Annotated in this window: 40 protein-coding genes and 3 pseudogenes (1 of these 43 running past the window's edge); 17 read left to right on the forward strand and 26 right to left on the reverse strand. The window is 72.5% G+C overall.

Features of this window, described 5'->3' with window-relative positions:
* The 4 genes from AC51EU_RS01870 to AC51EU_RS01885 form a co-directional block, all read right to left on the reverse strand.
* Nucleotides 1-844, reverse strand: an 844-nt coding sequence (locus AC51EU_RS01870; protein ID WP_496264816.1) for an MBL fold metallo-hydrolase, incomplete at its 3' end; no start/stop codon positions are given.
* Nucleotides 841-1428, reverse strand: a complete 588-nt coding sequence (locus AC51EU_RS01875) for a non-canonical purine NTP pyrophosphatase (protein ID WP_496264817.1) — start codon at nt 1426-1428, stop codon at nt 841-843. The genes AC51EU_RS01875 and AC51EU_RS01870, both read right to left, overlap by 4 nt.
* Nucleotides 1429-1438: 10 nt before the next feature.
* The gene (locus AC51EU_RS01880) at nt 1439-2320 is read right to left on the reverse strand and encodes an SDR family oxidoreductase (protein WP_496264818.1); all 882 of its coding nucleotides are present in this window, start codon (nt 2318-2320) and stop codon (nt 1439-1441) included.
* A 234-nt stretch (nt 2321-2554) separates the two neighbouring features.
* The gene (locus AC51EU_RS01885) at nt 2555-3229 is read right to left on the reverse strand and encodes a DNA methyltransferase (RefSeq protein ID WP_496264819.1); all 675 of its coding nucleotides are present in this window, start codon (nt 3227-3229) and stop codon (nt 2555-2557) included.
* A gap of 308 nt (nt 3230-3537) precedes the next feature.
* Here AC51EU_RS01885 and AC51EU_RS01890 point away from each other — a divergent pair, with 308 nt between their 5' ends.
* From AC51EU_RS01890 to AC51EU_RS01900, 3 genes are all read left to right on the forward strand, one after another.
* Nucleotides 3538-4119, forward strand: coding sequence for an O-methyltransferase (locus AC51EU_RS01890; protein WP_496264820.1), 582 nt, complete (start codon nt 3538-3540; stop codon nt 4117-4119).
* The gene (locus tag AC51EU_RS01895) at nt 4116-6137 is read left to right on the forward strand and encodes a DUF2264 domain-containing protein (protein WP_496264821.1); all 2022 of its coding nucleotides are present in this window, start codon (nt 4116-4118) and stop codon (nt 6135-6137) included. The genes AC51EU_RS01890 and AC51EU_RS01895 overlap by 4 nt, the downstream gene beginning before the upstream one ends.
* 176 nt (nt 6138-6313) lie before the next feature.
* Nucleotides 6314-7861 (forward strand): phospholipase D-like domain-containing protein, encoded by a 1548-nt coding sequence (locus AC51EU_RS01900; protein ID WP_496264822.1) that lies wholly within the window; start codon nt 6314-6316, stop codon nt 7859-7861.
* Between the two features lie 66 nt (nt 7862-7927).
* On the opposite strand, the gene rph is transcribed toward AC51EU_RS01900, so the two are convergent.
* From rph to AC51EU_RS01930, 6 genes are all read right to left on the reverse strand, one after another.
* Nucleotides 7928-10525 carry a rifamycin-inactivating phosphotransferase gene (rph, locus tag AC51EU_RS01905; RefSeq protein WP_496264823.1) on the reverse strand — a complete coding sequence of 866 codons (2598 nt, stop codon included), beginning with the start codon at nt 10523-10525 and terminating at the stop codon, nt 7928-7930.
* A 622-nt stretch (nt 10526-11147) separates the two neighbouring features.
* Nucleotides 11148-11489, reverse strand: a complete 342-nt coding sequence (locus tag AC51EU_RS01910; RefSeq protein WP_496264824.1) for an NHL repeat-containing protein — start codon at nt 11487-11489, stop codon at nt 11148-11150.
* Nucleotides 11490-11617: 128 nt separating this feature from the next.
* Complete coding sequence (gene polX, locus AC51EU_RS01915; protein WP_496264825.1) at nt 11618-13345, reverse strand: DNA polymerase/3'-5' exonuclease PolX; 1728 nt, start codon at nt 13343-13345, stop codon at nt 11618-11620.
* Between the two features lie 144 nt (nt 13346-13489).
* Nucleotides 13490-15037: a cellulase family glycosylhydrolase gene (locus AC51EU_RS01920; RefSeq protein WP_496264826.1), complete on the reverse strand. Its 1548-nt coding sequence runs from the start codon at nt 15035-15037 to the stop codon at nt 13490-13492.
* Nucleotides 15038-15492: 455 nt separating this feature from the next.
* Entirely contained in the window at nt 15493-15864 is a 372-nt protein-coding gene (kilB, locus tag AC51EU_RS01925) for a plasmid transfer protein KilB (RefSeq protein ID WP_496264827.1), read from the reverse strand.
* Nucleotides 15865-16070: 206 nt separating this feature from the next.
* Nucleotides 16071-16247 carry a hypothetical protein gene (locus AC51EU_RS01930; RefSeq protein ID WP_496264828.1) on the reverse strand — a complete coding sequence of 59 codons (177 nt, stop codon included), beginning with the start codon at nt 16245-16247 and terminating at the stop codon, nt 16071-16073.
* Between the two features lie 416 nt (nt 16248-16663).
* Here AC51EU_RS01930 and abc-f point away from each other — a divergent pair, with 416 nt between their 5' ends.
* A complete protein-coding gene (abc-f, locus tag AC51EU_RS01935; RefSeq protein WP_496264829.1) occupies nt 16664-18316 on the forward strand; it encodes a ribosomal protection-like ABC-F family protein in 1653 nt (550 codons plus the stop codon).
* A 282-nt stretch (nt 18317-18598) separates the two neighbouring features.
* Here abc-f and AC51EU_RS01940 read toward each other — a convergent pair.
* From AC51EU_RS01940 to AC51EU_RS01975, 8 genes and pseudogenes are all read right to left on the reverse strand, one after another.
* Nucleotides 18599-18772: pseudogene (locus AC51EU_RS01940) on the reverse strand (collagenase); the annotation flags it as partial.
* Nucleotides 18690-18875 (reverse strand): M9 family metallopeptidase N-terminal domain-containing protein, encoded by a 186-nt coding sequence (locus tag AC51EU_RS01945; RefSeq protein WP_496264830.1) that lies wholly within the window; start codon nt 18873-18875, stop codon nt 18690-18692. The gene AC51EU_RS01945 and the pseudogene AC51EU_RS01940, both read right to left, overlap by 83 nt.
* Before the next feature lie 127 nt (nt 18876-19002).
* Nucleotides 19003-19716 carry a GntR family transcriptional regulator gene (locus AC51EU_RS01950; RefSeq protein WP_496264831.1) on the reverse strand — a complete coding sequence of 238 codons (714 nt, stop codon included), beginning with the start codon at nt 19714-19716 and terminating at the stop codon, nt 19003-19005.
* 119 nt (nt 19717-19835) lie between these two features.
* Nucleotides 19836-20840: a proline racemase family protein gene (locus tag AC51EU_RS01955; protein WP_496264832.1), complete on the reverse strand. Its 1005-nt coding sequence runs from the start codon at nt 20838-20840 to the stop codon at nt 19836-19838.
* 31 nt (nt 20841-20871) lie between these two features.
* Entirely contained in the window at nt 20872-21780 is a 909-nt protein-coding gene (locus tag AC51EU_RS01960) for a dihydrodipicolinate synthase family protein (RefSeq protein ID WP_496264833.1), read from the reverse strand.
* Between the two features lie 107 nt (nt 21781-21887).
* The gene (locus tag AC51EU_RS01965) at nt 21888-23417 is read right to left on the reverse strand and encodes an FAD/NAD(P)-dependent oxidoreductase (protein ID WP_496264834.1); all 1530 of its coding nucleotides are present in this window, start codon (nt 23415-23417) and stop codon (nt 21888-21890) included.
* Nucleotides 23398-23688, reverse strand: a complete 291-nt coding sequence (locus AC51EU_RS01970) for a (2Fe-2S)-binding protein (RefSeq protein ID WP_496264835.1) — start codon at nt 23686-23688, stop codon at nt 23398-23400. Before AC51EU_RS01970 ends, AC51EU_RS01965 begins: the two co-directional genes overlap by 20 nt.
* Nucleotides 23689-23806: 118 nt before the next feature.
* Complete coding sequence (locus AC51EU_RS01975) at nt 23807-24994, reverse strand: NAD(P)/FAD-dependent oxidoreductase (RefSeq protein ID WP_496264836.1); 1188 nt, start codon at nt 24992-24994, stop codon at nt 23807-23809.
* Nucleotides 24995-25414: 420 nt separating this feature from the next.
* Here AC51EU_RS01975 and AC51EU_RS01980 point away from each other — a divergent pair, with 420 nt between their 5' ends.
* The 3 genes from AC51EU_RS01980 (at nt 25415) to AC51EU_RS01990 (ending at nt 28402) form a co-directional block, all read left to right on the forward strand.
* Nucleotides 25415-26197 carry a phytanoyl-CoA dioxygenase family protein gene (locus AC51EU_RS01980; protein ID WP_496264837.1) on the forward strand — a complete coding sequence of 261 codons (783 nt, stop codon included), beginning with the start codon at nt 25415-25417 and terminating at the stop codon, nt 26195-26197.
* Nucleotides 26198-27194: 997 nt separating this feature from the next.
* Nucleotides 27195-27521: an Os1348 family NHLP clan protein gene (locus AC51EU_RS01985; RefSeq protein WP_496264838.1), complete on the forward strand. Its 327-nt coding sequence runs from the start codon at nt 27195-27197 to the stop codon at nt 27519-27521.
* 20 nt (nt 27522-27541) lie between these two features.
* Nucleotides 27542-28402, forward strand: coding sequence for an SAM-dependent methyltransferase (locus AC51EU_RS01990; RefSeq protein WP_496264839.1), 861 nt, complete (start codon nt 27542-27544; stop codon nt 28400-28402).
* A gap of 196 nt (nt 28403-28598) precedes the next feature.
* Here the strand turns inward: AC51EU_RS01990 and AC51EU_RS01995 are convergent, their stop codons facing one another.
* Entirely contained in the window at nt 28599-36098 is a 7500-nt protein-coding gene (locus tag AC51EU_RS01995) for an SDR family NAD(P)-dependent oxidoreductase (protein WP_496264840.1), read from the reverse strand.
* 155 nt (nt 36099-36253) lie between these two features.
* Between AC51EU_RS01995 and AC51EU_RS02000 the strand changes: the two genes are divergently transcribed.
* A complete protein-coding gene (locus AC51EU_RS02000; RefSeq protein WP_496264841.1) occupies nt 36254-37012 on the forward strand; it encodes a thioesterase II family protein in 759 nt (252 codons plus the stop codon).
* A gap of 179 nt (nt 37013-37191) precedes the next feature.
* Here AC51EU_RS02000 and AC51EU_RS02005 read toward each other — a convergent pair whose 3' ends face one another.
* Complete coding sequence (locus AC51EU_RS02005) at nt 37192-39027, reverse strand: hydroxysqualene dehydroxylase (RefSeq protein ID WP_496264842.1); 1836 nt, start codon at nt 39025-39027, stop codon at nt 37192-37194.
* Between the two features lie 210 nt (nt 39028-39237).
* On the opposite strand from AC51EU_RS02005, the pseudogene AC51EU_RS02010 reads away from it, so the two are divergent.
* Nucleotides 39238-39651, forward strand: a pseudogene (locus AC51EU_RS02010) (dienelactone hydrolase family protein); the annotation flags it as partial.
* 464 nt (nt 39652-40115) lie between these two features.
* On the opposite strand, the gene AC51EU_RS02015 reads toward AC51EU_RS02010, so the two are convergent.
* The gene (locus tag AC51EU_RS02015) at nt 40116-41528 is read right to left on the reverse strand and encodes an aminopeptidase P family protein (protein WP_496264843.1); all 1413 of its coding nucleotides are present in this window, start codon (nt 41526-41528) and stop codon (nt 40116-40118) included.
* Nucleotides 41529-41672: 144 nt separating this feature from the next.
* Here AC51EU_RS02015 and AC51EU_RS02020 point away from each other — a divergent pair, with 144 nt between their 5' ends.
* The 4 genes from AC51EU_RS02020 to AC51EU_RS02035 all read left to right on the forward strand — a co-directional run bounded on the left by AC51EU_RS02020 (nt 41673) and on the right by AC51EU_RS02035 (nt 47901).
* Entirely contained in the window at nt 41673-42656 is a 984-nt protein-coding gene (locus AC51EU_RS02020) for a helix-turn-helix transcriptional regulator (RefSeq protein WP_496264844.1), read from the forward strand.
* A 106-nt stretch (nt 42657-42762) separates the two neighbouring features.
* Nucleotides 42763-45549, forward strand: a complete 2787-nt coding sequence (locus AC51EU_RS02025) for a SpoIIE family protein phosphatase (RefSeq protein ID WP_496264845.1) — start codon at nt 42763-42765, stop codon at nt 45547-45549.
* Nucleotides 45550-45895: 346 nt separating this feature from the next.
* Nucleotides 45896-46525, forward strand: a complete 630-nt coding sequence (locus tag AC51EU_RS02030) for a TetR/AcrR family transcriptional regulator (protein WP_496264846.1) — start codon at nt 45896-45898, stop codon at nt 46523-46525.
* A complete protein-coding gene (locus AC51EU_RS02035; RefSeq protein WP_496264847.1) occupies nt 46522-47901 on the forward strand; it encodes a carotenoid oxygenase family protein in 1380 nt (459 codons plus the stop codon). The genes AC51EU_RS02030 and AC51EU_RS02035 overlap by 4 nt, the downstream gene beginning before the upstream one ends.
* Nucleotides 47902-47997: 96 nt before the next feature.
* On the opposite strand, the pseudogene AC51EU_RS02040 reads toward AC51EU_RS02035, so the two are convergent.
* Nucleotides 47998-48358 (reverse strand): annotated as a pseudogene (locus tag AC51EU_RS02040) (IS110 family transposase); the annotation flags it as partial.
* A gap of 161 nt (nt 48359-48519) precedes the next feature.
* Between AC51EU_RS02040 and AC51EU_RS02045 the strand changes: the two are divergent.
* Nucleotides 48520-48846, forward strand: a complete 327-nt coding sequence (locus tag AC51EU_RS02045; protein ID WP_496264848.1) for a hypothetical protein — start codon at nt 48520-48522, stop codon at nt 48844-48846.
* A 159-nt stretch (nt 48847-49005) separates the two neighbouring features.
* On the opposite strand, the gene exaC is transcribed toward AC51EU_RS02045, so the two are convergent.
* The 3 genes from exaC to AC51EU_RS02060 form a co-directional block, all read right to left on the reverse strand.
* The gene (gene exaC, locus AC51EU_RS02050; RefSeq protein WP_496264849.1) at nt 49006-50529 is read right to left on the reverse strand and encodes an acetaldehyde dehydrogenase ExaC; all 1524 of its coding nucleotides are present in this window, start codon (nt 50527-50529) and stop codon (nt 49006-49008) included.
* Between the two features lie 136 nt (nt 50530-50665).
* Nucleotides 50666-51922 carry a GAF domain-containing protein gene (locus AC51EU_RS02055; RefSeq protein WP_496264850.1) on the reverse strand — a complete coding sequence of 419 codons (1257 nt, stop codon included), beginning with the start codon at nt 51920-51922 and terminating at the stop codon, nt 50666-50668.
* A gap of 162 nt (nt 51923-52084) precedes the next feature.
* Complete coding sequence (locus AC51EU_RS02060) at nt 52085-53359, reverse strand: glycoside hydrolase family 18 protein (protein WP_496264851.1); 1275 nt, start codon at nt 53357-53359, stop codon at nt 52085-52087.
* A gap of 340 nt (nt 53360-53699) precedes the next feature.
* On the opposite strand from AC51EU_RS02060, the gene AC51EU_RS02065 reads away from it, so the two are divergent.
* On the forward strand, nt 53700-54875 hold the full coding sequence (locus AC51EU_RS02065) for an acyl-CoA dehydrogenase family protein (protein WP_496264852.1): 1176 nt from the start codon (nt 53700-53702) through the stop codon (nt 54873-54875).
* 518 nt (nt 54876-55393) lie between these two features.
* Here AC51EU_RS02065 and AC51EU_RS02070 read toward each other — a convergent pair.
* Nucleotides 55394-55807, reverse strand: a complete 414-nt coding sequence (locus AC51EU_RS02070; RefSeq protein WP_496264853.1) for a hypothetical protein — start codon at nt 55805-55807, stop codon at nt 55394-55396.
* Nucleotides 55808-56017: 210 nt separating this feature from the next.
* Here AC51EU_RS02070 and AC51EU_RS02075 point away from each other — a divergent pair, with 210 nt between their 5' ends.
* A complete protein-coding gene (locus AC51EU_RS02075) occupies nt 56018-56458 on the forward strand; it encodes an Lrp/AsnC family transcriptional regulator (RefSeq protein ID WP_496264854.1) in 441 nt (146 codons plus the stop codon).
* An 89-nt stretch (nt 56459-56547) separates the two neighbouring features.
* Nucleotides 56548-57671: the 5' portion of an amidohydrolase gene (locus tag AC51EU_RS02080; protein WP_496264855.1), read on the forward strand. 517 nt of this gene lie beyond the right edge of the window; the window shows 1124 of its 1641 coding nt (coding positions 1-1124); it begins with the start codon at nt 56548-56550; its stop codon lies beyond the right edge, outside the window.

Below are 57671 nucleotides of genomic sequence, written 5' to 3' on the forward strand. Positions count from 1 at the left end.
GCGACACCGTGAGGCGGTCGCCCGGCGCCGCCCGCAGGACGGTGCGGTCCGGGTCGTCCGCGCGCAGGACCTGGTCGACGAGGCCGGGCGGGACGGGGAACTTGTGCCCGTTGAGCCATGCCGCGTCGCCCAGGCCGTACTGCCCCTCGGGGAGCGGGACCACATGGGAGGGCCGGGTCCGGGCGAGCAGGCCGGCCAGCGCGTCGGCCCAGGCGGCGTCCACGCCCGGCGGCACCCCCTCCACGCTCCGGGTCTCCTCGATCGGCTGACAAGGGGTCAGGAGCAGGTCCGGCGGCGGCCCGGGGCCGAGCAGCCGCTCCACCCATGCGGGGGTGACCAGGCTGTCGACCATGTGCCACACGAAGGAGTCCGGGGTGCGCACGGCCAGGCCGTGTTCCGGGCCGGCGAACGTCGAGGGCGTCCATATCAGTTCGAGACCCGGGCGCGGGGTGAGCGTCATCCAGTCGTGCACCACGGTCGTCTCGGCGAACCCGAGCCGGCGCAGCGCGTGGTGGATGCGCGGATCGTCGGGGTGCAGCACCGGCAGCGCCCGGTCGAGCAGGTCCAGGGAGGCGATGTCGAAATGGTCGCGATGGGAGTGGGAGATCCACACCGCGTCCGGTCGCGGAAGGGCCCGCGGCACGACGCGGCGCGCCGGCGCGTACCCGAGGAGCCCGCCGCGGTAGGAGTCCCCCAGGTGCGGATCGCACAGCAGGCGGAAGCCGCCCACCCGTACCAGCACCGTCGCGTGCCCCGCGACCTCGATGGTGACCGGCATGCCGTTCGCCTCCTCGCTTCCGTGCCGGACGGCCGCCCGCGCGGGGCCGGCGTGCCCGGCCGTCATGCGGCGACCTTCAGACGGGCGGCCAGACCGCGGAAGGCCCGCCCCCGGCAGTACAGGGCGGCCTTCTCCCGCGGCGTCATCTGGCCGAGCGTGCGCCCGTCGCCCTCGTCCGGTACGAACACACTGTCGTAGCCGAACCCCGCGTCACCGTGGGGCTGTTCGGTGATACGGCCGAGCGTCACGCCCTCGCTGACCGTCCGGCGGCCGTCCGGATGGCACAGCAGGGCCACGGTCCGTACCCGCGCCCCGCGCCGCGGCGCCGCCACGCCCGCCAGTTCGGCGAGCACCTTCGCCACGTTCTCGGCGTCGCTCGCCCGCTCGCCCGCGTAACGGCCAGAGCGCAGCCCGGGGGCGCCTCCGAGGGCGGCCACCTCCATCACGGTGTCGTCGGCGACGGCGGGCAGTCCGGTCGCCGTGGCCACCGCGGCGGCCTTGAGGAGGGCGTTCTCCTCGACCGTCGCCCCGTCCTCGACGACATCCGGAAGCCACGGCGGACGAGGCGACAGCTCCAGACAGCCGTCGAGCAGGGCGGCGATCTCCACGGCCTTGGCCGGGTTGGCGGTGGCGAGGACGACATGCAGCACGGGGCCTCCTTCAGGCGGGAGCGGCGGGGCGCGGGTCGTCGCGCCGTCCGGGGAGCACCTCGGGTTCCGAACGGCTGTGCCCCATGGCCAGGTAGCCGCCGTCCACCGGCAGGTCGGCGCCGGTGATGAACGTCGCGCCCGGCCCGCACAGGAACAGCACCGCGGCGGCGATCTCCGCCGGCTCCCCCAGCCGCCGAAGGATGTGGTGCCCGCCCAGGACCGGGCCCCATCGCGCGCGGTCACCGCCCGTCATCCGGTCGACTTCCGGGGTCCACACCAGGCCCGGCGACACACTGTTCACCCGGATGCCGTCGTCGGCCAGATCGAGTGCCTGGCAGCGGGTCAGCGCCAGCAGCGCGCCCTTGCCGGCGCTGTAGGTCCACTGGCCCGGCTGTGCGATGTGCCCCGAGACCGACGCCACGTTGACCACCGCGGCGCCCCGGGCCCTGCGCAACGCGGGCGCCAGGGCCGCCGTCATCAGGGCGCTTCCCTTGACGTTGACGCCCAGGCTCCGGTCCCACTCCTCGGGCCGGGCGTGTTCGGCGCGGGCGAGAAAGGTGGCGGCGCAGTTGACCAGGGAGCGGACCGGCAGCCCCACGGCTTCCGCCGTACGCGCCGCCGCCAGGCAGTCCGCCTGCCGTGCGATGTCGCCCGCCACCGTGGTGACCGCGGCGCCCTCCAGCTCCTTGGCGGTCGCGCGCAGCGCCTCGGCGTCCCGGTCCATGAGCAGGACGTGCGCCCCCGCGGCGGCGAAGGCGCCGGCGGTGGCGCGGCCGATGCCCGATGCCCCACCGGTGACCACGCAGACCGTGCCCGCGAAGTCCGCGCCGGGACGTCCCGCACCACGGGTCGCGGATTCCGTCTCGTACTCCGGCTCACACGGCGATGTCATGGGGCCCCCGAGGTCGGCGAAGGGCGGAATTCTCGTGCTGGGCACCTCACCCAGGTGTCATCGTGTTCGAGCGGTACGGGCCCCGCAATCGCACGGGCGTCGTCCCGCTGGACGGCGGCGCCGCGTCCCGGTACCCGGCGCGGCGGACGCGGGGTGCCACCGGCAGCCCCGGCCCGCTCGGCCGTCGGAGTGAATCGCGACCGTTTCCGGCGCTGCCTCGTCCCCGCGTGACGCTCAGGGCTCGTAACGGAACACCAGCACATGGGTGTGGTGGTACCCGGGGGCCGCCTTCTCGGGCCCCGTGTGCACGAACACGATGTCCTCGGACAGGTGGAACAGCTCGTTCAGCAGCATGCCGAACTCCCACACCAGGGGCCGGGTCCACTTCCACTCCGGGCGGCGCGCCTGGGAGACCTCGACCACCACCGCGGCCCCCGGGAGGAGGAAGCGGGTGAGCCCCGCGAAGATACGGCGGGCGTCACGGAGATGGGTCTCGGGGGTATCGGCGCCCCGGGAGGTGCGGAAACTGGTGAAGGGCGGGCTGGTGAACAGCAGTGAGAAGCCGGGCCAGGAGCCGGCGGGCACGTCCTCCGCCGAGGAGACGACGAGCCGGGAGGGATCGGGCAGCCGTGACCGGGTGAACGCGGCACGCCGGCTGTCGCGTTCGAAACCGACCGCTTCCCGGCCCAGGCGCCCGGCCACCGTCAGGGTGGTGCCGAAGCCGCAGAACGGGTCGAGGACCCACTCCCCGGGACGGGAGAAGGTGCCGATCACGTACTCGGCCAGCGGTTCGGGGAACCGCATGTCCGTGAGGCCGTCGTAGTCGAGCGGCTCCAGGGAGCCGTCGATGGCCTGCCAGGAACGCCGCACGGGCGGTGCCTCGGCGTCTGTCACCAGCGGATCCGGCATGTGCGCGCACCTCACAAAGACGGCGGACTGCTCTCGGCCCCGAGGGACGCGGCCTGCCCCGGTACGCGCCACGGCGCCCTCGGCGGGGGAGACCACGCCTCGAACATCGCCGACCCCGGCCGGGCGCGCCACCGCTCGTGCCCTGTCCGGCGGAGGACGTCCCCACGGGACCGCACCCGGCGGCATCGGCCAGGGCCCCAGGGCCGTGTGCCGCCGTGAACCGCGCTTACCGCTACGTATCGGGTAATTTCGAGCCATGGTCCACGACGGCGTCCCGCCCGCCGTCCGCGACTCCCCAGGAGGGTCACATGGACGACAGCCCCTTTCGGCCCCCCACCGCGGCCGCCGAGATCCGTGCGCGGAGCGCGGCCCTGGGATTCAACGGCTCCTGCCAGGACCGCACGGGCGCGCTGCTGCGCACCCTCGCCGCGCTGAAGCCCGGCGGCCGCCTGCTGGAACTCGGTACGGGAACCGGCGCGGGGACCGCCTGGATCCTGGACGGCATGTCACCGGACGCACGCCTGGTCACCGTGGAGCGCGATCCGGGACTCGCCGCGGTCGCGACCGACCTGCTCCGGGCCGACCACCGCGTGGAGTTCGTCCTCGACGACCTCCTGGAGTGGATGCCGCGGCAGCGCCGGCACACGTTCGACTTCGTCTTCGTCGACTGCGGCCTGGCCAAACGGCGCCACGAGACCGTCCTGGGCCTGCTCCGGCCCGGGGCCGTCTACATCGCCGACGACCTGCACCCAGGAACCGGCTGGAGGCCGCAGGACGTGGTGGCGCGGGACGAGTACCTGGCCACTCTCGCGGCCGATCCCCGCCTGCGGCCGACCCTGCTCGGCTGGTCCAGCGGCCTCGCCGTCGCCGCCGTCGACGGGCACGGATGACACCGCCGCCGAGCGGCCCACCCGGGCGCCTCGCGCTGCCGCCGGAGGACCGGGCCCGCTCGCCACGCACGGGCTGGACCCGGGCGCACTGGGAGGCCGTCGCGGACCACCTGCTGGACTCCTTGCGGCCGTACATGAGTCCGCTCGGGGCGTCGGTGCGGCCACCGGGGCGGCCGAGCTGGTCCGGGCCGCGGGTCGACGGCCTCGAAGGGTACGCCCGGACCTTCCTCCTGGCCGCCGTCCGCCTGGCGGGCGCCGACGGCGCGGACCCCGCGGGCCGGACGGAGCCCTGGGTGAGCGGGCTGGCCGCCGGAACCGCACGCCACGGCCCGGAGTCCTGGCCGGAGATCACCGACTGGAGCCAGCAGATCGTCGAGACGGCCGGGATCGCGGTCGCCCTGCACCTGTCGAGGACGTGGATCTGGGACCGGCTCACCCCCGGGGTCCGGGAACGCGTCGCCCACTGGCTGGCGGGCACGGTGGGCCGCCGCACACGGCACAACAACCACCTGCTCTTCCAGGTCGTCGTGGAAGAATTCCTCCACTCCGTGGGTGCCCTGGACGACCGCCGCGGCATCGAGGCCGCACTGGACCGCGTCGACGAGTGGTACCGGGGAGACGGGTGGTACCAGGACGGCCCCCGCCGCCGCAGCGACTACCGCGACACCGACGGAACCGTACACAGCCCCGCGTCCGGCTACGACGCCGGCGAACGCTTCGACCACTACAACGCCTGGGGCTTCCACCTCTACACCCTGCTGTGGGCGCGCATCGCCGGACCCCGGGCCGGCGACCGTGCCGCGGTCTACCGGGAGCGGCTGCGCGCCTTCCTGGCCCAGTACGTACTCCTCTTCGGCGCCGACGGGGCCCCGGTCCATCACGGACGCTCCCTCACCTACCGGTTCGCCTGCCTCGCCCCGTTCTGGATCGGCGCCCGGGAGGACGCCACACCGCTCTCGCCCGGCGTCACCCGACGGCTGGCCAGCGGCACGCTGCGCCACTTCGCGGAGCACGGGGCACCCGACGGCCACGGGCTGCTGACACCGGGCTGGTACCGGGCCTTCCGGCCGTCGGTCCAGGACTACAGCGGGCCGGGAGCGCCGTACGCGGCGAGCAAGGGCCTGCTGGGACTGCTGCTGCCGCCGGACCACCCCGTGTGGACCGCGACCGAAGAGGCCCTGCCCGTCGAGACCGGCGACTACGCGACGGCTCTCCCCGCGCCCGGCTTCCTCGTCCACGGGACCCGGCACGACGGTCTCGTCCGACTGCTGAACCACGGCAGCCACTACCTGACGGCGCCGCCCGCCGTACACCGGGACGACCCGCACTACGCCAAACTCGCCTACTCCACGCGCACCGGACCGGAGACCGGGGGAGACACCCGCACGGCGCGGCTCGACAACCACATCGCCCTGATCACCCCCACGGGGGACGTCTCACGGCGCGAGCGCGTCCACCGTGTGCGGGTCGCCGACGGCCACGCCGCCTCCTGGCACCGGCCACGGACCGGCGACGGCACCCCCTCGGACGCGTGGCGGATCGACAGCGTGTCGGTCGTGTGCGGTTGCTGGGAGATCCGCGTCCACAAGGTGACCGCCCCGGCCGGTCTGCTGCTGCGCGAAGGGGGCTACGCCCTCGCCTGCCGCGAGCGCCCCCTGACCCGCGTCGCCGGCCGCGATGCCGTCGCCCGGCGCGCCGACGGCCTGGCGAGCGGCATCGTCGGCCTGCACGGATGGGACACGGCGCGGGTGCGGCACGCGTCCGGGACCAATGCCTTCGGGGAGCATTCGTGCGTCCCGTACCTGACGACGGTCACCGGCACGGCGGAAGACGCGGTCCACGTCTCGGGGATCGTGCTCGCCGGAACCGCAGGTGCGCCGCTCGACGAGGTGCTGCGGCACGACATCACCGTCGCCGTCGACGACGGCACCGTGCACCTGGGCGTGGCACGGCGGGGAGGCTGGCTGATCCGGCCGGGAACACCGCGACCGGTGACCGCCGAGGACGGGCACCGGTAGCTCCTCGCCGCGAGCCGCCAAGTCCCTGACAACGTCGCGTTCTTGGTAGCCTCCTCAAGTTGATCTTGAGGGCGCGCCCTTCGGCGCCTGGCAGAATGCGAATTGAATTGGCTCACCGTCAGCTTCGTCGTGGCCTCCGTCTCACGGGCCGTGTCGTCGCCTGCTCGCTCGTCCTCGTGGCGCTTCCCGCCGCCCCGGCCCTGGCTGAACCCGCGTCGGCCACCCCGCACCTCGACGCGGTGGAGCGGGCGCTGCGCGAGGTCTCGCCCGGCCTCGAAGGCAGTGTCTGGGAGCGCACCGCGGGCAACCGGCTGGACTCCTCGACGGCCGACCCCTCGGACTGGCTGCTCCAGACCCCCGGCTGCTGGGGCGACGACAAGTGCGCCGACCGGCCCGGCACCCGGCGGCTGCTCGCCAAGATGACCGAGAACATCTCCAGGGCGACACACACCGTCGACATATCGACCCTCGCACCGTTCCCCGACGGGGCCTTCCAGGACGCGATCGCCGACGGCCTCAAGGCATCGGCCGCCGCGGGCAACAAGCTGAAGGTCCGCGTCCTCGTCGGCGCCGCCCCGGTCTACCACCTCAATGTCATGCCGTCGAAGTACCGCGACGAGCTGACCGCCAGGCTGGGCAAGGCCGCCGACAACATCACACTGAACGTGGCGTCGACGACCACCTCGAAGACCGCGTTCTCGTGGAACCACTCCAAACTGCTCGTCGTCGACAACCGGTCGGTCATCACCGGCGGCATCAACAGCTGGAAGAACGACTACCTCGACACCGCCCACCCGGTGACGGACGTCGACCTCGCCCTGACCGGCCCCGCCGCGAAGTCCGCCGGCACGTACCTGGACACCCTGTGGTCCTGGACCTGCGCGAACAAGTCGAACCTCGCCGCCGTCTGGTTCGCCTCGTCGAAGGGCGCGGGCTGCATGCCGTCGCTGGCCGCCGACGCCGGCACCCCGGGCCCCGCCGGTGACGTCCCCGTCATCGCCGTCGGCGGCCTCGGCGTCGGCATCAAGCGCAGCGACCCGGCATCGGCGTTCCGCCCCGCCCTGCCCACCGCACCGGACACCAGGTGCGTCGTCGGCGTGCACGACCACACCAACGCCGACCGCGACTACGACACCGTCAACCCCGAGGAGAGCGCCCTGCGCGCCCTCGTCGCGAGCGCCCGCGACCACATCGAGATCTCCCAGCAGGACCTCAACGCCTCCTGCCCGCCGCTGCCGCGCTACGACATCAGGCTCTACGACGCGCTCGCCGCGAAGATGGCCGAGGGCGTGAAGGTCCGCATCGTCGTCGCCGACCCCGCCAACCGGGGCACGGTCGGCAGCGGCGGCTACTCGCACATCAAGTCCCTGTCGGAGATCAGCGACACCCTGCGCGACCGCCTCGCTCTCCTCACCGGCGACAAGGGCACCGCCCGTACGACGATGTGCTCCACCCTCCAACTGGCCGCCTTCCGCGGCTCGGACAGCGCCACATGGGCCGACGGCCGCCCGTACGCCCAGCACCACAAGCTGGTGGCGGTCGACGACGCGGCCTTTTACATCGGCTCGAAGAACCTCTACCCGGCCTGGCTCCAGGACTTCGGCTACATCGTGGAGAGCCCCGGAGCGGCGGGCCGGCTCAAGGCGGAGCTGCTCGCACCGCAGTGGCGGTACTCGCAGGCCACCGCCACGTTCGACCACGCACGCGGCGTCTGCCAGGGCTGAGCCCCGCTCGACAACCGACTGCCGCCCCCCCCGGGTACCACCGGCCGGGACCGTGGGGGCGGCAGGTCAGGGCAGGATTTCGACGTACCCCTCGACCCCGTGGACGCGGATGCGCTGCCCGTCCCGGATCAGCCGGGTGGCCCCCTCCACGCCCACGACGGCCGGCAGGCCGTACTCCCGGGCGATCACCGCGCCATGGGTCATCAGGCCGCCCACCTCCGTGACCAGGCCCGCGATGCCGACGAACAACGGCGACCAGCTGGGGTCCGTGAAGGCCGTGACCAGGATGTCGCCCGCTTCGAGATCGGCCTTCGTCATGTCGAGGACGACGCGGGCCCTTCCCTCGACGGTCCCGGTGGAGACCGGCAGGCCGATCAGCGCACCGGCCGGCGCGTCGTCGCGCCGGTACACCCCGGTCACGGCCTCACCGTCCGAGGTGAGCACCCGGGGCGGCGTGAGCGCGTGGTACGAACGGAACGCGTCCTTGCGCCGCCGGACGAGCCGGCCATCCACCTGGTGGGAGCGCACGACCTCGCGGAGTTCCTCGAACGTGAGGTAGAAGATGTCCTCCTTCTCGGGAAGCACACCGGCCCGCACCAGGCGCTCGGCCTCCTCCAGCAGGGCCTGCTTGTAGACGAAGTAGCGGCTGATGATGCCGTACTTCGGGTACTCCCGGTACCCGATGAAGGTCCGGACCCGGTCGATCATCCGCTTGGTCTCGTCGGCCTTCCGCTCCCCGTCCGGCAGGGCCCGCACACGTGACAGCACGTCCCGTTCCTTCTCCCGCGCTTTCTGCCGCCCCTGCGCGAAGCGCCGTTCGGCGGCGCCCGGCCCGAAGTTCCGGACATTGTCGAGGATCACGGGCACGAGCGTGCTGGGGCGCTCCCGCCAACGCGGCCTGGTGATGTCGATCTCGCCGACACAGCGCATGCCGTACCGGTCGAGGTAGGCCGCGATCGCCTCGCGCGCCTCGGTCCCGCCGGCGAGCCCCGCCAGCTCGTCCAGGAACCCCTCGTCCTTGACGCCCCGCAGGAACGCCACCAGCTCGGGCCGCGGGCGGATCACGTCCGCGACATCGAGGAGCGCCAGTCCCATTTCCGAGGTGATGTTGCCGGGGGCGGACAGCGTGAGCGTGTCCGCCGCGTTCTTCTCGCCCAGCCACTCCTCAAGCTTGTCGTTGAGCCACCACGTGGCCTCCATCCCCGCCATGATCACCTGAAGGTTCAGCGGGTCACCGAGGACCCGCTTGTGCTCCTCGAAGGCATCCAGCAGGAAGTCGAACAGCTCCGGCCCGGACTTCGTCCGGATGTCGCGCTCCAGCGCGGCGATGGACGCCCGGCTGCGCTCGATCAGCCCGGTGACGAGGGCCGGATCGGTCGCGATCGGGGCGGGCGCACCACCGGCCGGCGGCCCGCCGGGACCCTCGTCCGGGAGTGACGGGACGAAACCGTCGCGGTCCAGCACGGTCTCCAGCGCGTCCCTGACCAGCGGATCGCCCCTTCCGATGAGGTCCAGCAGACCGGTACGGCTCGCGGGCGACGCCAGGCGCCGGGTGACGTCGACGAACAGCCTCCCGCCGGCCTCGTGCATCGGCACCATGGCCGTCAGCTGCCACACGGAGAGCCCCAGGGGCTTCATGGGATCGGTCATCATCTGCTGATGACCGACGGAGACATAGACGTGATTCTCCTGGTCGCCGGCCTCGGGGACGGGGAACAGCGTCGTGATCGGCCGGCTCTGGACGATCCGGAAACCGTCGTCGACCAGGCACCATTCGATGTCCTGCGGGCGGCCGAAGTGCGCTTCGATCCGCCGCCCGAGCTGTACGAGCCGCAGGACCTGCGCATCCGTCAGCGCCGGCTGCTCCTGCCGCCGCGGGTCGATCGCGGCCTCCCGCGTACCGCCGCCCGGCAGGGCGTGAACGGCACGCTGTTTGGCGGCGATCGTCCTGGCGACGACCTCGCCGTGCCGCACGGTGAAGACGTCCGGGTTCACCAGGCCGGAAACCAGCGCCTCACCGAGGCCGAAGCCGGCGTCCACGGTGGCGGCCTTCCGGTTGCCCGTGACCGGGTCGGCCGTGAACAGGACGCCGGACGCGTACGGGAAGACCATCTCCTGCACGACCACCGCCATGTGGACCGCACGGTGGTCGACGCCGTTGTGCTGACGGTAGGTCACGGCCCGCTCGGTGAACAGCGACGCCCAGCACCGGCTGATGTGCCGGAGGACCGCCGCCGGCCCCACGACGTTCAGATACGTGTCCTGCTGGCCGGCGAAGGAAGCCGTCGGCAGGTCCTCGGCGGTCGCGCTGGACCGCACGGCGTAGGCGGTCCGCTCGTCGCGCCGGGCGAGCGCGCGGGTGATCGCCGCCGCGAGATCGCCCGGCACGGCAACCCCCTCGATCATCCGGCGAATCCGCGCGCTGAGCGTACGGATCGCCTCCCGGTCGTCCGCGTCCACACGCGACAGCTCGTCGAGCCGATCGCCGATCGACGGCACTTTGGCCATGACCCGCCGGAAGGCGCCCGTCGTCACGCAAAAGCCCTCCGGCACCCGGACGCCGTCGATCCGCGACAGCCCGCCCAGGTGCGCGCCCTTGCCCCCGACGGCCGCGACCTGCGTCTCGTCGACCTCTCGCAGATCACACACGTACTGCTCGGTCACCGCGACACCTCCGAGGCAGCCGTGCCCCGTCGCACGGCGGTGGCCGATCGCTTCACCGGCACCTCCCCCTCCGCCGAACCCCTTGCCGGGCACGCCCTCATCGCTGATCGCCTTCCCTCCGGCAGTCCGGCCGACCGCTCCGCCCAGTCGAGTGGCGCACACTCCCGCACCTCCACGCCGAGCACCCGCACCGCCGGTCCCACCACTGGTCCGACGTCACCGCGTCCCCCACGCGCCGACAACAACACACGCACGTCGTGCCCTCATTTCCGCAGGTTGTGGCATCGGCCGACGATTCTGCGCCACGACCCGGGCCTTGCCGCAAGCCCCCCTGCGCGCTATAAGTTGAGAGTGGCAAGGAGAGTGTCCTCCTTGCCTTTCGTCTTTTGCCGACCGGTGAAGCGGACAAGCCTCCCGTGAAGCGGTGGGGCGCGGGGGAGCGGTGACGGCTGGGCCCGCCCTCGCCGGCCCCTGTGAGCCGGAACCAGGCCCCTTGCCGTACCCAGGAACACGGGCCCTCCGCTCGTACGACTGGCCGGAGAGGCCGCGTCGGGAAGGGGAGGACAGGCGAAGCCGTGCTCCCGGAGGCGTTCCGCCCGGGAGCACGGCGTAGAGATGTGTGTCAGGCGCCGAGGAGGCGGGCGGCGGCGAAGTCGAGTTGGGTGGTGCCGTCGGGCTTGGCGACGATGTTGCCGGAGGTGTCGACGGCGACACCGCGACCGGAGTCGGGGCCGCCGCTGAACGTCACCGTCACTTCCCCGGTCGTGCCGAACGTGGTGTCCAGGGAGCCGTCGGTGTTGAGACGGATCACGAGAGTGTTGGGGCCCGCGGCGCCGATTCCGACGATTTTCCTGTTCCCGTCGAAGGCGAGACTCCGGATGCCGTCGCCGAGACCGCCGGAGACGTTGAAGGTCGCCTTGCTCCGGTGCCGAAGGTCGTGTCGCCGTGCGCACGACGGCGTCACCTGGAGTCCAGTACGGCGGGCGCGACGGGGAGAGCCGGCGGATGCGGGATGACGTCCCGGGGCGGACGTGCCGGTGCCACGACCTGGCCGGCAAAGGAGACCGGCCCGTCACGCCGGGGTGTGCCGCCTCAGCCGGTGCGGTTCTTGCGGAGGAAGCTGCGCAGGCGGCGCAGGGGCCAGGTGTTGATCACGTCTTCCGGGGTGAGCCAGCCGCGTTGTGCGGTGCCGGTCCCGAAGCGGAGGTAGGCGAGCTGGAGGGTCGAGTGGGCGTCGGTGTTGACGGCGAACTTCGCCCCGTGGCTCCTGGCGCGGAGGATGTCCTCGTCGCCCAGGTCGAGGCGGTCGGGCTGCGCGTTGATCTCCAGGGCCGTGCCGGTACGGGCGCAGGCGGCGAACACCTCGTCGAGGTCGGCGTCGATGCCGGGCCGCCTGCCGATCAGCCGGGTGGTGGGGTGCCCGATGATGTTGATGTGCGGGTTCTCGCAGGCGCGCACGAGCCGCCGGGTCATCGCCGTCCGGCCGAGGCCGAAGTGGGAGTGCACGGAGGCCACGCACACGTCGAAGCCCGCCAGGAAATCGTCCGGCCAGTCCGTGTCTCCTTCGGGGCCGATGTTGAGCTCGGTGCCGTGCAACAGCCGCATCCTGTGGTGCCTGCCGTCCAGCGACCGCACCTGTTCACGCTGCGCGAGGACCTTCTCGTCGGTCATGCGCTGCATGTACAGGTCCGGCGCGTGATCGGTGACCGCGTAGTACGCGTAGCCCCGCTCGGCGGCCGCCGTCACCATCTCCTCCAGTGTCGCGAGGCCGTCGGTGAGATCGGTGTGGGTGTGCAGGTCGCCCTTGATGTCGTCCTCCGTCACGACCTCGGGCAGTTCTCCACGCAGTCCGGCGTCGACCTCACCCCGGTTCTCCCGCAGCGTGGGCGCGATCCACGGCAGGCCGAGCCGGGCGTACACCTCCTCCTCGGACCGTGAGGCGACCCGCTTGCCGCCCTCGGTCTTGAACAGTCCGTACTCGGAGAGTTTCAGTCCGAGGCGGCCGGCGATCGTGCGGGTACGGATGTTGTGCGCCTTCGAGCCGGTGAAGTACTGCATCCCGGCGCCCCACGCGTCCGGCCGCACCACACGCAGGTCGACCTGGACGCCCTTGTCGGTACGGATCGAGGTCTTCTTCCTGCCGTGCGCGATGACCTCGGCGGTGGAGGGCAGTTCGGTGAGCGCGTCCATGAAGGGGGCCGACCGGCCGGCGGCGACGAGGATGTCGAGGTCGCCGATGGTCTCCCTCATACGGCGCAGTGAACCGGCGTACGCGCAGTGTTCACAACCGGTGATCCCGGAGAGTTCGGCGACGATCTCCTCGGCGGCCTCCATGGCGGTGCCCAGCAGAATCCGCCCTCCCGTCTGCCGCATGAGCGCGATGCCGTGCAGGATGTTCTCCTCGGTCTTCTCCCCGAAGCCCTTCAGATCGCGCAGCTTCTCCGCCTTGATGGCGTCGGCCAGCTCGTCCACCGAGGAAATGTGCAGATCCTCGTACAGGGCCATGGCCTTCTTGGGGCCGAGGGTGGGAATGGCGATGAGCTGCCGCACTCCCGCGGGAATCCTGGCCCGCCGCTCCTCGACCACCGCGACATGTCCGGTGCGGAGGTACTCGACGACCTTCTCGGCTATCGACGTTCCCACGCCCGGGATCTCCTTGAGACCCGCGACGTCGAGACGGGAGACATCGGCCGGGTGGCCGCCGATCGCGCGGGCGGCCTTTTCGTAGGCACGCGCCTTGAAGGCGTCGCCCCCGGTGATGGCGATGAGGTCCGCGTACTCCTGGAGGAGTGCCTCGACCTCCTCGTTGGACCGGGCCATGTCTCACAGTCTAGGAACCGATCCGTCCCTCGTGCCATGGGACGAGGGACGGATCGGGGCCCAGGTGGCGTATCGCTCCTCGTGAGCGGGCGGAGGCGCGGTGTGAACGCCTTGAGGTCGGAGGGTGGGGCGGCAGATGCCGCTTCAGCGGGACGAGCGGTGTTCCGGAGAGGCTGATGGACGGGGGCGGGCGGCGGTCGCCGTCACCTGCACCGTGGCTCCCGGCGGTGCCGCCGGGAGGAGGACTGCGGCCTTTCCGGGCCTGCTGTCCACCACTACGGCCGGCCCGGCGCCGGTGACGGAGAGGTGCGCTCCGCCGGGGAAAGCGGAGGCCGGGAGGGAAAGCTGTGTCCAGCCGCGCCGTGTGGTGCGGTTGGCGGTCAGGGTGAGGGTGTAGGTCCGGGTGGCCGGGGTGTAGGACTCGGTGTGCGGGATGCCCGCCACGGCCGGTGCGTACGGGGTGAAGGCGGGCTGCTTTCCGGGGGCGGGGCTGCCGTCGTGATCGTAGGCGCAGTAGCCGCCGCCGTCGCGGGCGCGGCAGTCGTACCAGAGGGCCCAGCCGGCGGCGAAGCGGTCCATGGAGGTCACTTGCCGTCGGAACAGTTCCGCGTTGCCGGGCGTGGTGGCCTGGGGCGGGCCCCATTCGCCGACCAGTACCGGCAGGCGGTGGGCGGTGGGGTAGGCGCCGATGGCGGCCTCGTACTTCTCGATGAAGCGGCCCCCGGTGTCCCAGTCGGCACCCGATTCGACGGCCGTGTCGTAGTAGTGCGGGGCGTAGCCGAGGCGGGCGGCGCCGGGCCGGGGGTCGGTGAATCCGGGCAGGCTGGTGGGGACGCCTTCGCCGACCAGGACGGTGGGTTCGAGGAAGAGCCAGGCGTCGGGGTCGGCGGAGCGGACGGCGCCGATCAGCCGCCGGTACATGGCCGCCAGCCGGCCGCGCTCCAGGGCGGCGGAGGCCTTGATCCGGTCGTCGGGGTCGGTCGGGTCGCCGGGCACCGGTCCGAACGGCTCGTTGAACAGGTCGTAGCCCAGCAGGGAACGGTGTCCGCGCAGGGTGGCCGCGACCCTGGCGTAGACGGCGCTCTGGGCGGCGCGCAGGTCGGGGTCGTCGTAGAGGTGGGTGAAGGCGGCCTGTACGGCGGGCTGGAAGTAGTCCGCGAACCAGTCGTCGGGGTCGGGCTCGAAGGGCAGTCCGTCGGTGCGGGTGGCCCAGGCGGGGATGCCGTTGTGGCCGAACGCCGGGCCGAAGACGTCCTGGTGCCAGTCGACCAGGACCAGCACCCGGTGGCGGTCGGCCCAACCCAGGACCCGGTCGAGGTAGGCGAGGTAGCCGGCATCGTAGCGACCGCGGCGCGGTTCGGCCTTCTCCCACTGGATGTTGATCCGCAGCAGGCCGAAGCCGTCGGCCGCCAGCCGGGCGATGTGCTCCTCGGTCACCGTGTCGGTCTTGCCGAGGTTGAGCCCGCGCAGCCGCAGCACACGGCCGTGCCGGTCGGTGAGGTGCGTACGGCCGTCGGACGAGGTGACGGTGCCGGCGGGGACGGGCCACTCGGCGGCCCGACCGTGCCGGACGGGCGCCGGGCCGGACCCGGGGGCGGTCCACGCGGCCACCTCCGGCTCCGCCGCGGGTACGACGCCGAGCAGGGCCGCACCGAGGAGGGCCAGGATCACGGCGGTGGTGCGCAGACGCATACGGCCTCCCGGTGACAGGGACATGACGTTGTGTCAGTTGCTGCGTATGCGTACCCCAAAGGCGTCGCCACCTACCACCCGGGCCTCACACGACACGGGGCAGCTGTCGGAACAAGCCGCTGTCCAGGGTGGGCCGGGGCCGCGCGGTGCGCACGGTCATCGCCTGCGATGCCTGGCCGGACCCGGCCTGCGCCGCGAGATCCATGGCGGGCTCCAGGCGGAGAGAACCGGAACAGCGCGAACACCGTGCTGCACTACGGCAAGGACGCGCCCTGGCCGGCCGGGGCAAGGAGCACCCCGAGACCTCGATGCTCGCGCTGCGTCTGCTGCAGCCGCGCTCGTGCGCGTAAACACTCTGCCGGTACGGCGGGCACGGGCCGAACCGGCGTGGCCGGGAAAGCTCCCGGATGAGGACAGCGCGGTCTGACCGCGCTGTCCTGCTCCAACGTCAACCATTATCCGGACACTTCAGGGGGTGCCGATCCGTGGAGAACGGCGTTGGCTCTGGTGACGAATGCGTCGCAGGCTGCTTGAGCGACACTGCCACGTTGGAGCATGTCTGCTTTGTCATCAGCCCGGATGATTGCGCTGGTGAGCTCCAACACCGTGTTGGCTTGGTCGGCGAGTTGTTGAACGTCCTCCTGGCTGCTTATGAGCTTCAGGCGAGAGGCACTGCTGCGTGTCTCCACGTAGAGCCGGTAGGACTCGGCCCGCGCGGCCGCAGCCTCTTCACCCGTCGGATCGGCATTCCAGCGTGACCATCGGTCGTACTGCGCGCGGCGGTAGTCCTCGGCGAGGGCGATGAAGGCAGTGCAGTTGTCGAACATGCGCTGTTGTTGCTGGTGGGAGTGGGCGCGAACGTCGGCTCGGCGAGCGGACTTCTCCTGGTAGTGGTGCGCTATGACGGAGCCCAGCAAGGTGCCTACTACGGCTAACGCGCCGGCAATGATCCCCTCCACGCTGGTAGCGCACCATGTCGGAGTTTCACCGCGCGAGCCGCCTTTCGGTCGTTTCTACAGATCGGAACGCGGGATCATGACCCAGCCTCCTGGGCGTGGCAGGTCTCGCCGAGGTCTGCGAAGAGGTCGCTGATGCGGCGCCGCAGGTCGTACGCGTACGCGCAGATCGTGTGCGGCGAGAGGCCCCGGTCGACCAGATGATCCAGTAGCCGGCAGGCCGCCGCGACAGGTTCACCGTCACCGTCCACCAACCGAACTCGCCGTACGATACCGCCGTCGCGTTCCTTGACCGCCCGTATATCGACTCCCCCAAGCCTGCACTCGGATGGCGCAACGAGACCTCCACTTCCACGGCGCCGGCTCAGACGCCACTCGAAGGTGTTCAGACAAAGAGACGTGCGGGGCACCTTCCGCCCCGACATGGAAAAGCGGCTCAGCCGGCGGATACGGCCCGGCTGGGCGCGGAGAGTGGCTTCCCGTGCCTCGCCGTCCCCGGACGAGCGGGGTGCTGCGGGTCACGGACTTCGTGCCCCGTGCGAACGGGAGCGAGACGATTCGTCTTGCTATGGTGGGGCCATGGCTTTCCTCTTCTTCGTCTGAGTCCGGGCACGGCCCCTGCCGCCGTTTCTGCTGCCCGTAGACCCTTCGTATGCCCAGGGAAAGCCCTATGCGCGACCGCGCTCATACCCCCCTGCTCACCACCGTCCCCGCGGTGGCGCAGCTGTCCGTCAAGTCCGTCACCAAGTCGTACGGCACCCGAACCCTCCTCGACCAGGTCTCCTTCACCGTCCGGCCGGGCGAGAAGGCCGCCGTCATCGGTGAGAACGGTTCCGGCAAGTCCACCCTGCTGCGGTTGCTCGCCACGGCCGAGACGCCGGACGCCGGGGAGGTCACCGTTCGCTTTCCCGGCGGAACCGGCCACCTCACCCAGACCCTCGACCTCGACGCGGACTGCACCGTGCAGGACGCCGTCGACCTCGCCCTGACCGAACTGCGCGACATGGAGCGAAGGCTCCGTGCCGCCGAGGAGTCCCTCGCCGACGCGTCGGCCGAGGAACTCGCCGCGTACGGTGAGCTGTTGATCGCTTACGAGGAACGCGGCGGATACGAGGCGGACGCCCGTGTGGATGCCGCCATGCACGGGCTCGGGCTGGCCCGGATGACCCGGGAGCGCCTGCTCGGCTCGCTGTCCGGCGGCGAGCGGTCGCGCCTCGCGCTCGCCTGCTGCCTGGCCGCCGCCCCCGAACTGCTGCTCCTGGACGAACCGACGAACCACCTCGACGCGGCGGCCGTGAGCTGGCTGGAGGCACACCTGCGCGCACACCGCGGCACCGTCGTCGCGGTCACCCACGACCGCGGCTTCCTGGAGCGCATCGCCACCACGATCCTTGAGATCGACCGGGACGAGCGCACCGTGCGCCGGTACGGCGACGGCTGGGCCGGCTACCGCGTCGCGAAGGCCGCCGCCCGGCGCGGAGCGGAGGAGCGGTACGCGGACTGGGTCGAGGAGGTGGCCCGGACGGAGGAGCTGCTGGAGACCGCCGGCAGGCGGCTGGCCACCACCGGCCGTGACCCGAAGCAGGGATTCGGCAAGCACCGCCGCTCCAGCGAGGCGAAGCTCGGCGGGCAGGTGCGCTCGGCGCGGGAACGCCTGGACCGGCTGCGGCGCAACCCGGTGGCGGAGCCGCCGGTACCGCTCCGGTTCACGACGGCGCTGCCGCCGGCAGTCGGCGGCCCGGTCCAGGGCACACTCGCCGAACTCGACAACGTACGGGTCGGGGAACGGCTGCACCTGGAGGGCCTCCTGGCGATCGAACCCGGAGGACGCCTCCTTGTCACGGGCGAGAACGGCGCGGGCAAGACGACGTTGCTTCGCGTCCTGGCGGGCGACCTGCGGCCGGACGCGGGCACGACACGCCTCCCCGCCCGGATCGGCTACCTCACCCAGGAACTGCCCGCGCATGCCACGCGGCTGCCGCTGCTCGCCGCGTTCGCCGCCGGGCGGCCCGGTCTGCCGGACGAGCACGCCGAACAGCTCCTGTCCCTCGGCCTGTTCCGTGAACAGGATCTGCACGCCCCCGTCGCCGCCCTGTCCGTGGGACAGCGGCGGCGGTTGCAGATCGCGACCCTGGTGACCCGGCCCGCCGACCTCCTCGTCCTCGACGAGCCGACCAACCACCTCGCACTCGACCTGGTCGAGGACCTTCAGACGGCGCTCGCGGCGTACCCGGGGGCGGTGGTCGCGGTCTCGCACGATCGCGACTTCCGTCTGCGCTTCGAGGCCCAGCAGCTGGAACTGCACGCCGGCCGCAGGCGCTGACCCGCCCCGAATCGCTTCGCATCCATCAATCCACTGTTCCGACGGTATCCGGCGGCCCGCCGGGTCGCCGACCGGGCGGCGGCGAGGAGCGGCCGCCGCTCCCCGCGCCTCGCCGGTCGGCCCGCCCGCCGGAGGCCCCGGGGCGTTGGGCCGTACGGGTGAGGTACTGGCGGTGTTCAAGATCCCTGGCGGCGGGCTGCACGGTCGCCGCGCCGGTCCGGAGGCCGGCCGACAGGTCGGCCGGACCGGGGCGGTGCCACGCGTGCGTGGTGCTGTCGCAGCCCCCGCCGCGCAGGTGGCCGGCCAGTCGGCGAAGCCGGCGTCGTAGCGGGTGCCGAGGGTCTTTGTGAGCAAGGTGCGGGCGGCGGCCCACTCATCCTTGCGGTAGTGGCCGAGCAGGGTGTCCACGTCCTGCGGGTGGGACTCGGTCAGGTAGCGCACGGCCAGGTAGCCCCACGGTGTTGTCGCCCGGGTAGTCGGCAAAGGCGGCGCGCAGCGCGTTGGCCACCGCGCCCATCTGTTCCTCGCGGAAGAGGGCCTTGGCGTCCTGACCGGCCACGCTGAACAACGTGTTGGTGCAGGGCCTGTTGGCGGACGAGCGCGCCGCCGCGCCGACGGCGCGCGGAGCGGCGGGCCGCCGCGTCGTGGCGAGGCGTCACGGCGTCCCGCACCGTGGTCCTACGGGCTCAGCGCGCGGCGCCGCGCCTCCCAGTGGCCTTGGCCGGCGCCCGGTCCTGCTTCCCCTCGGCCCACAGGGTGCGTACGTGCCCCAGGTGGCGGGTCATGCACCGCTCGGCGCGCTTGGCGTCGCCGGTCAGCATCAGGTCGAGAAGCTCCAGGTGCTCTTCGGCCGACGGGAGCAGCTCGCCGCGCTCGTCCAGGGCGGCCAGACCGTACAGACGCGACCGTTTGCGCAGATCGCCGACGGTCTCCACCAGGCGGTCGTTGCCCGACAGGGCGAGCAGCGAGAGATGGAACCGGCGGTCCGCCTCCAGATAACCGATGAGATCGTGCACGCGGGCGGCGCGCACGATCTCCTCGGCGACCGGGCGCAGCGCCTCCAGGTCCTCGTGGGCCGCGCTCCGGGCGATCCGGCCGATCACGGGGACCTCGATCAGGGTCCGGATCTCCGTGTACTGGTCGAGGTCGCGCTCATCGACCTCTGTGACCCGGAAGCCCTTGTTGCGGACCGGCTCGACCATGCCCTCCCGCGCGAGATCGAGCATCGCCTCGCGCACCGGCGTCGCCGAGACCCCGAGGTCCTCGGCGAGTGCCGGTGCGGAGTAGACCTCGCCGGGCTTGAGTTCGCCGGAGATCAGTGCCGCGTGCAGGGCGTGGGCCACCTGGTCGCGCAGCCGCTCGCGCGTGGTGATGAGACCGTGCTGTGTCAGATGGCCCATGGTGGTGGTGATCCCTTCGTGCCTGCCCCCGCGCCTTCCCGGCCGAGCGGATCACCCAGCGTACAATGTCACGTTGCTCACGCGGCGGGGTGCGCGGGCCGTGCGGGACGGGGCGGTGTTCACAGGAGGAAGCCTCCGGGGAACGGGTCGTCGGGGTCGAGGAAGTACTGGGCGGTGCCCGTGATCCAGGCGCGTCCCGTGACGCGGGGAACCACCGCGGGGACCGGTCCCACCGTCGCCTCCTCGATCAGACGGCCGGTGAACCGCGTGCCGATGAAGGACTCGTTGACGAAGTCCTGGTGCAGGGGCAGCTCACCGCGGGCGTGCAGCTGCGCCATGCGCGCGGAAGTGCCGGTGCCGCACGGTGAGCGGTCGAACCAGCCCGGGTGGATGGCCATCGCGTGCCGCGAGTGCCGTGCGTCGGAGCCGGGCGCCGTGAGATGGACGTGCTTGAGCCCGGCGATCTCGGGCCGGACGGGATGGACGGGCCGGTCCGGGGAGGCGTTGACGGCGTCCATGACCGCAAGGCCCGCTGCGAGCAGTTCGTCCTTGTGGTCACGGTCGAACGGCAGCCCCAGGGCGTCGAGTTCGACGAAGGCGTAGAAGTTCCCGCCGAACGCGAGGTCGTACGTCACGGTCCCGAGGCCCGGCACCTCGGCGGTGCGCTCCAGGGCGACGCAGAACGCGGGCACATTGGTGAAGGACGCCGATGTGGCGGCGCCGTCCTCGACACGGACGTCGACGGGGACCAGCCCGGCCGGGGTGTCCAGGGTGACGCGTGTGACCGGCTCGGTCACCGGCACCATCCCGGTCTCGACGAGCACCGTGGCCACACCGATGGTGCCGTGCCCGCACATGGGCAGGAGCCCGGAGACCTCGATGTACAGGACGCCGTAGTCGGCCTCGGCCCGTGTGGGCGGCTGGAGGATGGCGCCGCTCATCGCGGAGTGCCCGCGCGGCTCGTACATCAGCAGCGTACGGAGGTGGTCCAGGTGCGCGATGAAGTGCAGCCGGCGCTCGGCCATCGTGGCACCGGGGATCACCCCGACACCGCCGGTGATGACCCGGGTGGGCATGCCCTCGGTGTGGGAGTCGACGGCATGGAAGACATGGCGGGTACGCATCGTGGGTTCCTCCCGTCCTGGCCGGTGTCCGTCAGCGGTGTCCGTCGGCGAGGGCCTTGCCGGTGGCGGACCGCACGGCCTGCCCGGCCGGCCCCGTCAGCGGCAGCCGCGGCGGACGGGTCGGGCCGCCGCGGCGGCCCACGAGGTCCATGGACGCCTTGATGGCCTGCACGAACTCGGGTTTGGAGTCCCACCGCAGCAGGGAGTGCAGGGACTTGTACAGCGGCAGGGCCCGGTCGAGGTCGCCCGCGGTCGCGGCGTGGAACAGCTCGGCGCAGGAGGCCGGGAAGGCGTTCGGGTAACCGGCGATCCAGCCGACCGCGCCCGCGAGGGCCAGTTCGAGCAGGACATCGTCGGCCCCGATGAGGAGGTCCAGGCCCGGGGCGAGTTCGGCGAGTTCGTAGGCCCGGCGGACATCACCGCTGAACTCCTTGACGGCCACGATGTGCCCGGCCGCGTGCAGCTCGGCGAGGAGCGGGGGGACGAGGTCGACCTTGGTGTCGATCGGGTTGTTGTACGCGACCACCGGCAGGCCCACCGAGGCCACCTCGGCGTAGTGGTCACGTACCGCGGCAGGCTCGGCGCGATAGGCGTTCGGCGGAAGCAGCAGGACGCTGCCGCAGCCCGCCTCGGCCGCCTGCTCGGTCCAGCGGCGGGACCCGGCGGCGCCGTACGCGGCGACGCCGGGCATGACCCGAGCGCCGCCGGCCACCGCGACGGCCGTCGTCACCACCCGGGCGCGCTCCTCGTCCGTCAGCGTCTGGTACTCGCCGAGCGAGCCGTTGGGAACGACGCCGTCGCAACCGTTGTCGAGCAGAAAACGCACGTGGTCGGCGTAGGCGTCGTGGTCGACGGAGAGGTCGTCGCGCAGGGGGAGCGCGGTGGCGACCATGATGCCGCGCCAGGGGCGGGTGGTGCTCCAGGAGGTACTGGTGTCCATGGGGGCTCCTACGGAATACGGGTGCGCGTGGGTGCGGAGGTCGGTGGCCACGGGGGCCGGGGTGCGAGGAGGCGGCAGGTCCTCTCCGGGCCGCGCGGGCCCGGACGTCATGCCCGTTCTTCGGGAGCGGGCGTTCCCGCGCCCGCCGGGGGGAGTTCGGCCAGTGCGGACAGGGGGACGGGGGCGGCGAGCGGGCGGCGGTCGGGAGCCGGTCCCGCGCCGGGTGCTCCGGACGCCATGTGCCGTCCGGCCAGGCAGGTGACGGCCGTGGAGCAGATCCGGCCCTGGCACCAGCCCATCCCGGCCCGGGTGAGGAGCTTGACCGTACGGGTGTCGTGGGCACCGAGGTCCGCGGCGGCCTCGCGGACGCGGTCCGCGGTGACCTCCTCGCACCGGCACACCTCGGTGTCGCCGGTGAGCCAGTCGGTCCAGCCGGGGCCCGGGGCGTGCACGGCGGCCATCGCGTCGGCGAAGGCCCTCATGCGGGCGATCCGGCGGCGCAGTCCCGCGGTGCGCGCGGGCGGCGGCATCTCGCCGCGGAGCCGGGCTCCGGCAGTGAGACCGGCCAGTTCGCCCTCGGCCAGGGCGGCCGCCGCACCGCCGATGCCGCGGCTCTCGCCGGCCGCCCAGACGCCGGGCACCGAGGTGGCCAGACCGCGGTCGGTGGCCACCGCGTGGCTGCCGTCGGCGGTCCGGCGCACGGCGCACCCGAGTGCGGTGGCCAGGTCGATCTGCGGGACCAGGCCGTGGCCGACGGCCACCGCGTCGCAGGAGATGCGACGGGCGGTGCCGGGAACGGGCCGCCACCGCCGGTCCAGACGGGAGACCGTCACGGCTTCGACACGGTCCGTCCCGTGCGCTTCGGTGACCGCGCTGCGGGTGTGCACCCGGACCCGGTGACGCAGCAGGGCACTGCCGTGGACGACGGCCTCGGCGGCCTTGTCCGGGTTGGCGGTGAGGGCGCCGGGGTGGCGGGCGTAACCGAGGTATCCGGCGGCCTCGACGAGCGCCGGGACGTCGGCGCCCGCGCCGGTGAGCGAGGTCGCGGTGGCCAGCAGCAGCGGACCGCTGCCCGCGACGACGATCCGCCGCCCGGGGAGGACCAGCCCCGACTTGAGCATGGCCTGGGCGCCCCCCGCGCTGACCACGCCCGGCAACGTCCAGCCGGGGAAGGGAAGATGGCGTTCGACGGCACCCGTCGCGATGAGGACTCCGCGGGCGGTCAGACGCACCGGGGTGCGGTCCGTGCCGTCGGGACCGGTGAGGGCGTGGACCGTCCACAGGCCGGCGCGGCCCGGATCGCGTACCACGCTCCAGACGTGGTGCCGGGGGAGATGGCTGACGGCCGGACAGCGGCGCAGGCGGTCGCGGAGGCCCGCATACGCGGACCAGCCATGGTGCAGCGCCTCCGGGCGGCGGGCGCCGAGGGCGGGCGGGGGACTGCGGTAGAACTGCCCGCCGGTCAGCCCGTCCGAGTCCACCAGGGCGGTACGCAGCCCGAGTTCGCCGGCGGTGACGGCTCCGGCCAGGCCCGCGGGTCCCGCGCCGATCACCACGAGGTCGTAGGCGTGCGGGGATGGTCCGGGACGCTCACCGGAGGGGCCGTGGCGTGGCGCGTCAGACGGCGAGGTCGGCACGGCCCGGACCCTCCTGGGTGGTGACGGCGTCGCCGGGTGCGGCCGGGAGGAGGCAGGCGCGGCGGTTCGGGGTGCCGTTGACGGTGACCAGGCAGTCGTGGCACTGGCCGATGCCGCAGAAGACGCCGCGTGGCCGGCCACGGCCGCGGGTGGTACGCCAGGCCAGGATGCCCGCGGCCCACAGCGCGGCGGCGACGGACTGGCCGGGCAGGGCGGCGACGGGCCGGCCGTCGAAGGTGATCTCGAAGGCGGCGCCCGGTTCGGCCGCCACCACATCATGGGGCGTCGGACGGCTTCGCGCCCCGCCCGCCGGACGATTGTGCCCGCGGCTCGTCGTGCGACGCGGCTTCATGAGGTCCGCCTTTCCTCGGTACTGCGTGTCAACGGGGTCATCGGACGGGGGCTCCGGAGAGGTCGGGAAAGCGGTCGGGCCGGAAGGGACGGGGGTCCAGGGGCGGCACGGAACCCGTGAGCGCGGCAGCCGTCAGCACGCCGGTGACGGGGGCCAGACCGATGCCCGCCCCCTCATGGCCGCACGCGTGCAGCAGACCCGGCACACGGGGGTCGGGACCGATGGCCGGCAGATGATCGGGCAGATAGGGGCGGAAACCCGCGTACGTACGGATCGCCCGCACCCCGCCGAGCACCGGGAACAGCGCGGTCGCCCGCTGGGCGAGCCGGCGCAGGACCTCGACGGAGAGCGTGCGGTCGAAGCCGACCCGCTCGCGGCTCGCACCGATCAGCACCGGTCCCGCCGGGGTGCCTTCGACCACGGCGGACGTCTGTAGCGCCGCCGAACCGCTCGCGACGTCGGCGACATAGTCGGCCGCGTACACCTTGTGGCGGACGACGCGCGGCAACGGCTCGGTCACCAGGACGAAGCCGCGCCGGGGGAGGACGGGCAGCCGCACGCCGGCGATCCGGGCCACGTCACCGCCCCACGTCCCCGCCGCGTTCACCACGTGCGGCGCGAGCAGGCGGGCGCCGGACGCGGTGGCCACGCCACACACCGCCCCGTCGGCGGCGGTGAGCACCGCCGTGACCTCCTCCCCGCAGCGCACCTCGGCACCCGACGCGCGCAGCAGATGGGCGGCGGCCAGGGCGGGCTGGACCTGCGCGTCCTGGGGGTAGTGGATCCCGCCGGCCATCCCTTCGGCCAAGTGCGGCTCCAGCTCGTGGAGCCGCCCGCCGGGGACCTCGCGCGCATCGACCCCGGCGTCGGACTGCGCCGCGGCGAGAGCGCGCAGGGCCGCGAGGCGGGTCTCGTCGGAGGCGACGACGACACCGCCCTTCGCCTCGTACTCGACGGCCACCGGCAGTTCCTCGGCCAGCTCGCGCCACAACCGGGACGAGTGCAGGGCCAGTTCCAGCTCGGGGCCCGGCTCCTTGTCGGAGACCAGGAGATTTCCTTCGCCGGCGCCGGTGGTGCCGCCCGCGACGGGACCGCGGTCCAGAACGGTGACGGACAGTCCAGCACGGGTGGCGTAGTGGGCGCAGGCCGCGCCGACCACTCCGGCCCCGATGATGATCACGTCCGGGCTGCCGGACGTGCGGGCGATGCGCGACGACAATGTCATGACCACAGCAGTAACATTTCACATGGCACCATGTCTGCCAAGAGGCCGGTGTCCTCCTTTCGGGGAGCGGTTCTCCCTCCCGGCTTCTCCAGGAGGGCGCCCGCCCGGTCCTCGATCCCAGCCCCAGCGTGTGACCGCTGCTGTAGTGCGTGGAGCGGCGGTACAGGTCGCCGTCGGGGGACTTGGGGACGCCCCACTCGGCCGGCCCTCGGCGCTGGCCCGCATGCCCGCCCGGTGGACGTCACGGAGCTCGCCCCGGGGTGCGGGGTCGTGATGTCCATCTCCTGCGTGGCCAGGACGAATGCGGTGGGCGCGGTGGCGCACCGCATGCCCGCCCGACGGTGCGCACGTCTCATGGCGGTGGACGGCGGAGCGGATAATCCTTGGCGTTGTCGGCGCTTCGACGGGCAGGGTGTGCTTGTGTTCGACGACATGTGGGTGAATGCCTTCATCGAGGACGGCTTCGTTCGGATCGAGGGCGCGTTCTCGCGGGAACTCGCCGACGAGTGCCGCAGGATCATCTGGCGGGATCTCGACGCCGACCCCGGCGATGCCTCTACCTGGCCGAGCCCGGTGGCGACACGACCGGACTACACACAGGCGCCGTTCGAGGCGGCGGCCAATACCCCACGCCTGCATGCCGCGTTCGACACCCTCGTAGGAAAGGGCTGCTGGCGGCCACGCGCCAGCCTGGGCGGCTTCGTGATCCGCTTTCCCGGGAACACGCCGGCCGTCGTCGACGGGTGGCACGTCGATGTGAGCTTCCCCGGCCCCGAGTCCGATCCCGGTGACTACATGACCTGGCGCGCGAACGTTGCATCCAAGGACCGCGCGCTACTGATGCTTTTCCTGTTCTCGGACGTGACGGAGGACGACGCGCCCACCCGCCTGCGCGTCGGCTCCCACCTGGACGTGGCACGGGTCCTGGAACCCGAGGGCGTGGGCGGTCTGGACGCCGGACAACTGGCGCAGCGCGCGCAGGCGGCCAGCGCGCACCGCCCGACGGCCCAGGCCACGGGCCGCGCGGGCGATGTCTACCTGTGCCACCCGTTCCTGGTGCACGCCGGCCAGCCGCACAGAGGGAAGACCCCGCGCTTCTTGGGGCAGCCGGGTCTCAGCCCGTCCGGACCGCTCCGGCTCGACCGCCCACGCAGGGACTTCTCGCCGGTGGAGACCGCGATCCTGCGTGGGCTGGCGCACTGACTTCTCAAGCTCGATATTTGGCTGCCGGCGGTTGATGGCCGGGTTCCGGTATGAGATTGCTCTTTTCGAGGGTGCGGAATCGATTTCCTTGGACTGCTTGAGTGATTGATCGAGCGCGTGTGGATGTCATGGGAAGAGAGAAGGTCCAAGGCCACCGCAACGCAAGGCGGAAATGAATGAAGCGCACCAGAACTTTCGTGATCGCGGTACTCGTAACACTTGCTGTCGGCGCAGGAGTTGCCACCGCACAAGAGGATGCCAGCAGCACATCAGGCAACAAGCGCAAAATCCAGGTGACCTACACCGAGGTCACCGGCCCATCGGAATCGGTTCCCCCTGGACAGGACCGCTCCACCGCAGCATTTTGCCCGGCCGGTACAACTCCTACCGGCGGTGGAGGGGAGTTCGAAAGCAACCCTCTGCAGACTCACCTGTCCGCTTCCGAAGCCGACGTCAATTCCTGGACGGTTACAGGGGCCAACCTGGGGTCCGTCCCCGTCAATTTGCACGCATTCGTTGTCTGCGCCAGCGGGTAGGCAGAGCGGCCCCACGCTGCCTCTCTTCCGTCCGGTACGGACGCTGGACCGTGCCGTACCGGACGGAACCCATGCAGCAGTCCCGAACTCCGTCGGTGCGTAGCTCATCGGGCGACAGGCGCGTACACGATCGCGTCAGGTCAGGGCCGTAGAAGGCCCAGCAGGCGACTGATCCGTCGGTGCCGAGCTGCCTCATGAACCACTCGCCGTCGTCGAGTACGAGGCACAAGTCGTTCGTCGGCTCGCTCGCCCCGGCGTGTCGCGCGCGATCCCGGCCCGCGCTCCGGGCCGCCGGCCCGCACTTGCGGCACCTGGGCCCGTCCGTCACCTGTCCGGCAGTATCCGACAGGCGTGTACGGCCCGTGTGCGCAGAGGATGGGGCGACGGAGGACCCGGCCGTGTCGGCGCCGGAAGTCCGGCTGCCAGTTCGGAGCAAGGAGGGGCGTATGTCCCGTACGGCCATGCAAGAGGTTCTTGACCGGGCGCTTCTGGACGAGCAGTTCCGGACCGCCGTCGAGTCGGACCCCGGGAGTGCCCTGAGGGACTACGACCTGACGGACGAGGAGCGAGAGGTCCTGCTGTCGCGGGATCTCTCCAGGGTGGAAGCGTTCTTCCCCGGTGCCCTGCACGTCACCATCAGGTTCGCTCTGATCAACCACGACATCGTGGCTCTGGAGCCGTCCGACCATGCGCGTCGAGCGGAGATCGAGCGGCTGAGCCGCACGATCAAAGAGTCGCCTGAGAACCGCTTCGAACGGATCACGGAAATGCTGGCCCTCTTCCGATGACGGCACGCAGGGGAGCGAATATGGCTTCGCAGGCCAACCGCCGAGAGCCGGACATCTGTATCGTCGGCCTGGGCATCAAAGGGATTGAACATGTGACGCGGGAGACTGAGTCCGCCTGCCGTCGGTCGCAGGAAATTCTGGCGGTACCCACTCTTCCGGCGGGTATGGCCCACCTGCGGGACCTGTGCGGTCGCGTCACCGATCTTCATCCGGTCAGCTACAAGGAGGACGAGAACCGCCTCAAGGCGTACGACACCATGAGCGCCATGGTGCTCGCGGCCGCCCTCGATCACCCTCCTGTGACGTTTGCGACCTACGGCCACCCTTTGGTCTACGTCTACCCGACACGTCAAATTCTTGACGCCGCGCCGTATCTGGGACTGGAGGCCAAGGTTCTTCCCGCCGTTTCCGCGCTGGACACGATGGTCATCGACCTGGACTTCGATCCGGCCATCGACGGTCTGCAGATGTACGAGGCCACGGACCTCCTGGTCCGGCAGCGTCCCCTGCAAGCCGACGTTCCCTGCCTGCTCTGGCAGGTAGGGGCAGTGGAATCCGTCCTCTATTCCAGCGCGCCCAACAATCCGGAACGGTTCTTCCGGATCAAGGAATATCTGCTCCGTTTCTATCCGCCGGAGCACGAGGTCGCCGCGGTCTACAGCAGCCCGCACCCGCTCTTCGACGCCTCGGTCGTACGTTTCACCCTGGCCGACATGGAACAGCACCACGACCAATTGCATCAGGGACTTACGCTCTACATTCCGCCCGTCAGCAGGCGTCCCGTGGCCGACACGGACCTCATCGCGAAAATCGAGTCGGTTGAACACCTGAGAACCATTACGCACGCCACTACCGCACCGGGGGCTCAACCAGAGGGATAGCCCACAGAGATCCAGCGCAGTGCGGTGCGGTGACGCCGGGCTTGAGGCCGTCCTCCAGGCCGGGGGTCACAGTCGAGGCCCAGCAGGAAGAGCCCCGGTCAGACCACGGGCGTGGCTGCCCGGCGACGGCCCGGCGGCAGCGGCACAGCCCGCCGTCCGGGAGGCGCATCCCTCGTCGAGGCTGTGCCGGGCGTGGTCATGGGCCGGCGGGCGTGCCGAGGAGGCTGAGGATGCGGGAGGCGAGGTCGTCGATGCTGTCGGCGTTGACGACCTCCATGGTGGGGATCTCGTGGGCCAGTTCGCTTTGGAGACTGACGACCAGTTCGGTGGCCATGAGGGAGTCCATGCCGAGCGCGTCCATGCTGCTGGTGCGGTCGACGCGTTCGGGGGCACGTTGGGTGACGCGGGCGACGAGGGTGACGAGCAGATCGGCGAGCGTGTCCCGGGTGAGGGCGGGACCGCTGCCGGACGGGCGGAGGGTTTCGTCGGTCCGGTCACCGGGTGGCTGCTCGGACAGGAGTCCGCCGAACCGCGGTGTGTGCAGGCCCGGAAGGATCGTGGCCAGCCGGCCGAAGTCGATGTGGGCCACCTGCGCGACGCCCGGGCCGCCTCCCGGACGGGTCATGAGGTCTTCGAGGGCGGTGAGGATCTGGCCGGTGGACATGGGGGCGAGCCCCATGCGCGCCAGCACCTCGACGACCTCCCCCGCGGCCGCCACTCCCACTTCTCCGGACAGCCCCCACCCCACGGCCAGGCCGGGGAGCCCGGCCGCCCGGCGCGCGCGGACGATCCCCTCCATGACGAGGTTGCCCGCGGCGTAGGCCGCCTGGGCGCGGAGGCCGACGGTGGCGGAGGCGGACGAGTGGACGACGAAGAAGTCCAGGGGTGTTCCGCGGGTCAGGCGGTCCAGGACCATGGTGCCGCTCAGTTTCGGCGCGAGGGTCGCTTCGACGCTCTCGTCGCTCAGCTCGGCCAGCAGCGCGTCCCTCACCACCATCGCCGAGTGGACGACACCGCGCAGGGGCCGTCCCGTGGCGGCGATGCTGGTGAGGACGGCGGTCATGGCGGCCGGATCGGCGACGTCGGCGGCGTGGACCGTGGCGGTGGCGCCGCGTCGGGCCAGGTCGGTGACCAGGGCGTCGGCGCCCGGGGTGGCGGGGCCGCGGCGGGAGACGAGGGCGAGGCGGCGGGCTCCCCGGTCGGCGAGGAAGCCCGCGGTGGCGGCTCCCAGCCCGGTGAGACCTCCGGTGACGAGGTACGTGGCGTCGGGGTCACAGACGAGACGCCGGGGGACCTCGGTGAGGCGTGGCGGCGGAGTGAGGCTGATGACCACCTTGCCGACGTGGTGCGAGCGGCGCAGCAGGGTGAACGCGGCCATGACGTCGTGGGCCGGGTGGAGGTGGTGCGGCAGCGGCCGGTAGATCCCCTGCCGGACGCGGTGGGTGAGGTCGGCGAAGTGCCGTGCCGACAGGTCGGGCTGCCGGCTGAGCATGCGGAGGGCGTCGACGGCGTGGAAGGACAGGTTGTCGCCGAAGGCCCGCAGGGCCAGGCGGCCGCCGCCGTGGATGTCGCGCTTGCCGAGTTCGACGCAGCGGCCGCCGGGGCGGAGGGTGTCGAGATTGCGGGCGATGGCCTCGCCCGCAAGGGAGTTGAGGACGACGTCGACGCCCTCTCCGCCGGTCGCTTCGCGCACCTGGTCGGCGAAACCGAGCGTGCGGGAGTCCAGGACGTGACAGGCACCCAGCAGGGACAGCAGCGCGCGCTTGGCGGGGCTGCCGGCGGTGACGACGGTCCGGGCGCCGACGTGCCGCGCGTACTGAAGGGCGGCGAGGCCCACGCCGCCGGCGCCGCCGTGGACGAGGAGTGTCTCCCCTTCCCCGAGACGGGCCAGGTGTTCCAGGGAATGGTGCACGGTGAAGAAGGCGACGGGCAGGGTCGCCGCCTCGGCGTACGACATCCCGTCCGGGACGCGCCCGGTGCTCACGGCGGGGACGACGACGTGCGAGGCCAGAGCGCCGGTCGCGCAGGCGAAGACCCGGTCCCCCACAGCGAGTCCCGTGCCCTCGCCGACGGCGGTGACGACGCCCGCGCACTCCAGACCCAGGCCGTGTTCACCAGGGGCGGGGACCTCGGCTCCAGGAGGCAGGGAGCCGCTGGCCAGCAGGACGTCACGGTAGTTGAGCCCCGCCGCCCGTACCTCGATGGTCACCTCACCAGGGCCGGGGGCGGGTGGGGCGGGCGCGGGCACCCAGTCGAGTCCGAAGCCGAGCCCCGGCCGGCGCAGCCGCAGCCGGTGGCAGCGCCCGTCGGCCGGGGCGGTGGCGGCGGGCAGGTCGCACAGCCGGGGGACGAAGCGGCCGGCGGGGGTGAGGACGATCTCGTCCTCGTCCGTCGGCTCCAGCAGTTCGCGTGCCAGGCGGGCGGCGTCGGCCTCCGGCGACGGCCCGCGTGCGAAGGCCAGCCGCCTGACAGCGGGCCGGTGCTGCTCGTTGGCGAGGATACGGGCGACCGCCCACGGTACGCAGTCGGCCGGTTCCAGGCCGGTCCCCGCCCCGGGCACGGCTCCCGACGGGCGGGTGATCAGCCACAGGACGGGGGCGACCGCAGGGGGCAGCTGCGCGCAGACCTGGGCGACGGCGCGCAGAACGGCGGTGCGGGTGACGGCCCGTTCGAGGCCGGCCCGGTCGCGGTCGGGGGCGGTGAGAACCTCCGTGCCGCCGGTGCCCAGGAGGAGAACCAGTTGGGGCCGGGGCTCGTCGGGCCGTAGCCGGGCGGCCCACTCGTCAGGGTCGGTGGTGGCCCGGACGACGGACACGGGGGCGTCCCGCGCCGGGCCGAGGGCGTCCGCGAGGGCGTGGGCGAGCTGGTCGTCCGGCTGCTCGGCGGCGACGATCCAGCTGGTCGCGGGGGTGTCATCGGGGGCCGTGGCGCGGTCCTCGGAGCCGGGGGCGTGCCGGTTGCCGGTCCGTGCCGGCGCGCGGCGCGCGACGAGTACGGAGTGGTCGGCCTGGGCCTCGTCCCCGTTCAGCCGGGCCGTCTCGTCGAAACCATGGGCGGTGAACAGCTCGTGCCACTGCGCGGCCGTCAGGAGCGGGGAATGAGGCCGCAGATCGGCGTCGTCGGTGTCCCAGAAGCTCGTCAGCTGGCCGAAGCAGGGCAGGAACCGGTCCAGGTTGTGGGTCTCGGCAGCCAGCAGGTGCCCGCCCTCGCCGAGCAGACCGGCGAGACGGGTGACGGTCTCGCGCAGCCGGGCGGTGGTGTGCAGGACGTTGTCGGCCACGACGAGGTCGTACGCGCCCGGGGCGAACCCCTGGGAGACCGGGTCCCGGTCCAGGTCGAGCGGGCGGTAGACGATGTGGTCATGGCCGGCGAACCGGGCGCGGGCGCGCGGGAAGAACGCCGTGGAGATGTCGGTGAACGTGTAGTGCGCGCGTCCGGGCGTCAGGACGTCGAGCAGTGCCGCTGTCAACGCTCCGGTGCCGGCGCCGACTTCCAGGACGCGCAGGGGCCGGCCCTCGGGCCAGCGCCGGACGAGCTCGCGGACGAAGGCGGCCGCCAGGGCCTTCTCGTGGCGGGCCACGACACTGGCGGAATAGTAGTTCTCCACCCAGTGGCGGCCGCTCTCGTCGAAGAGCATGGCGTGGGCGTCGTGGCGGCCGAGGAGCACCTCGGGCAGCAGGGTGCCGCAGTAGGTGTGCAGCGTCGCTTCCGTGGCGCACGCGGGGGCCGCTCGGAGCAGCTGGTCCAGCACGCCGTGGGGGTCGGGACGGGTGGTCGGCGTCCAGCCGGCGTCACCGTCCCGGCGCAGCAGTCCCACGCGTTCGGCCTGGTCGAGGGCGGCGTGGAGCATGCGCCGGTATACGGGGAGCGCGCCGGCGGCGATGAGGCTGTCGGGCGTGTGGGTGGTGGCTCCGGGCGCCAGGACGCGCAAGGCCCGAAGGGTGAAGTGCGCGCTGAGCCGGTCGACCAGGGCGGTGCCTCGGACATAGCGTTCGCCGTCCCAGGACCCGGCAACCGAGCGCCCGGCCGCACGGGCCAGTTCCCGCACCGCGGGCAGGCGCGGGGCCGGGTCGACCGGGCCGGAGGTGCGGGGCGCCGCGTGCAGGACCGTGGCAAGGTGCCTGGGCGCGGCGCCGGCGGCGGTCTCGAAGCGGCGCAGCCGGCACTCCTCGACCTCGGCGATGACCTGGCCCTGGCCGTCCAGGAGGCGGATGTCCCAGGTCACCTCCCGCACGGTGGCCTCGCGGCGGCGTACATGGATCCACCCCTCGGCGGGGGCCTCGGCCCAGACGCGCAGCACCGCGATGGCCGCGGGGAGGTAGGGGGCGTCGGGCGCGTGGTCCTCCCCGGTGCCGTCCTGGGCGAGGAGAGGGGCCCCTGCCTGGAGAGCGCCGTCGAGGAGGGCCGGGTGAAGGACGTACGGGGCGGTCGTGTCCGGCTCAGGGGGTGCGGGCAGCGCGTACCGGGCCAGGACCTCGCCGTCGCCGGCCTCCAGGCCGGTGAGAACGCGGAAGGCCGGACCGTAGGCGATGCCCGCGGCGGCCGCCCTCGCGCGGACGTCCGCTGCGGAGACGGTTCTCGGCAGGCGGGCGCGCACCGACCGGATGTCCTGCGGCGCCGGTCGCCCGCGCAGCAGGCGGCGTACGACGGCCCGGGCGTGCGGGCGCCAGGGCCCGGTGCCGTCGCGGCTGGCGATGCGCACGGTGCCGTCGCCCGCGTCGAGCGAGGTCTGGAGGCGGACGTCCATGGCGGGGTCGTCGAAGGGCAGGGTCAGGGCCCGTTCGACGGCGAGATCCTGGAGCTGGACGGGGCCTTGGTGGTGGAGACGGCCGGCGCCGAGGGCCGCTTCGGCGAAGGCGGCGGCGGGGAGGACGACCGCGCCGGTGACGACGTGGTCGGCGAGCCACCGGTGGTGGGTGGGGTCGACGCGCAGTTGCCAGAGAGGTTCGGCGTGGTCGGCGCGCTCGCCGAGGAGGGGATGGTGGCTTCGGCCGTCACCGCAGCCCGTGCTGAACCAACGGGGCGAACCGTGCCAGTGGTGTTCCCGCTGCCAGGGGTAGGCGGGCAGGTCCCGGACCCGGCCCGGCAGGGGGAAGAGACTGCCGGCGTCGGTACGTGCGCCGGCGGCGAGCAGGGCGGTGACGGTCCGTTCCAGGTCCTCGGGCCCGTCCTGGTCCCGCGCGAGTGTGGGGAGCACCAGGGTGGGCCCGGTGTCGTCCGTGCCGAGGATGCGGCGCAGGTAGTGGGCGAGGACGGGGTGCGGGCCGATCTCCACGAAGGCGTCGCAGCCCGTGTCCGCCAGTGCCTGCACGGCGTCCGGCAGCCGCACGGGCCGGCGGACGTTGTGCCACCAGTACGGCCCGGTCAGGGATACGCCCTGCTGGAGGGCGCCGGTGACGGTCGAGGCGAACGGGAGTGTCCCGGCCTGTGGGCTCAGCGCGGCCAGTGCGGTGTGCAGCTCCGCCTCGATGGGGTCCATGTGCCGGGTGTGGAAGGCGTGGTCGAGGTCGAGCATCCGGAAGAAGACGCCCTGTCCGGCCAGCTTCCGGGCCAGCGCGTCGAGGGCGGCCTCGTCGCCGGCGATCGTCACGTCGCGGGGGCTGTTGACGGCGGCCAGCTCCAGCAGCCCCTCGAAGGGCGCCAGCTCCTCCAGCGCCCTCCCGGGAGGCAGTCCCACGGCGGCCATCCGCCCGGAGCCGGCGGTACGGGCCTGGGCCCGGCTGCGGTGGGTGATGACTTGGGCGGCGGAGACGAGGTCGAGCGCGCCGCAGGCGTGGGCGGCGGCGACCTCGCCGACACTGTGCCCGGCGACACCGGCCGGGCGCACTCCGTACGCCTCCAGCGCGGCGGTGAGCGCCACCTGCACGGTGAACAGCAACGGTTGGGCGATCTCCGTCCGCGCCTGCCGGACCGTGTCCTCACCGCGGGCCAGCTCGTCCCTCACGGACCAGCCGAGCAGGGGCGACAGGACCGCGTCGGCCTCGGCGACGGCGTCCCGGAACGCCGCCGCCCCCGGCCCGCCCTCGGAGGCGGTCAGCAACCGGCGGCCCATTCCCGTCCACGGGGAGCCGTTGCCGCTGTAGACGAAGGCGACGGCCCCGCGGCCGAGGACGGGAACGGGCGGGGCCCCTGCGCCGGCCCGCAGCCGGGCGGCGGCGGTACGGGCGTCGGCGGCCAGGACCACGCGACGGCAGGAGTGCCTGCCGCGGCGGGTGAAGGTCGTGTGGGCGATGTCGTAGAACGTGCCGGGGTCGGCGCCCACCGTGTCGAGGTGGTCGGCGAGCCCGGTGGCGGCCGCGGCGAGGGCGCCGGCGGTGCGCGCGGAGACCAGCACCGCCCGAGGGCCCTCGGGCACATCCCGCCGAGGGGCGGGCGCGGGGGCGGGCGCGAGGACCGCATGGGCGTTGGAACCGCCGAACCCGAAGGAGTTGACGCCCACCAGCCCGCCGGACGACGTCGCCAGCGGGGTGACGGCGCTGACGGGGGCCAGGCCCAGGCGAGGGAAGTCGATGGCCGGATTGACCGGAAGGCCGTGCAGGGAGGGCGGGATGACGCGGTGGCGCAGGACGAGGAGGGCTTTGAGCAGCCCGGCCAGCCCCGACGCGGATTCCAGGTGCCCGAGGTTGGTCTTGACCGACCCGATGGGCAGCGGCGAGAGCGCGGAGCACCTGCCGGCCAGGGCCGCCGCGACGGCCTCGCACTCCACCGGGTCGCCCACGGGCGTGCCGGTGCCGTGCGCCTCCATGTAGACCAGCTCGCGGGCGTCCGGCCCCGGCGGGCCGTACACCAGGCGCAGCAGGGCGGCCTGCGCCCGGGCACTGGGCTGGGCCAGGCCGGGGGTGCGGCCGTCGCTGTTGGTTCCGGTGGCCGTGATCACGGCGTGGACGCGGTCACCGTCGGCGAGGGCCCGGCCGAGGGGCTTGAGGACGAGCAGCACGCCGCCCTCGGCCCGGACGAACCCGTCGGCGGCGGCGGAAAAGGCGCGGCAGCGGCCGGTGGGCGAGAGCATCGACGCCTTCGCGAAGCCGACGAACTCCTGGGGCCCGACGAGGAGGTTGACCCCGGCGGCCAGCGCCATCTCCCCGCCGGAGCCGAGGAACGCGCACGCCTGGTGGAGGGCGACCAGACTCGACGAGCAGGCGGTGTCCACGGCCAGGCTGGGACCACGCAGGTCGAAGGCGTGGGAGAGACGGCCCGCGGTGTTACCGCTCGCGAGACCGGCCATGGTGTGCCCGTCAACGGTCTCCAGCCGGCTCAACTGGAGGTTGGCGTAGGCGTGGTGGGACACACCGACGTAGACCCCGGTGGCGGAACCGGCCAGGCGGGCCGGGTCGATACCGGCGTCGTCCACTCCCTCGGCGGCCAGCTCCAGCAGGATGCGCTGCTGCGGGTCCATGCGCTCGGCCTCGCGCGGGGAGAGGGAGAAGTACTCCGCGTCGAAGCCCGCGATGTCGTCGAGGACCCCGGCCGCCGCCGTATAGCTGCGCCCCGGCCGTCGCGGATCGGCATCGACGAACTCCCGCGCGTCGAACCGTCCGGCGGGCATCCGCGTGACCAGGTCCCGGCCTTCGAGAAGCGCGGACCACAGCGCGTCCAGGTCGTTCAGCCCGCCGGGGAGACGCAGCGCGACCCCGACGACCGCCACATCGACGCCGCGACGGACTTCGCCCACGCGGCTGTCGGCTGCACGATCCATCTCCGCCCCCCACAGCAGAACCCCCTCAACCGGACGTTCGGGGATCTGCCCATGCCACGAGGTACGGAAAAGAGAGCATCGGAGTATTCCCGCGAAAGAGTGATGAGGGCGAAGGTGGAAGGGGAGAGGGGGAGGGGGAGGGGAACGCTCCGACCGTGAGAGCACTCGGTGACGGTCTGCTGTGGGATCTGGCGCCCGAGCAGGGATGGAGCGACAGTCCGGGGGCCGCCGTGCTGCTCCTGCCCGGCGCGGGAGGCTCCGCCGCGGACTTCGCGCACTGGATCCGCTACCTCACCCCCGGATTCCGCATCCTGTCCGCCCGCTGTTCCGGCGGGCGGACCGATGGAACGGCACCCGCCCCCGGCCTCGCGGCCCTCGCGACCCGGCTTGCCGACAGGCTGCTGCACCACGTCACGGAACCCCTGCTGATCTTCGGACACAGCATGGGCGCGGCCCTCGGCTACGAGACCGCCTGGGAACTCGCCCGCCGACGCCGGCCGGCCCTCGCCCTCCACGCCTGCGCGGCCTTCTCGCCACCCGAATACGCGGGCTTCGACCTGAACAGCCGGGCCATGGACGACGAAACCCTGATCTCCCTCGCCACCGCTCTTGCGATCCCCCTGCCACGGGACGGACACCCGCGACGGCGCCGGGAGGCATTACAGGCCCTGCGTACCGACCTCGCCCTGTTCGACGCCTACGACTACGGGCCCTGCCCCAGGCCGCTTGAGTACCCGATCACCGTATGGAGCGCCCGCGATGACACCGTCGTCCCCGCCGCGTCGGCACGACGGTGGCAGCCGATGACGCGCCACCCCCTCGCACATCACACCCTCCCCGTGACGCACCACTGCCTCAACACCCGTCAGGCCATGGAGCCCATCACCCGCGCCCTGCGCCGCGAGGTCCTCTGACGTTGTCCCGCTGCCCTGAGCCGCACGGGACAAGGGCGGACGGCCGATCAACACCGTCCTGCGGCCGGGTGCGCCACGTCGCGCCGTAGGCGGTGACGCGGCTGTCACCGCCGGCGTGGCATTCTGCGGAATCCGATGCGCCAAGTAGCGGCCCTTCCGGCACGACCCGGTGCCGGGTACTACCCCAGGTCGAAGGTATTCGGCAGCCCCAGCCGATAACGCACCTCGTCGACCCGCTTGAGGGGTTCCATCTCCGGCGGCCGGAACAACTCCCAGACGCGACACCGTTCAGCAGGCGAATGGTCCGCGTCCAGGAGTGCGTTGACGGCGCGTCGCGCGGATTCGTTGGCGCCCTCCATGGTCGCCAGGTCCACATCCGTACGGACGTAGTCGCCCGCGAGGAAGAAGTTCGGCACCGCTGTTCTCGCCGACGGGCGGTGGTAGAGGGTGCCGGCGGGGTGAATGAGGAGTTGTTCGCGGTTCTGCGGGGCGGGGCCGCCGAGGCCCGTCACCGCCGGGTCCATGAACCAGCCGAGCCGGTCCTCGTCCCTGAGCGTCGTCTTGCCGGAGTCGTTCAGTCCGTCCTTCAGCTGGGCCCACAGTTCGGCGACGATCTCGTCCTTGGCGCACTCGCGGGCCGTCTTGCCGTACAGGATGCCGGGCTTGTCCCACTCGGAGATGATCGCGGACAGGCACTCGTGGGCCTGCCCGTCCCCGTAGTCACGCGAAAAGTCCCGCACATCCCAGAACTGCGCCTGGCCGATCGCGGTGACCGCCCACGGCGAGTCGAGGCAGTTGATGTGGCCGTGCACGACGGGGGTGGGCGTGCGCAGGTAGAACATCACGCCGGTCATCCAGTCCGTCTTCAGCGCGTCGCACCGCCCGAGCTGCGGGTCGGCGGCGCGCAGGGCCGGGCCCCAGGTCACGCGCGCGTGCTCGACGGGGAGAGCGGAGACGTAGTGGTCGGCCGTGATGGTGCGTTGCCGGCCGCCGTCGCGCGCCGCCACCCGTACGCCGGTCACCCGGCCGCCGCCGTACTCCACCTCCCGGACCTCGGTGCCGAGCGCGAACTCGACGCCCAGGGAGCGCAGATGCTTCTCCCAGGGGTCGATCCATGCCTCGCTGGTCGGGGCGTTCAGCACCCGGTCGATGTCCGCGTCGCCGTCCATGCCGCGGCCGAGCAGGCCCCACAGGAGGAGGGCCTCGATGATGACGCGGCCGACGGTACGGGTGGAGGCGGTCTCGGCGCGGGTGGCGACGAGGTTACGGGTCTGGCCGATGCCGAGGAGCACCTGGTACTCGCGGCTCATCTCGTCGGCCCGGATGAAGTCCCACCATGTGACCTTCTCCCACTGGCCCTCACGGCGGGCGTCGCAACTGGTGAGGTGGACCAGGAGGCGGCCCGCGTAGTAGGCGGCCTCGGTGGCGGGCAGGTGAGTGGCGAGGTCCAGCACCGACAGGATCTGGTCGCGGATCCAGGACGGGGTGAGGTCCCCGGGGGCGGGCGGGGTGGTGACCCGTCGCAACGGGAAGTGCAGGTCCGGGCGGCCCGAGCCGCGCGCGAACAACGCCTCCGTGCCGCTGCGGAGGTTGCCGTGGACGCCGTCCGCGTTGCCGGGGAAGGGGATACGGCGCAGGGTGTCCGGAAGATTCCGGTAGAAGCCGGGGAAGAAGCGGAAGCCGTGCTCGCCGGGAAGCGGTTTGCGGCCGCCCGTTCCGCTCCCGGGGACATCCATCGAGCGGGCCTTGCCGCCGACGGCGTCGTAGTACTCGTAGACCGTGACCCGGTAGCCGCGTTCGGCGAGTTCGTGGGCGGCGCTGAGTCCGGAGACCCCACCGCCGAGGACGGCGACGCGCTTGCCGGAGGGGGCCGCGTCCGCGCTGCCGGCAACCCCGGGGACGCCGAGCGCTCCCGCGCCGACGACCCCGGCGACCGCCCTCCCGGTCGCCATCAGGAAGCGCCTGCGGCTGTGGCCGTCGCGCCCCTGGGACTGCTGCGCATGTTCTGTCGTCATGGGCACCGGAGGATAGGGAGGGGCGCCGGAAGCCGGAAGCCGAACTCCCCTCACTCACGGCATCCTCACAACCACGGGGGAGGGACCGGTGCCGGGCGCTGTGTGCCGGGAGGCGCCGATGCCTTGGGACGTGGTGGCGTACCCGCGCGCTGTTCTGCCGGCGGCGAACCCCGGCCCGACCGGACTCGACGATCACTACGGTCCCGTCGCATGACGACGATTACCACGTGCACGGTCCGGTACCCGGCCGACGGTCTGACGATGATCGGGCACCTCGCGCTCCCGGCCGGTACCGGTCGCCGACCCGCGGTGCTGCTTGGACCAGAGGGCACGGGGCTCAGCGACGTCGAGCGCCGCCGGGCCGACACCCTCGCCGAACTGGGCTACGTGGCGCTTGCCTTCGACATCCACGGCGGACGCTATGTGGACGACCCCGAGGAGATGCTGGCCCGTTGCATGCCGCTGCTCGCCGACCCCGACCGGATGCGGGGCATCGGCCATGCGGCGCTCGATGTGCTGCGCGCCGAACCGCGGACCGATCCCGACCGGATCGCCGCCGTCGGCTACGGCACCGGGGGCGCCATCGTGCTGGAACTCGGGCGCGACGGCGTCGATCTGCTCGCCGAGTGCCTGCCCGTGACGGAGTGATCTGGCCGGTCCAAGCCCGGGCACCCGCCGACCGCCGCGATGCCTGGGCTCCACTGCCACGGCGGGCGGGGACGGCCGCGGCTCGCCAGTGAGCCACTTCGGCCGATGGGCTCGCCCGCCATGTCCCTCCGCACTGCCTGTCCGATGGCCCCGAGTGCCCCGCTGCCACCCCACCCTCCCCCCGGCCCGGGCCCGCGCGATGCGGGTGAACCACACCTGCGGACGCGGCGGCGCCCTGGCCACCCGTCCGCTCACGACGTCCACGCCGCGAAGGTGTTCGGCCGCTGTGAGAAGACCACCGGCACCGGCCCGTTCATGAACCCGGCGGCGGAGCCGACCGGCTCGTCCGCTCGCTCTTGTGTGAGGTCGGGGGCTCGCGGGTCACGCGAGGGCAGGCCGGCCGGGCGGCGGGCCTGCCCTCGGCCCGGTTATCGGTGCGCTCAGCCCGCGACCCGGGCCATCCACGCCTCGACCTCGTCCGCGGACCGCGGCAGGCCCGCCGACAGGTTCTCGTGGCCGTCGGCGGTGACGAGCAGGTCGTCCTCGATGCGTACGCCGATGCCGCGCCACTCCTGGGGCACGATCAGGTCGTCCGGCTGGAAGTAGAGGCCGGGCTCGACGGTGAGCACCATGCCCGGCTCCAGTACGCCGTCGACGTACTCCTCGGTCCGGGCCTGCGCGCAGTCGTGGACGTCCAGGCCGAGCATGTGGCCGGTACCGGCCATCGTGAAACGGCGCTGGAGGCCCAGCTCGTACGCGCGGTCGGCAGGTCCCTCGATGAAGCCCCACTCGACCAGCCGCGCTGCCAGACAACGCTGGGCCGCCTCATGGAAGTCGCGGTACGCGGCACCCGGCTTGACGGCCGCCATGCCCGCCTCCTGGGCCTCGTACACCGCGTCGTAGACCCTGCGCTGGACAGGGGAGAAGGTGCCGCTGATCGGCAGGGTGCGCGTCACGTCGGCCGTGTACAGGGTGCGCGACTCCACGCCCGCGTCGAGCAGGAGCAGCTCCCCGGGGCGCACCGGTCCGTCATTGTCGGTCCAGTGCATGATCGTGGCGTGCTCGCCCGCGGCGCAGATCGTGCCGTAGCCCACGGCGTTGCCCTCAAGGCGGGCGCGGCGGAAGAAGGTGCCCTCGATCCACCGCTCGGACGACGCGACCGCCCGCGACAGTTCACCGACGACATCCGTGAATCCGCGCACCGTGGAGTCCACGGCCGAGCGGATCTCCTTGATCTCCCACGCGTCCTTCACGGTGCGCAGATCGCTGAGGGCCTCTTCCAGCTCCGCGTCGCGCTCCGCCTCGGTGGCGACGGCGGCCTCCAGGGACGGGTCGATTCCGCGGACGATGCGGGTCGGGGTGCCGGAGACGGCCGCCAGTTCGGCGACCGCCGTGCGGACGTCCCGGCACGGCAGGCCGAGCACGCGCTCCGCCTCGGCGAGGGAGCGGCGGCGGCCCATCCACAGCTCCGCCGTGTATCCGATCCAGAACTCGTTGTTGTCCCTGCTGTCCCGCGGGAGTTGGTAGCAGGAGGCGTCGTGACCGCCGTCCGCACGGGGTTCGAGGACGAGGGCACCGTCCCGGGCCTGGTCGCCGGTCATGTGCACATAGCCCGAGTACGGCCGGAACGGGTAGCTGTCGTCGTTCGAACGGACCTTGAGGTTGCCCGAAGGGATCACGAGCCGTTCACCGGGGAAGCGCGCGGAGAGCGCGGCCCGGCGCGCGGCCGCGTACGGAGCCTGCTCGTCGAGCGTCAGTCCGCGCCTCTCGGTGTCCGCCCAACCTGTCCGCATCAACGCGGACAGTTCCTCGGAGATCCCTGAGTACGCACCGTTCTTGCGGCGTTCTGCCACTGCGTCCGCCTTCCTGGGAGTCGGGTGCCGCCATGTGCCGGCGGCCCGGCGACGTTATCCCGCGATGTGCGCGTACGGCGCCCAGTGGTGCCACTGGCACAGACCGGCCACGTCCGGCCGACCGGACTGTCGATAATGCGGCTCATGACGCACGCGCATCTCGGCGAGGCACTGCGGCTCCTGGGCATCGGTCAGGAGGCGGCCCGGGTCTATCTCATCCTGCTGCGGCTGGCCCCCGCGCCGCTGCGCGAGATCGCCGCCGCGGCCGGGCTGGACGGTCCCGGACTGGCCACGGCGTACGGCGAGCTCGTCGACGCCGGGCTGGCCGGTGCCGCCGAGAGGGACGAGGACGTGGTGGCGCCGGTGGCTCCGGCGGCCGGCCTTGAGGTCCTCGCGCGGCGTCGTGTGGCCGAGGTCGAGAAATCCCGCATCGCGGTCGCGGGCGCCTTCGACGCGATCCGGCGCCGGCGGCTCGCGGCCCACGGCGACCACCTCGTCGAGATCGTCACCGGCGACGCCATCGGGCCCAGGTTGCGTCAGGCCTGGGACAGCGCCCGTCACCAGATCCGGCAGTTCGAGTCGCCCCCCTACTTCCCTGTGGCCAGTGCCACCGACGACGCACTGGCCACGCTGGCCCGCGGGGTCACGCAACGCGTCGTGTACTCCCGCGAGTCGCTGGAACGCCCCGACCACCTGGCACACGTCATCGAACCGTGCGTCAACGCCGGTGAACAGGCCAGAGTGCTGCCGTCCGTCCCCGTCAAACTCCTGATCATCGACGAGGCGTACGCGCTGGTGTCCCTGTCGATCAAAGAGGCCGACGTGCACAACACCATGCTGGTCGTCCAGCCGTGCGGTCTGCTCTCCGCGCTCATCGCACTGTTCGAACAGTCGTGGCAGCACGCTCTGCCCCTCCACGGCGACACGACCCGCCCCGGCGGTCTGCACCCCGCCGACCGCCGTCTGCTGTGGCTCCTGGCCGGCGGCGCGAGCGACGACGCCATCGCTCGCGAACTGGGAATCAGCCGCCGTACGCTCTTCCGCCGCCTCCAGGTCCTGATGGCCCGGCTGGGCGCCGCGAACCGCTTCCAGCTGGCGCTGCAGGCCCAGCGCCACGGATGGTTGTGACCGTCGGCCCCGGCCCCGGCCCACACCGACCCTGCCCGGCCACTTGAGACGCGGACCCCGGCCGTACAGCGTGCAAGCTGCCACCCTCCAATTGAGAATTGAAAACATGGATATACTGTCCCGTTTCCGACACTGGCCTACGCGGAGCGCTCGGTCCGGGGACGAGCGGGAAGCTTCGCGCCGTTCGCGGGGGCAGTGCTTGCGCTCGCTGCTGCGCGCGCGGAGTGTCGCGGGCCAGGTGTTCCTCCTGCAACTGGTGGTGGTGGCGATCATGGTCGCCGCGGCGCTGGGGGCACTGGTGCTCCAGGCCAGGCGTCAAGGCACGGAGGCGGCCCGCAACGAGGTGCTGGCCGCCGGCGAGGCGTTCGCCAACTCTCCGGGGATCGTGAAGGCGCTGGACGGCCCTGATCCCACCGCGGTGCTCCAGCCGCTCACCCAGAGGGCGGAGCAGCGGTCCAACCTCGACAACATGGTCGTGGCCACGACAAACGGCATCCGTCTCACCCACCGTGACCCGCATCTGATCGGGAAGCGCTATGTCGGCCCGTACAAGGAGGCCGTGCGGGGCAAGGCCTTCACACATATCGTCGTGGACCCTCTGGGGCTGGCCGTGTACGCGGCGGTCCCCGTGTTCCGGCCCGACGGCTCGGTCGCCGGCATCGTCACCCCCGAGATCACGGTCAAGAGCGTGAACAAGACGGTGGAGCAGCAGCTGCCCATGCTCCTCGGCGGCGCCGGAGGCGCCCTCCTGCTGGCCGGCGGCGGCTCCGCCTTGGTGAGCGCGCGGCTGCGGCGCCAGACCCGGGGCCTCGACCCCACCGAGATGACCCGGATGTACGAGCACCATGACGCGGTGCTGCACGCGGTCCGGGAGGGCGTGCTGATCATCGCGGGGGACGGGCGGCTGCTGCTGGCCAACGACGAGGCGAGACGGCTGCTGGACCTGCCCGCGGACGCGGAGCAGCGCCCCGTCACCGACCTCGGCCTGGCGCCGGACATCGCCGGGCTGCTGGCCTCCGGGCGGACGGCCACCGACGAGGTCCACCTCGCGGAGGACCGGCTGCTTGCCGTCAACCTGCGGCCCGTGGGCCATGCGGGCCAGGCGGGCAGCGTGGCAACGCTGCGTGACACCACCGAGCTGCGCGCCGTGACGAGCCGGGCGGAGGTGGCGCGGGCGCGTCTGAGGCTGCTGTACGACGCCGGGGTCCGGATCGGTACCACGCTGGACGTGGTACGAACCGCCGAGGAACTGGCCGAAGTGGCCGTCCCCCGGTTCGCCGACTTCGTCACCGTCGAGCTGCGGGACCCCGTCCTGCGAGGGGAGGAGCCGGAGGGCACGAGCACCGAAATGCGCCGCACCGCCGTCCGCGGCATCCGCGCCGACCAGCCCCTCTTCCCGGTCGGCGAGCTGATCCGGTTCATCCCCGCCAACCCCGTGGTCGCCGGTCTGGCAACAGGCCGTTCGGTGCTCGAACCCGACCTGGCGGCCTCCGACGGCTGGCGTGCCCAGGACCCGGAACGCGCCCGGACGATCCTGGAATACGGCGTCCACTCCCTGATCTCGGCACCGCTGCGGGCGCGCGGAATCGTGCTGGGGACGGCCAACTTCTGGCGCTCGGAGAACCAGCCCTTCGACGAGGACGACCTGTCCTTCGCCGAGGAACTGGCCGCCCGCGCGGCCGTGTGCATCGACAACGCCCGCCGCTACACCCGTGAGCACGCGATGGCCGTCACCTTGCAGCGCAGCCTGCTGCCCCGCGAGCTGCCCGAGCAATCCGCCGTCGAGGTCGCGTACCGCTATCTGCCGGCCCAGGCCGGGGTGGGCGGCGACTGGTTCGACGTCATCCCGCTGTCCGGGGCCCGGGTGGCCCTGGTGGTCGGCGACGTCGTCGGCCACGGCCTGCACGCCTCCGCCACCATGGGTCGTCTGCGCACCGCCATCCACAACTTCTCCGCGCTCGACCTGTCGCCCGACGAACTCCTCGGTCACCTCGACGAGCTCGTCGCCCGCATCGACCAGGAGTACACCGCCGAAGGCAACGGCGCCCCCGTCACCGGCGCCACCTGCCTGTATGCGATCTACGACCCGGTCTCCGGCAGGTGTGCCGTGGCCCGGGCCGGCCATCCGGGCCCTGCCCTCGTCCACCTCGACGGCACCGTCACCTTCCCCGACGTCCCCGTCTCCCCGCCCCTCGGCCTCAACACCGGCCTGCCGGTCGAGAGCGCGGAACTGCACCTGCCCGCCGGCACCCGGCTCGCCCTCTTCACCGACGGACTCGTCGAAAGCCGCGACCGCGACCTCGACACCGGCCTCGGACTCCTGCGTGAGGCCCTCGCCCATCCGGACCACTCACCGGAACAGACCTGCCGGACGGTGATCGATGCCCTGCTGCCCGCCCGCCCCGACGACGACATCGTCCTTCTGGTGGCCCGCACCCGCATGCTGGACCCCGAGCAGGTCGCCGAGTGGGACGTGACGGGCGGCCCCACAGCCGTGGCCCCCCTCCGCGCCGCCTGCGCCCGCCGGCTGGAGACCTGGGGCCTGGACGAGGCCGTCTTCACCACCGAACTGATCGTCAGCGAGTTGGTCACCAACGCCATCCGCTACGGCGCAGCCCCCGTCCGGCTCCGCCTCCTGCACGACCGCAACACCCTGATCTGCGAGGTCTCCGACGGCAGCAGCACCTCCCCGCACCTGCGACGGGCAGCCACCACGGACGAGGGCGGACGCGGCCTGTTCCTCATCGCCCAGCTCGCCCAGTCCTGGGGCACCCGGTACACCGCCCGCGGCAAGGTCATCTGGGCCGAACAATCACTGCACGACGGCGCAACCGGGCCCGGCCACGCCATGGGTGACGATCTTCTGGGCCCATGGGACGACGAGGGGCTGTGACGGGTGCTGCGAAGGTGGTGAGGGTGGATCAACAGCTCGTGCGGAAGTCTTGACTGGTACACCGGACGCCTGGAGCCGGGCTACAGCCGCCGCGACCCCGCCTCCGCCGGCGCCTACTTCGCGGAAGCCGGTCTGCGCGGCTCCTTCTGGGGACTGCCGGACCGAGGCCGGACGCCTCCGTTCCGAGACGCCGGGCGTGTGGGCCTCCGGTGAACGCCCCGTACGCCTTGGCCTGCTCGCCGGTCGGAAACCCCACCGGCACGACCACGACCTGCCTACCTCACCTATTCGTACCCGATCCCCTATGGGGCTGGTAACAACGTTACCCATCGAATACGGTGTTACCGTGAACACGCCTTACCAGGACGCTCAACGCGCCGGCCAAGCAGCCGTGCGCACCACGATCCTTGACCACGCCATAGACCTGCTGGTCGCCGAGGGACCGGCCGCGCTGACGATGCGGCGGATCGCCACGGGGATCGGCGCTTCGACCAAGGTCCTGTACACCATGTTCGGTGGCAAGGAAGGGCTGGTTGACGCGCTCTACCGGGAGGGCTTCGCCCGCCTGCGGGCGGCGCAGCAGCAAGTCGCCGGTGCGGAGGACCCGTTGGTCCGGCTGACCGACCTCGCGACCGCCTACCGTGCACACGCACTGGCCGAACCGGCCTACTACCGGCTGATGTTCGAGCAGGCGGTGCCCGGCTACCGGCCGAGTGCCGAGGCCCTGGGCGCGGCCGAGAGTGCCTTCGACGCCTCCGTGGCAGCCGTTCAGGCATGCGTCGACTCCGGCGTGTTCGGGCCGGGAGACGCGCACGAGATCTCAAAGCTCTTCTGGGCGGCGGCGCATGGGGCGGTGAGCCTGGAGATCGCCGGTCATTTCCCGCCGGAGGTCGCGGCCCGCCGCTTCGACACACTCATGGCGGCGGTGGGACAGGCTTTCCTCGCCGACGAGCAGGGACAGGGACAGACGTCATGAAGATCAACCGCTATCTGTCGGGGAGTTTCGCGCCGGTCACCGAAGAGGTCACCGCGTTCGATCTGCCGGTCACCGGCCGGATACCCGCCCACCTCAACGGCCGCTATCTGCGCATCGGCCCCAACCCGCTCGGCATCGAGGACCCCGCCGCCCACATCTGGACACTCGGCGACGGCATGGTGCACGGCGTCCGCATCCGCGACGGCCGGGCCGAGTGGTACCGCAACCGCTGGGTGCGCTCCTCCTCCGTCGCCGACCGGCTGGGGGAACCGCGGCGCGGAAAGCCCGTCGACGAGCGGCTGGACATGGCGCCGAACGTGCAGGTCGCGGGGCTCGCCGGCCGCACGTTCGCCCTGATCGAGGGCGGGATACGCCCGTACGAGCTCAGCTATGACCTCGACACGGTGGGCCCCTGCGCTCTCGGAGCAACCCCCGAGGGCTACAGCGCCAACGCCCATTCCCTCTTCGACCCGCACACCCGGGAACTGCACTCGCTCGCCTTTCTCTACGGCTCGCAGCATGTCCAGCACATCGTGATGAACGAGTCCGGCACGGTCGTGCGGACCACACTGATCGATGCGCCCGGTAATCCCTACATGCACGACTTCGCCCTGACCGAGCACCATGTGATCCTCTTCGACGCCCCCGTGGTGTTCAGCGCCGCGCAGCTGCCGACCGGGGTCCCCTTCCTCTGGGACGCTTCCCACCAGGCGCGGGTGGGTGTGATGCCGCGCACGGGCGGTGAGGTGCGCTGGTTCGAGGTCGCACCCAGTCTGGTGGGGCATACGCTCAACGCCTACGAGGACGGCACGGACATCGTCATCGACATCGTCCGGCACCCGGAGGGCTTCAACATCAAGGACTTCGGCACCAGCCGTCCCACTCTGGACCGCTGGCGCATCGACCTGACCGCCGGAAAGGTCCGGGAGGACCGGCTCGACGACCGTATTCAGGAGTTTCCCCGGGTCAACTCCCTTTGTGTCGCACGTCCTCACCGATACGGGTACTCGGCCGCGGTCGAGCTCTACGCGCCGCCCACCGGTCCCGGGGACCCGCGGCCGAACGAGGGGTTCAGCAGCGCGCTGCTCAAGCACGACCTGGTACGCGGTACGACGGAGGCGCATGAGTTCGGCCGGTTCGGGGCCGTGGGCGAGGGCGTGTTCGTCCCCGCGGAGTCGCCCGTCGCCGAGGACGACGGATATGTCATGGCCTATGTGCACGACCCCGAGCGCGGGGCGGCGGATCTGGTGATCCTGTCGGCCCAGGACTTCACGGGCGAGCCGGTCGCCCGTGTCCACCTTCCCGTACGGATCCCTCTCGGCCTCCACGGCAACTGGGTTCCGGGGGACCCGTGGGGCGCCCGTCCCCAACCGTGACCCGACGCCCGGCCGAGGGGGAACGGCTGCATCTCGCCCGGATCCCCCCGGCCGCCGAGGGCCCGCTGCCCGGCGGACGAGAAGAACGGGCAGCGCAGGCGGTGCCGTCGCCGACGGTGACCGGCCAGACGGCGGCGGTCCTGACGCCGACGCCGGGCATCGACGTCAGGACCGGGGAAAGAGGGTGGGCCTCCAGAAGCGTGTTGATCCGGGCTTCCATCGCCCGTCGCTGGGTGTGGACGGCGGCCAGGGACGCGGCCAGGGAAGGGATGACGATGTCCAGGGTGCCGGTGCCCGGGACGACGACGGTCTGCTCGTCGAGCGCGTCGAAGACGTCGTCGGTCAGCCGCTGGGCCATGCGCGGGGCTTTCGGGCGGATCAGCTCGACGAGTCTGCGGCGGCCGGCCTTGCGCAGGGCGGCCGGGGAGCTGTGTCGCTCCAGCAGCCAGGGACTTGCCGACGTCCAGGCCGAGGAACACGCCCACGCCTTCGATCTCGAACATCGCGCCCTTTCCAGGATGTTGACGGTGCCGGCCTCGGCTCGGGTGTCGTGCTCGCGCATCCACGTTGTGCAGACCTGCCGCCCGCGAACCGCCCGGCGTCGCGCCGGACGGACGCGTGTTCCGTAACGCGGCCGGAAACCACATCGACGCCGCGGCGTACGGCGTCACCTGGCGCCGAGCGCGCGAGGCAGCGCTCACCCTGGACGAGCTTGCCCTTGAACTGGCTCAGCGTCCCTACGACTTGCGCCACGCCGGCATCTCCTTCTGGCTGGCCTCCGGAGTGGATCCGGCCGAGTGCGCGCGCCGGGCGGGACAGAGCATCCAGGTGCTCTTCCGCTACTGCGCCAAGTTCCTCGCCGAGGCGCGTGAGCACGCGAACCGTCTCATCGAGGACTCCATGCAGCGGTGGGACGGGCATGAGGGGCCACAGAGGTCGTGTTAGCCCGAGCTTGGCCCGGAAATGCCCCGGAACAGCTGGTCAGAGGCGGGACACGGGTGGGAGGAATCGGGAGTGAGGTCATATTTTTGCTTGCGTTCCACGATAGGCGCGGAGAGGGCGCCTGACCGGCGAAAGCCCAGGTCAGGCGCCTTTTCTCAGGCCCTAGAACAGCCCCATCTCCTTTGCCGAATACGACACCAGAAGGTTCTTCGTCTGCTGGTAGTGGTCGAGGACCATTTTGTGGTTCTCGCGGCCGATGCCGGACTGCTTGTAGCCGCCGAAGGCGGCGTGGGCGGGGTAGGCGTGGTAGCAGTTGGTCCAGACGCGGCCGGCCTGGATGGCGCGGCCGGCGCGGTAGGCGGTGGAGCCGTCCCTGGTCCAGACGCCGGCGCCGAGGCCGTAGAGGGTGTCGTTGGCGAGGGTGATCGCGTCGTCGAAGTCGGTGAACGAGGTGACGGCGACGACGGGGCCGAAGATCTCCTCCTGGAAGACGCGCATGGCGTTGTCGCCCTCCAGGATCGTCGGGCGGACGTAGTAGCCGCCCTCCAGTTCGCCGCCCAGTTCGGCGCGGCTGCCGCCGGTGAGGACCTTGGCGCCCTCCTGCCGGCCGATGTCCAGGTAGGAGAGGATCTTCTCCAGCTGGTCGTTGGACGCCTGGGCGCCGAGCATGGTGTCGGTGTCCAGCGGGTGGCCCTGCACGATCTTCTCCGTACGCTCCACCCCGGCCGCCAGGAAGTCGGCGTAGTGGCCGCGCTGGATCAGGGCGCGGGAGGGGCAGGTGCAGACCTCGCCCTGGTTGAGGGCGAAGAGGGTGAAGCCCTCCAGGGCCTTGTCGCGGAAGTCGTCGGCGGCGGAGGAGACGTCGTCGAAGAAGATGTTGGGGCTCTTGCCGCCCAGTTCCAGGGTGACCGGCCGCAGGTGCTCGGACGCGTACTGCATGATCAGGCGTCCGGTCGTGGTCTCGCCGGTGAACGAGATCTTCGCGACCCGGGGGCTGCCGGCGAGCGGTTTGCCGGCCTCCGCGCCGAAGCCGTTGACGATGTTGAGGACGCCGGGCGGCAGCAGGTCCGCGATCAGGCCCATCAGGAAGTGCACCGAGGCGGGTGTCTGCTCGGCCGGCTTGAGGACCACGGTGTTGCCGGCGGCCAGCGCCGGGGCGACCTTCCAGGCCGCCATGAGGATCGGGAAGTTCCACGGGATGATCTGCGCGACGACGCCGAGCGGCTCGTGGAAGTGGTACGCGACGGTGTCCTCGTCGAGCTCCGACAGGCTGCCCTCCTGCGCGCGTACCGCCCCCGCGAAGTAGCGGAAGTGGTCGATGGCCAGGGGGATGTCGGCGGCCAGTGTCTCGCGGACCGGTTTGCCGTTCTCCCAGCTCTCCGCGACCGCCAGCTCCGTCAGGTGCTGCTCCATCCGGTCGGCGATCTTGTTGAGGACGAGCGCGCGGGCGGCCGGCGCGGTGCGGGCCCAGCCGGGCGCGGCCGCGTGCGCGGCGTCCAGCGCGCGCTCCACGTCCTCCGCCGTGCCGCGGGCGACCTCGGTGAACGGCTGCCCGTTGACCGGCGTCGGGTTCTCGAAGTACTGGCCCCGGACGGGCGCGACGAACTCGCCGCCGATCCAGTGGTCGTAGCGCGGCAGGTAGGACATGACGGCATCGGCGGAACCGGGGCTGGCGTAACGGGCCATGGAGCGGTCTCCCAATCGCTGTGCGCGGTGCCCTCCGCTCGCGTGCGAAGGGCGCTGCGCCGCAGGGTAGGGCCGCGGACGTTGCCGGGACGTTGCGCGCGGTCCTTCGGCGTGGCGGCCCCGGGGCGAGCCGTCGTCAGCTCTCCGTCAGGCCGTACGCGGACCGGAGCCGGGCGGCGGTGCGCCGCGCGTCCGCCCCGTCCGCCGAGCGTGGCGGGAGATGGTCCGCCAGCGCCTCCCAGACCTCCAGGTCGTCCTCGCCCCACGGCGACCGCGTCCACTGCCGCAGCAGCGCGGTGTCCCGGCCGGCGAGCACCGCGCGCCGCAGCCGGTCCTCCATCCGGGTGCGCAGACGGCGCACACCGGGGGCCTCGGACCGCGGCAGCAGCGGCCCCCGGTACGCGGCCAGCGCGGCCGGCACCCCGCCGGCGGACAGCTCCTCCTCCGCCAGGGCGAGATCGGTCCCGACCGGGCGCAGGAAACGGTACGGCCGGGAGGCCAGCAGCGGCCCGGTCAGCTGCCGCAGCCGGGAGAGCTCGGCCCGCAGCGTCACCGGACGCACCTCCCGCTCGCCGTACAGCAGAACGGCCAGCTGATCACCCGTCAGTCCCTCGGGGTGGTGGGCCAGCAGGACGGCGATCTCGCTGTGCCGGCGCCCGAGCCGCAGCCGTCTGCCGTCGACGACGAGCAGCGCCTCGTCCCGCCCCAGCGCGCTCAGGCACACCCGCGGGCCGGGAGTCCGGGTGGCGAGATGGGCCTCGGCGGCGCGGGCGGCGGCCTGGACGAGCGCCAGGCTGTGCGGGCTCGCCAGATGGTCGCCGCCGGTGATGTCCACGGCGCCCAGCAGCCGCCCGGTGCGCGGGTCGTGCAGCGGGGCCGCGGCGCAGGTCCAGCGCTGCACCTGCCGGTTGTAGTGCTCGGCGGCGAAGATCTGTACGGGGTGGTCGGCGGCGAGCGCGGTCCCCGGGGCGTTGGTGCCCGCGTGCCGCTCGTCCCAGCGGGAGCCGGCGACGAAGTTCATCCGCTCCGCGTGGCGCCGCACCCCGGGGTGCCCCTCGACCCACAGCATCCGCCCCTGCGGGTCGCAGACGGCCATCAGGTGCGCGCCGTCCTGGGCGAAGCTGCCCAGCAGTTCGCGCAGGAGAGGCATCGCGCGGGCCAGCGGGTGCCCGTCGCGGTAGCCCCGCAGGGTTTCGCCGTCCAGCTCGATGGGGGCCGCGCCGTCGGCGGCGGCCCGCGCCGCGGCCGAGCGGCGCCAGGACTCGGCGACCACCGGGCGGACCGGCGGGGCCACCGGTCGGCCCGCCAGGAATGCCTCGTGGGCGCGCCGCACCGCCGCCGTCCGCTCCACCGGGTCGGCGCCCGCCTCCAGCGCCAGCCAAGGGTTGACCACGTGCCACCTCTCCGATGCGGCTCCGCTCCGTACGCCGATGGTGCTCACCGGGGGCGAGGCCGTAAACCCCCGCGACGGGGGTGAACAGAGAGGCGAGAGGCGGGAACGGTGCGGGGGCGGGAAGCCGCCGCTTCCCGCCCCCGCACCGCGTGCGTCAGGCGCTTACTTGATCGCCTTGATCAGTTCGCCGTTCGTGGTGTCCCCGCTCAGCTCCCAGAAGAACGTGCCGCCCAGGCCCTGCGCGTCCTTGAAGGCCATCTTCGCGCCGATGGTCTCCGGGGTGTCGTAGCTCCACCACTGGTCACCGCACTTGGCGTACGCGGTGCCGCCCACCTTGCCGGTGGCCGGGCAGCGGGTCTTGAGGACCTTGTAGTCCTCGATGCCCGCCTCGTACGTGCCCGGGGCCGCCCCGGTGGCCGTGCCGCCCGGCGCGTCCTGGGTCACCCCGCTCCAGCCGCGGCCGTAGAAGCCGATGCCCAGCAGCAGCTTGTCCGCCGGCACCCCGAGCGACTTGAGCTTGGTGATGGTGTCGGTGGTGTTGAAGCCGTCCTTCGGGATGCCGTCGTACTTGGTGAGCGGGGAGTGCGGTGCCGTCGGGCCCTTGGCGTCCCACGCGCCGAAGTAGTCGTACGTCATCGGGTTGTACCAGTCGACGTACTGGGCCGCGGTCTTGTAGTCGGCCTTGTCGAGCTTGCCGCCGGCCGAGGCGTCCGCACTGATCGCCGCGGTGACCAGCTTGTCCTTGCCGAACTTCTCGCGGACCGCCTTCAGCAGGTTGGCCAGGGAGTCCTTGCCGCTGGTGTCGCAGGTCAGACCGCAGTCGTTGGGGTACTCCCAGTCGATGTCGATGCCGTCGAAGACATCGGCCCAGCGCTTGTCGTTGACGAGGTCGTAGCAGGACTGCGCGAACGCGGCCGGGTTCTTGGCGGCCTCGCCGAAGCCGCCGGACCAGGTCCAACCACCGAAGGACCACAGGACCTTGAGGTCCGGGTGCAGCTTCTTCAGCTTGCGCAGCTGGTTGAAGCTGCCGCGCAGCGCGCCGTCGTCCCAGGTGTCCGCCTTGCCGTCGACGCTCTGGTCGGCGGTGTACGCCTTGTCGTAGTCGGCGTACGCGTCGCCGATCGCGCAGCGGCCGCCCTGGACGTTGCCGAAGGCGTAGTTGATGTGGGTGAGCTTGTCCGCGGAACCGGAGGTCTCGATGTTCTTCACGTGGTAATTGCGGCCGTAGACACCCCAGTTGGTGAAGTATCCGACGACCTTTCCGCCCGCGGCCTCGGGCTGCGCGGCGGTGGTGTCCTTGCCCGCGGCGGCGGGGGCGCCGTTCTGGGCGGCGACGGCCGGCCCGGCGAGCAGGGTGCCGGCCAGCGCCGTCGTACACAGGGCGGTGGCGGCGGCGAACAGCGTCCGCGAGGAACGCTGACGGTGCGGTCTGCGCATGGTGTCTCCTCGGAGGGGGGAACGAGGGGTTGAGCCTGACCGGGGTCCGAACGGGGCGTCGCCCGCCGGACGTTGGGGGAGAAGCTAGATGGACTAGACCAGTGCGTCAATGGTTCGGACCATTTTGATGGCCGGAACCCCTGGGGTCGGGCGCATGAACCGGCGAAGATCACCTGGTGACGCGGGCCCTTTGATCGGGCATACTCCTAGCGCCAGAGCCGCAGGTCACCGCCGTCCGCGACCCGGAAGGCGCGCATCGAGCGGCACCAAGCACCACGGCGCCGCCGCCGAAACCCCGCGCGGGCGTCGCCACGGCGCCCTACAGGGATGGAGAGCCGCCATGACCGAGTACGGCCCCCGGCCGGTGGACCGCAGGCTGCCCACGGAGGAGGCCCGCGACCTGCTGACGCTCGTCCGCGACCTGGCCGAGCGCGAGATCCGGCCGACCGCCGCCGAGGAGGAGGACGCCGGGCACTTCCCCCGCGACACCTTCCGGCTGCTGTCCGAGTCCGGACTGCTCTCCCTCCCGTACCCGGAGGAGTTCGGCGGCGGCGCCCAGCCCTACGAGGTCTACCTCCAGATCCTCGAAGAACTCGCGGCCGTCCGCCTCACCGTCGGCCTCGGCGTCAGCGTCCACACCCTCGCCTGCCACGCGCTCGCCGGGTTCGGCAGCAAGGAACAGCGCGCCGAACACCTTCCGGCCATGCTCGGCGGCGGCCTCCTCGGCGCCTACTGCCTCTCCGAGCCCGCGGCGGGCTCCGACGCCGCCTCCCTGACCACCCGCGCCACCCGCGAGGACGACGGCTGGCGGCTGGACGGCACCAAGGCATGGATCACCCACGGCGGCGTCGCCGACTTCTACACGGTGCTGGCCCGCACCGGCGGCAGCGGGGCCCGCGGCATCTCCGCCTTCCTGGTACCCGGCGACGCCGAAGGACTCGGCTTCGCCCCGCCCGAGCGCAAGATGGGCCTGAAGGGCTCGCCCACCGCGCAGCTGCACTTCGACGGCGTCCGCGTCCCCGACTCCCGCCGCATCGGCGACGAGGGCCAGGGGTTCACCATCGCCCTCGCGGCCCTGGACTCCGGGCGCCTGGGCATCGCCGCGTGCGCCGTCGGTATCGCCCAGGCGGCCCTCGACGAGGCCCTCGGCTACGCCGCCGAGCGCCGCCAGTTCGGCCGCCCGATCGCCGACTTCCAGGGCCTGCGGTTCCTGCTGGCCGACATGGCGACGCAGGTGGAGGCCGGACGGGCGCTCTACCTCTCCGCCGCCCGGCGGCGCGACGAGGGCCTGCCGTTCGCCAAGGAGGCGGCGATGGCCAAGCTCTTCTGCACGGACGCGGCGATGCGGGTGACCACGGACGCCGTCCAGATCCTGGGCGGCTACGGCTACACCACCGACTTCCCCGTCGAGCGCCTGATGCGCGAGGCCAAGGTCCTCCAGATCGTCGAGGGCACCAACCAGATCCAGCGGATGGTCATCGCCCGCCACCTGGCGGGGCCCGAAACACGGTCCTGAGCGCCCTGGGGAGCGGGGGAGAGGCGTCCGGTCGTCCCGGTACGGGGTTCCCGTGCCGGGCGCTTCCGTGGGGACGCAGCCCGGCGGCCGGGGGCGCTGCCGGGTGGTCCGTACGGAGGGGGCGGACGCGGTGGGGTGATGCCCGGTCAGGAGGGCCCGGACGGTGGGGGAGCGGCGGTTGCGGCTCGACGTGCCGGTGAGGGCCGCTCGGCCGGGAAGCGCGCGGCCGGTCGCTTCGCGCGGAAGAACGCGGAAGAACGAGGGGACGGCTGGGGAACCCGGGTCCCTGTGGTGGGCAGGGGCCGGGCCGCGCCGGTCGTGAACGGTGCGGTGGCGGAGGCGGATCGCGGTCCTGGAAGGGCCGTCGCCTCGCGCGGGGCAGTGGCGCGTGTCATGGCGCCGTGGGGAGGAGGGCCGTCTCCACGGCGCCGCCGCGGTCGGTCCCACTCCGAGGGCGGGCGCCCCTGCGCGGGGCCGTCCCGCCGGGCCGGAGCCGGACGGCGCGGTGGGCGCGGGGCTCAGACCCCGCGGCGTATCCGCGGGGTCTGGACCGGGATCGTGCCCGGCCCGCCGATGTGCGAGAACGGCTGCCGGCGCCAGTCCAGGCCCTCGGGCAGCGTGAGCAGCAGCCCCGCGTCCTGCTCCTGGGCCTCCCGGGTGTCCTCGGTGGCCGGTGCCTCGGACGCCGGGCGGCCCGAGCCCCGGCACACCGTCAGGACGAACGGGTTCCACGGCGAGGGGCACAGGGCGTGCTCCGGGAGCGTGTCCTCGTCGGCGAGCAGCGCGATCGGCTGCGCGCAGTCCGGGCAGACGACCCGGAAGAGTTCCAGTGTGTCGAAGGCGTCCTCCTCGTCGTGGAAGGCGAGGTCGTCGTCCTCCGACGGGCCGTTCGCCTGCGCGGATTCCTGTTCCAGGCGTCGCATGATGTCCATCCCCCTCCGGGTGTGCCCGGTTCGGGCCGCCGCCCTTCTTGCCGGGCGGTCCTGGCCATCAGCAGCATTTCCCTTCATGCCGCGTGCATAATCGCCGTCACCCGGCGCGCACCGGGGCACACGTGTGGCATTGGTCACATGAGCGGCGCAGGGGGCTCCCCGGGGCGGCGCACGCTGGGTCCGGGCGCCGTGGCGCAGTAGGTTGTCCGGGTGGAGGAGTTGGACCGACAAATCGTGGATCTGCTCGTCAAGGACGGGCGGATGAGCTACACCGACCTGGGCAAGGCCACCGGCCTGTCCACCTCGGCGGTGCACCAGCGCGTGCGCCGCCTGGAGCAGCGCGGGGTGATCCGCGGCTATGCCGCCATCGTGGACCCCGAGGCGGTGGGACTGCCGCTGACCGCCTTCATCTCGGTCAAGCCCTTCGACCCCAGCGCGCCCGACGACATCGCCGAACGCCTCGCGGAGGTCCCCGAACTGGAGGCGTGCCACAGCGTCGCGGGCGACGAGAACTACATCCTCAAGGTCCGGGTGGCCGCCCCGCTGGAGCTGGAGCACCTGCTCACCCGCATCCGCAGCCTGGCCGGGGTCTCCACCCGCACCACCGTCGTCCTCTCCACTCCGTACGAGGCCCGGCCGCCGCGGATCTGACCGGCCCGGGGCGCACGCTCCCGGCCACCCGCGCCCCGCCGGGGACCCCGCGCGCCGTCCGGACGCTCCCAGGGGCGAAACTGTCCGGTATGAGCGAGCGCATCCCCGAGCCGACCCGTCCCCGTACCGTCCTGCTGCGCGGCGGTGAGGTGCACAGTCCCGCCGACCCCTTCGCCACCGCCATGGTCGTGGAGGGCGGCAGCATCGCCTGGGTGGGGCAGGAGGGCGCCGCCGACTCGTTCGCCGACGGCGTCGACGAGGTCGTCCACCTCGACGGCGCACTCGTCACCCCGGCGTTCACGGACGCACATGTGCACACGACGTCCACCGGACTCACCCTCACCGGCCTCGACCTGTCCGGCGCCACAGGACTTTCCGACGCCCTCGCCCGCGTCCGGGCCTACGCCGACGCCCGCCCCGCGGACACTGTCCTGCTCGGCCACGGCTGGGACGCCAGCGCCTGGCCCGAGGGCCGCCCCCCGGCCCGCGCCGAACTGGACGCCGCGGCCGGCGGCCGCCCCCTCTACCTCACCCGCGTCGACGTCCACTCCGCGGTCGTCGGCACCGCCCTGCTCGACATCGTCCCCGGCGTCCGCGACCTGCCCGGATTCCACCCCGAGGCCCCGCTGACCGGCGCCGCGCACCACGCCGTGCGCGCGGCGGCGCACGCCACCGTCACCCCCGCCCGCCGCGCCGAGGCGCAGGCCGCCACCCTCGCCCGCGCGGCCTCCGTCGGCATCGGCACCCTCCACGAGTGCGCCGGCCCGGACATCTCCGACGAGGACGACCTCACCGCGCTCCTCGCCCTGGCCGCCGAGGGGCACGGCCCCCGCGTCGTCGGCTACTGGGCCGAACTGATCACATCCGCGAAGGACGCGCGGCGGATCAGCGAGCTCGGCGCGCGGGGCGCCGCCGGCGACCTCTTCGCCGACGGCTCGCTCGGCTCCCACACCGCCCACCTCCACGCCCCCTACGCCGACGCCGGTCACACCGGCACCGCGCACCTCGACGCGGACGCCGTCGCCGCCCATGTGGCCGCCTGCACCGAGGCCGGCCTCCAGGCGGGCTTCCACGCCATCGGCGACGCCGCCCTGACCACCGTCACCGACGGCATCCGCGCTGCCGCCGACCGCGTCGGCCTCGGCCGGGTACGCGCCGCCCGCCACCGCGTCGAGCACGCCGAGATGCTCACCGACGCCACCATCACCGCCTT

The sequence above is a fragment of the Candidatus Streptomyces philanthi genome, from assembly GCF_059553635.1.

Coding starts and splice junctions, on each gene's coding strand:
- AC51EU_RS02025 (WP_496264845.1), top strand. CDS start 42,763: ATGGATATACTGTCCCGTTTCCGACACTGGCCTACGCGGAGCGCTCGG.
- AC51EU_RS02020 (WP_496264844.1), top strand. CDS start 41,673: ATGACGCACGCGCATCTCGGCGAGGCACTGCGGCTCCTGGGCATCGGT.
- AC51EU_RS01950 (WP_496264831.1), bottom strand. CDS start 19,716: ATGGGCCATCTGACACAGCACGGTCTCATCACCACGCGCGAGCGGCTG.
- AC51EU_RS01885 (WP_496264819.1), bottom strand. CDS start 3,229: ATGCCGGATCCGCTGGTGACAGACGCCGAGGCACCGCCCGTGCGGCGT.
- AC51EU_RS01955 (WP_496264832.1), bottom strand. CDS start 20,840: ATGCGTACCCGCCATGTCTTCCATGCCGTCGACTCCCACACCGAGGGC.
- AC51EU_RS01890 (WP_496264820.1), top strand. CDS start 3,538: ATGGACGACAGCCCCTTTCGGCCCCCCACCGCGGCCGCCGAGATCCGT.
- AC51EU_RS02065 (WP_496264852.1), top strand. CDS start 53,700: ATGACCGAGTACGGCCCCCGGCCGGTGGACCGCAGGCTGCCCACGGAG.
- AC51EU_RS01880 (WP_496264818.1), bottom strand. CDS start 2,320: ATGACATCGCCGTGTGAGCCGGAGTACGAGACGGAATCCGCGACCCGT.
- abc-f (WP_496264829.1), top strand. CDS start 16,664: ATGCGCGACCGCGCTCATACCCCCCTGCTCACCACCGTCCCCGCGGTG.
- AC51EU_RS02005 (WP_496264842.1), bottom strand. CDS start 39,027: ATGACGACAGAACATGCGCAGCAGTCCCAGGGGCGCGACGGCCACAGC.
- AC51EU_RS02060 (WP_496264851.1), bottom strand. CDS start 53,359: ATGCGCAGACCGCACCGTCAGCGTTCCTCGCGGACGCTGTTCGCCGCC.
- AC51EU_RS01990 (WP_496264839.1), top strand. CDS start 27,542: ATGGCTTCGCAGGCCAACCGCCGAGAGCCGGACATCTGTATCGTCGGC.
- polX (WP_496264825.1), bottom strand. CDS start 13,345: ATGGCCCGGTCCAACGAGGAGGTCGAGGCACTCCTCCAGGAGTACGCG.
- AC51EU_RS01920 (WP_496264826.1), bottom strand. CDS start 15,037: ATGCGTCTGCGCACCACCGCCGTGATCCTGGCCCTCCTCGGTGCGGCC.
- AC51EU_RS01960 (WP_496264833.1), bottom strand. CDS start 21,780: ATGGACACCAGTACCTCCTGGAGCACCACCCGCCCCTGGCGCGGCATC.
- AC51EU_RS01995 (WP_496264840.1), bottom strand. CDS start 36,098: ATGGATCGTGCAGCCGACAGCCGCGTGGGCGAAGTCCGTCGCGGCGTC.
- AC51EU_RS02070 (WP_496264853.1), bottom strand. CDS start 55,807: ATGGACATCATGCGACGCCTGGAACAGGAATCCGCGCAGGCGAACGGC.
- exaC (WP_496264849.1), bottom strand. CDS start 50,529: ATGGCCCGTTACGCCAGCCCCGGTTCCGCCGATGCCGTCATGTCCTAC.
- kilB (WP_496264827.1), bottom strand. CDS start 15,864: ATGTTCGACAACTGCACTGCCTTCATCGCCCTCGCCGAGGACTACCGC.
- AC51EU_RS01895 (WP_496264821.1), top strand. CDS start 4,116: ATGACACCGCCGCCGAGCGGCCCACCCGGGCGCCTCGCGCTGCCGCCG.
- AC51EU_RS02035 (WP_496264847.1), top strand. CDS start 46,522: ATGAAGATCAACCGCTATCTGTCGGGGAGTTTCGCGCCGGTCACCGAA.
- AC51EU_RS01985 (WP_496264838.1), top strand. CDS start 27,195: ATGCAAGAGGTTCTTGACCGGGCGCTTCTGGACGAGCAGTTCCGGACC.
- AC51EU_RS01975 (WP_496264836.1), bottom strand. CDS start 24,994: ATGACATTGTCGTCGCGCATCGCCCGCACGTCCGGCAGCCCGGACGTG.